Origin of the sequence: Streptosporangium sp. G11, assembly GCF_051192615.1 — a bacterium.
Classification (GTDB): domain Bacteria; phylum Actinomycetota; class Actinomycetes; order Streptosporangiales; family Streptosporangiaceae; genus Streptosporangium.
Map to the genome: position 1 here is coordinate 1 of NZ_JBPJUQ010000053.1, position 55,661 is coordinate 55,661.

General features: G+C 71.4%; 54 protein-coding genes (1 of these 54 running past the window's edge). 30 read left to right on the top strand and 24 right to left on the bottom strand.

Annotated features, from left to right (window positions below; genetic code table 11):
* Window positions 1-55: 55 nt before the first annotated feature.
* Window positions 56-1,510: a DUF4158 domain-containing protein gene (locus ACSDR0_RS35150; protein ID WP_435293246.1), complete on the bottom strand. Its 1,455-nt coding sequence runs from the start codon at window positions 1,508-1,510 to the stop codon at window positions 56-58.
* A 680-nt stretch (window positions 1,511-2,190) separates the two neighbouring features.
* Between ACSDR0_RS35150 and ACSDR0_RS35155 the strand changes: the two genes are divergently transcribed.
* Both ACSDR0_RS35155 and ACSDR0_RS35160 read left to right on the top strand, forming a co-directional pair.
* Window positions 2,191-2,808: a TetR/AcrR family transcriptional regulator gene (locus tag ACSDR0_RS35155; protein WP_435293247.1), complete on the top strand. Its 618-nt coding sequence runs from the start codon at window positions 2,191-2,193 to the stop codon at window positions 2,806-2,808.
* A gap of 202 nt (window positions 2,809-3,010) precedes the next feature.
* Window positions 3,011-3,361 carry a spore germination protein GerW family protein gene (locus tag ACSDR0_RS35160; protein WP_435293248.1) on the top strand — a complete coding sequence of 117 codons (351 nt, stop codon included), beginning with the start codon at window positions 3,011-3,013 and terminating at the stop codon, window positions 3,359-3,361.
* Window positions 3,362-3,569: 208 nt separating this feature from the next.
* Here the strand turns inward: ACSDR0_RS35160 and ACSDR0_RS35165 are convergent, their stop codons facing one another.
* Both ACSDR0_RS35165 and ACSDR0_RS35170 read right to left on the bottom strand, forming a co-directional pair.
* Window positions 3,570-5,162, bottom strand: a complete 1,593-nt coding sequence (locus ACSDR0_RS35165; RefSeq protein ID WP_435293249.1) for an MFS transporter — start codon at window positions 5,160-5,162, stop codon at window positions 3,570-3,572.
* Window positions 5,163-5,243: 81 nt separating this feature from the next.
* Window positions 5,244-5,879 (bottom strand): SAM-dependent methyltransferase, encoded by a 636-nt coding sequence (locus ACSDR0_RS35170; RefSeq protein ID WP_435293250.1) that lies wholly within the window; start codon window positions 5,877-5,879, stop codon window positions 5,244-5,246.
* Window positions 5,880-6,078: 199 nt separating this feature from the next.
* Between ACSDR0_RS35170 and ACSDR0_RS35175 the strand changes: the two genes are divergently transcribed.
* The 3 genes from ACSDR0_RS35175 to ACSDR0_RS35185 all read left to right on the top strand — a co-directional run bounded on the left by ACSDR0_RS35175 (window position 6,079) and on the right by ACSDR0_RS35185 (window position 10,362).
* Window positions 6,079-6,675: a helix-turn-helix domain-containing protein gene (locus ACSDR0_RS35175; protein WP_435293251.1), complete on the top strand. Its 597-nt coding sequence runs from the start codon at window positions 6,079-6,081 to the stop codon at window positions 6,673-6,675.
* Between the two features lie 472 nt (window positions 6,676-7,147).
* The gene (locus ACSDR0_RS35180; protein ID WP_435293252.1) at window positions 7,148-8,884 is read left to right on the top strand and encodes an NAD-dependent malic enzyme; all 1,737 of its coding nucleotides are present in this window, start codon (window positions 7,148-7,150) and stop codon (window positions 8,882-8,884) included.
* Window positions 8,881-10,362, top strand: coding sequence for a class II fumarate hydratase (locus ACSDR0_RS35185; RefSeq protein WP_435293253.1), 1,482 nt, complete (start codon window positions 8,881-8,883; stop codon window positions 10,360-10,362). Before ACSDR0_RS35180 ends, ACSDR0_RS35185 begins: the two co-directional genes overlap by 4 nt.
* Before the next feature lie 39 nt (window positions 10,363-10,401).
* On the opposite strand, the gene ACSDR0_RS35190 is transcribed toward ACSDR0_RS35185, so the two are convergent.
* The gene (locus ACSDR0_RS35190) at window positions 10,402-11,523 is read right to left on the bottom strand and encodes an epoxide hydrolase family protein (protein WP_435293254.1); all 1,122 of its coding nucleotides are present in this window, start codon (window positions 11,521-11,523) and stop codon (window positions 10,402-10,404) included.
* A 242-nt stretch (window positions 11,524-11,765) separates the two neighbouring features.
* Here ACSDR0_RS35190 and ACSDR0_RS35195 point away from each other — a divergent pair, with 242 nt between their 5' ends.
* Window positions 11,766-12,731: a helix-turn-helix transcriptional regulator gene (locus ACSDR0_RS35195; protein WP_435293255.1), complete on the top strand. Its 966-nt coding sequence runs from the start codon at window positions 11,766-11,768 to the stop codon at window positions 12,729-12,731.
* A 144-nt stretch (window positions 12,732-12,875) separates the two neighbouring features.
* Here ACSDR0_RS35195 and ACSDR0_RS35200 read toward each other — a convergent pair whose 3' ends face one another.
* On the bottom strand, window positions 12,876-13,718 hold the full coding sequence (locus ACSDR0_RS35200) for a class I SAM-dependent methyltransferase (RefSeq protein ID WP_435293256.1): 843 nt from the start codon (window positions 13,716-13,718) through the stop codon (window positions 12,876-12,878).
* A gap of 47 nt (window positions 13,719-13,765) precedes the next feature.
* On the opposite strand from ACSDR0_RS35200, the gene ACSDR0_RS35205 reads away from it, so the two are divergent.
* Window positions 13,766-14,344: a helix-turn-helix domain-containing protein gene (locus ACSDR0_RS35205; RefSeq protein ID WP_435293257.1), complete on the top strand. Its 579-nt coding sequence runs from the start codon at window positions 13,766-13,768 to the stop codon at window positions 14,342-14,344.
* A 357-nt stretch (window positions 14,345-14,701) separates the two neighbouring features.
* Here ACSDR0_RS35205 and ACSDR0_RS35210 read toward each other — a convergent pair whose 3' ends face one another.
* Window positions 14,702-15,280 carry a TetR/AcrR family transcriptional regulator gene (locus ACSDR0_RS35210; RefSeq protein ID WP_435293258.1) on the bottom strand — a complete coding sequence of 193 codons (579 nt, stop codon included), beginning with the start codon at window positions 15,278-15,280 and terminating at the stop codon, window positions 14,702-14,704.
* Window positions 15,281-15,465: 185 nt separating this feature from the next.
* On the opposite strand from ACSDR0_RS35210, the gene ACSDR0_RS35215 reads away from it, so the two are divergent.
* Window positions 15,466-16,215, top strand: coding sequence for an SDR family NAD(P)-dependent oxidoreductase (locus ACSDR0_RS35215; RefSeq protein WP_435293259.1), 750 nt, complete (start codon window positions 15,466-15,468; stop codon window positions 16,213-16,215).
* A gap of 233 nt (window positions 16,216-16,448) precedes the next feature.
* On the opposite strand, the gene ACSDR0_RS35220 is transcribed toward ACSDR0_RS35215, so the two are convergent.
* On the bottom strand, window positions 16,449-17,384 hold the full coding sequence (locus ACSDR0_RS35220) for a hypothetical protein (RefSeq protein ID WP_435293260.1): 936 nt from the start codon (window positions 17,382-17,384) through the stop codon (window positions 16,449-16,451).
* Window positions 17,385-17,624: 240 nt separating this feature from the next.
* Window positions 17,625-18,329, bottom strand: coding sequence for a CTP synthase C-terminal region-related (seleno)protein (locus tag ACSDR0_RS35225; RefSeq protein WP_435293261.1), 705 nt, complete (start codon window positions 18,327-18,329; stop codon window positions 17,625-17,627).
* Window positions 18,330-18,406: 77 nt separating this feature from the next.
* Between ACSDR0_RS35225 and ACSDR0_RS35230 the strand changes: the two genes are divergently transcribed.
* Window positions 18,407-19,312, top strand: a complete 906-nt coding sequence (locus tag ACSDR0_RS35230; RefSeq protein ID WP_435293262.1) for a LysR family transcriptional regulator — start codon at window positions 18,407-18,409, stop codon at window positions 19,310-19,312.
* On the opposite strand, the gene ACSDR0_RS35235 is transcribed toward ACSDR0_RS35230, so the two are convergent.
* Both ACSDR0_RS35235 and ACSDR0_RS35240 read right to left on the bottom strand, forming a co-directional pair.
* Window positions 19,255-20,610 (bottom strand): serine hydrolase domain-containing protein, encoded by a 1,356-nt coding sequence (locus ACSDR0_RS35235; RefSeq protein ID WP_435293263.1) that lies wholly within the window; start codon window positions 20,608-20,610, stop codon window positions 19,255-19,257. The two genes, ACSDR0_RS35230 and ACSDR0_RS35235, sit on opposite strands and share 58 nt — an antisense overlap.
* Before the next feature lie 88 nt (window positions 20,611-20,698).
* Window positions 20,699-21,460: a tyrosine-type recombinase/integrase gene (locus ACSDR0_RS35240; RefSeq protein ID WP_435293264.1), complete on the bottom strand. Its 762-nt coding sequence runs from the start codon at window positions 21,458-21,460 to the stop codon at window positions 20,699-20,701.
* Window positions 21,461-21,589: 129 nt separating this feature from the next.
* On the opposite strand from ACSDR0_RS35240, the gene ACSDR0_RS35245 reads away from it, so the two are divergent.
* The 3 genes from ACSDR0_RS35245 to ACSDR0_RS35255 are packed head-to-tail and all read left to right on the top strand — an operon-like array spanning window position 21,590 to window position 24,683.
* Window positions 21,590-22,216 (top strand): TetR/AcrR family transcriptional regulator, encoded by a 627-nt coding sequence (locus tag ACSDR0_RS35245; protein ID WP_435293265.1) that lies wholly within the window; start codon window positions 21,590-21,592, stop codon window positions 22,214-22,216.
* Entirely contained in the window at window positions 22,213-23,103 is an 891-nt protein-coding gene (locus ACSDR0_RS35250; RefSeq protein ID WP_435293266.1) for an ABC transporter ATP-binding protein, read from the top strand. The genes ACSDR0_RS35245 and ACSDR0_RS35250 overlap by 4 nt, the downstream gene beginning before the upstream one ends.
* On the top strand, window positions 23,100-24,683 hold the full coding sequence (locus ACSDR0_RS35255; RefSeq protein ID WP_435293267.1) for an ABC transporter permease: 1,584 nt from the start codon (window positions 23,100-23,102) through the stop codon (window positions 24,681-24,683). Before ACSDR0_RS35250 ends, ACSDR0_RS35255 begins: the two co-directional genes overlap by 4 nt.
* Before the next feature lie 188 nt (window positions 24,684-24,871).
* Here the strand turns inward: ACSDR0_RS35255 and ACSDR0_RS35260 are convergent, their stop codons facing one another.
* Window positions 24,872-25,822, bottom strand: a complete 951-nt coding sequence (locus ACSDR0_RS35260) for a Tn3 family transposase (protein ID WP_435293268.1) — start codon at window positions 25,820-25,822, stop codon at window positions 24,872-24,874.
* A gap of 214 nt (window positions 25,823-26,036) precedes the next feature.
* Window positions 26,037-26,339: a hypothetical protein gene (locus ACSDR0_RS35265; protein ID WP_435293269.1), complete on the bottom strand. Its 303-nt coding sequence runs from the start codon at window positions 26,337-26,339 to the stop codon at window positions 26,037-26,039.
* Between ACSDR0_RS35265 and ACSDR0_RS35270 the strand changes: the two genes are divergently transcribed.
* Entirely contained in the window at window positions 26,338-26,832 is a 495-nt protein-coding gene (locus ACSDR0_RS35270) for a hypothetical protein (RefSeq protein ID WP_435293270.1), read from the top strand. The two genes, ACSDR0_RS35265 and ACSDR0_RS35270, sit on opposite strands and share 2 nt — an antisense overlap.
* A gap of 518 nt (window positions 26,833-27,350) precedes the next feature.
* On the opposite strand, the gene ACSDR0_RS35275 is transcribed toward ACSDR0_RS35270, so the two are convergent.
* Window positions 27,351-28,319, bottom strand: a complete 969-nt coding sequence (locus ACSDR0_RS35275; RefSeq protein WP_435293271.1) for an NADP-dependent oxidoreductase — start codon at window positions 28,317-28,319, stop codon at window positions 27,351-27,353.
* Between the two features lie 92 nt (window positions 28,320-28,411).
* Here ACSDR0_RS35275 and ACSDR0_RS35280 point away from each other — a divergent pair, with 92 nt between their 5' ends.
* From ACSDR0_RS35280 to ACSDR0_RS35290, 3 genes are all read left to right on the top strand, one after another.
* Entirely contained in the window at window positions 28,412-29,011 is a 600-nt protein-coding gene (locus ACSDR0_RS35280; protein WP_435293272.1) for a TetR/AcrR family transcriptional regulator, read from the top strand.
* Window positions 29,012-29,343: 332 nt separating this feature from the next.
* Window positions 29,344-29,724, top strand: coding sequence for a nuclear transport factor 2 family protein (locus ACSDR0_RS35285; RefSeq protein WP_435293273.1), 381 nt, complete (start codon window positions 29,344-29,346; stop codon window positions 29,722-29,724).
* A 203-nt stretch (window positions 29,725-29,927) separates the two neighbouring features.
* Entirely contained in the window at window positions 29,928-31,211 is a 1,284-nt protein-coding gene (locus ACSDR0_RS35290) for an SGNH/GDSL hydrolase family protein (protein ID WP_435293274.1), read from the top strand.
* Window positions 31,212-31,303: 92 nt separating this feature from the next.
* Here the strand turns inward: ACSDR0_RS35290 and ACSDR0_RS35295 are convergent, their stop codons facing one another.
* Complete coding sequence (locus ACSDR0_RS35295; protein ID WP_435293275.1) at window positions 31,304-31,873, bottom strand: PadR family transcriptional regulator; 570 nt, start codon at window positions 31,871-31,873, stop codon at window positions 31,304-31,306.
* An 85-nt stretch (window positions 31,874-31,958) separates the two neighbouring features.
* Here ACSDR0_RS35295 and ACSDR0_RS35300 point away from each other — a divergent pair, with 85 nt between their 5' ends.
* Together ACSDR0_RS35300 and aspS are read left to right on the top strand one after the other, a co-directional pair.
* On the top strand, window positions 31,959-32,393 hold the full coding sequence (locus tag ACSDR0_RS35300; RefSeq protein WP_435293276.1) for a nuclear transport factor 2 family protein: 435 nt from the start codon (window positions 31,959-31,961) through the stop codon (window positions 32,391-32,393).
* Window positions 32,394-32,737: 344 nt separating this feature from the next.
* Complete coding sequence (gene aspS, locus ACSDR0_RS35305; protein WP_435293277.1) at window positions 32,738-34,069, top strand: aspartate--tRNA(Asn) ligase; 1,332 nt, start codon at window positions 32,738-32,740, stop codon at window positions 34,067-34,069.
* A 260-nt stretch (window positions 34,070-34,329) separates the two neighbouring features.
* Here the strand turns inward: aspS and ACSDR0_RS35310 are convergent, their stop codons facing one another.
* Window positions 34,330-34,788 (bottom strand): hypothetical protein, encoded by a 459-nt coding sequence (locus tag ACSDR0_RS35310; RefSeq protein ID WP_435293278.1) that lies wholly within the window; start codon window positions 34,786-34,788, stop codon window positions 34,330-34,332.
* Window positions 34,789-35,147: 359 nt separating this feature from the next.
* Between ACSDR0_RS35310 and ACSDR0_RS35315 the strand changes: the two genes are divergently transcribed.
* The gene (locus tag ACSDR0_RS35315) at window positions 35,148-36,014 is read left to right on the top strand and encodes an SDR family oxidoreductase (protein WP_435293279.1); all 867 of its coding nucleotides are present in this window, start codon (window positions 35,148-35,150) and stop codon (window positions 36,012-36,014) included.
* 193 nt (window positions 36,015-36,207) lie between these two features.
* Window positions 36,208-36,870, top strand: coding sequence for a TetR/AcrR family transcriptional regulator (locus ACSDR0_RS35320; protein WP_435293280.1), 663 nt, complete (start codon window positions 36,208-36,210; stop codon window positions 36,868-36,870).
* 392 nt (window positions 36,871-37,262) lie between these two features.
* Here the strand turns inward: ACSDR0_RS35320 and ACSDR0_RS35325 are convergent, their stop codons facing one another.
* From ACSDR0_RS35325 to ACSDR0_RS35345, 5 genes are all read right to left on the bottom strand, one after another.
* Window positions 37,263-37,802 carry a DUF1062 domain-containing protein gene (locus ACSDR0_RS35325; RefSeq protein WP_435293281.1) on the bottom strand — a complete coding sequence of 180 codons (540 nt, stop codon included), beginning with the start codon at window positions 37,800-37,802 and terminating at the stop codon, window positions 37,263-37,265.
* A gap of 474 nt (window positions 37,803-38,276) precedes the next feature.
* Window positions 38,277-38,987, bottom strand: a complete 711-nt coding sequence (locus ACSDR0_RS35330; RefSeq protein ID WP_435293282.1) for a VOC family protein — start codon at window positions 38,985-38,987, stop codon at window positions 38,277-38,279.
* Between the two features lie 192 nt (window positions 38,988-39,179).
* Window positions 39,180-39,617: an SRPBCC family protein gene (locus ACSDR0_RS35335; protein ID WP_435293283.1), complete on the bottom strand. Its 438-nt coding sequence runs from the start codon at window positions 39,615-39,617 to the stop codon at window positions 39,180-39,182.
* A 60-nt stretch (window positions 39,618-39,677) separates the two neighbouring features.
* Complete coding sequence (locus ACSDR0_RS35340; protein ID WP_435293284.1) at window positions 39,678-40,268, bottom strand: TetR/AcrR family transcriptional regulator; 591 nt, start codon at window positions 40,266-40,268, stop codon at window positions 39,678-39,680.
* On the bottom strand, window positions 40,261-41,094 hold the full coding sequence (locus ACSDR0_RS35345; protein ID WP_435293285.1) for an alpha/beta fold hydrolase: 834 nt from the start codon (window positions 41,092-41,094) through the stop codon (window positions 40,261-40,263). Before ACSDR0_RS35345 ends, ACSDR0_RS35340 begins: the two co-directional genes overlap by 8 nt.
* A gap of 661 nt (window positions 41,095-41,755) precedes the next feature.
* Between ACSDR0_RS35345 and ACSDR0_RS35350 the strand changes: the two genes are divergently transcribed.
* Both ACSDR0_RS35350 and ACSDR0_RS35355 read left to right on the top strand, forming a co-directional pair.
* Window positions 41,756-43,075: a cytochrome P450 gene (locus ACSDR0_RS35350; protein WP_435293286.1), complete on the top strand. Its 1,320-nt coding sequence runs from the start codon at window positions 41,756-41,758 to the stop codon at window positions 43,073-43,075.
* 98 nt (window positions 43,076-43,173) lie between these two features.
* Window positions 43,174-43,917 (top strand): TetR/AcrR family transcriptional regulator, encoded by a 744-nt coding sequence (locus ACSDR0_RS35355; protein WP_435293287.1) that lies wholly within the window; start codon window positions 43,174-43,176, stop codon window positions 43,915-43,917.
* 141 nt (window positions 43,918-44,058) lie between these two features.
* Here ACSDR0_RS35355 and ACSDR0_RS35360 read toward each other — a convergent pair whose 3' ends face one another.
* Window positions 44,059-46,059, bottom strand: coding sequence for a BTAD domain-containing putative transcriptional regulator (locus ACSDR0_RS35360; RefSeq protein WP_435293288.1), 2,001 nt, complete (start codon window positions 46,057-46,059; stop codon window positions 44,059-44,061).
* 115 nt (window positions 46,060-46,174) lie between these two features.
* Between ACSDR0_RS35360 and ACSDR0_RS35365 the strand changes: the two genes are divergently transcribed.
* Both ACSDR0_RS35365 and ACSDR0_RS35370 read left to right on the top strand, forming a co-directional pair.
* Entirely contained in the window at window positions 46,175-47,053 is an 879-nt protein-coding gene (locus ACSDR0_RS35365) for an alpha/beta fold hydrolase (protein WP_435293289.1), read from the top strand.
* A gap of 171 nt (window positions 47,054-47,224) precedes the next feature.
* Entirely contained in the window at window positions 47,225-48,142 is a 918-nt protein-coding gene (locus tag ACSDR0_RS35370) for a MerR family transcriptional regulator (RefSeq protein WP_435293290.1), read from the top strand.
* 36 nt (window positions 48,143-48,178) lie between these two features.
* On the opposite strand, the gene ACSDR0_RS35375 is transcribed toward ACSDR0_RS35370, so the two are convergent.
* Entirely contained in the window at window positions 48,179-48,568 is a 390-nt protein-coding gene (locus ACSDR0_RS35375) for a VOC family protein (RefSeq protein WP_435293291.1), read from the bottom strand.
* 223 nt (window positions 48,569-48,791) lie between these two features.
* Here ACSDR0_RS35375 and ACSDR0_RS35380 point away from each other — a divergent pair, with 223 nt between their 5' ends.
* The 4 genes from ACSDR0_RS35380 to ACSDR0_RS35395 are packed head-to-tail and all read left to right on the top strand — an operon-like array spanning window position 48,792 to window position 51,870.
* Window positions 48,792-48,983 carry a hypothetical protein gene (locus ACSDR0_RS35380; protein ID WP_435293292.1) on the top strand — a complete coding sequence of 64 codons (192 nt, stop codon included), beginning with the start codon at window positions 48,792-48,794 and terminating at the stop codon, window positions 48,981-48,983.
* A gap of 51 nt (window positions 48,984-49,034) precedes the next feature.
* Entirely contained in the window at window positions 49,035-49,658 is a 624-nt protein-coding gene (locus ACSDR0_RS35385; protein WP_435293293.1) for a hypothetical protein, read from the top strand.
* On the top strand, window positions 49,655-50,413 hold the full coding sequence (locus ACSDR0_RS35390) for a PIG-L deacetylase family protein (RefSeq protein WP_435293294.1): 759 nt from the start codon (window positions 49,655-49,657) through the stop codon (window positions 50,411-50,413). Before ACSDR0_RS35385 ends, ACSDR0_RS35390 begins: the two co-directional genes overlap by 4 nt.
* A 47-nt stretch (window positions 50,414-50,460) precedes the next feature.
* A complete protein-coding gene (locus ACSDR0_RS35395; protein ID WP_435293295.1) occupies window positions 50,461-51,870 on the top strand; it encodes a methyltransferase in 1,410 nt (469 codons plus the stop codon).
* 28 nt (window positions 51,871-51,898) lie between these two features.
* Here the strand turns inward: ACSDR0_RS35395 and ACSDR0_RS35400 are convergent, their stop codons facing one another.
* Together ACSDR0_RS35400 and ACSDR0_RS35405 are read right to left on the bottom strand one after the other, a co-directional pair.
* Entirely contained in the window at window positions 51,899-52,636 is a 738-nt protein-coding gene (locus ACSDR0_RS35400; protein ID WP_435293296.1) for a sulfite exporter TauE/SafE family protein, read from the bottom strand.
* A 127-nt stretch (window positions 52,637-52,763) separates the two neighbouring features.
* On the bottom strand, window positions 52,764-53,921 hold the full coding sequence (locus tag ACSDR0_RS35405; protein ID WP_435293319.1) for a TetR/AcrR family transcriptional regulator: 1,158 nt from the start codon (window positions 53,919-53,921) through the stop codon (window positions 52,764-52,766).
* A 103-nt stretch (window positions 53,922-54,024) separates the two neighbouring features.
* On the opposite strand from ACSDR0_RS35405, the gene ACSDR0_RS35410 reads away from it, so the two are divergent.
* Window positions 54,025-55,233, top strand: coding sequence for a cytochrome P450 family protein (locus tag ACSDR0_RS35410; protein ID WP_435293297.1), 1,209 nt, complete (start codon window positions 54,025-54,027; stop codon window positions 55,231-55,233).
* A 45-nt stretch (window positions 55,234-55,278) separates the two neighbouring features.
* Window positions 55,279-55,661: the 5' portion of an ATP-dependent Clp protease ATP-binding subunit ClpX gene (gene clpX, locus ACSDR0_RS35415; protein WP_435293298.1), read on the top strand. 931 nt of this gene lie beyond the right edge of the window; 383 of the gene's 1,314 nt are visible here — the first part of the coding sequence; the start codon lies at window positions 55,279-55,281; the stop codon falls past the right edge of the window.

Sequence of the window (55,661 nt, forward strand, 5' to 3'; positions counted from 1 at the left end):
TTGCCCGAGACCTACCACCAGGTAGGCCCCGAGGCGGGGACCGCCACTTCAAGTTCTACGAGCTACGGGACAACCTCGACGAGGTCGCCTCGAACCGCAACGCCCCCGCCAACGCGAGCATCGTGGCCCGGTCGGCCTTGAAGAACTGCTGCACCAACAGTTCGTGGTTGTCGCCCCGATACGCGGTCACCTCCTCGATGTCGGCCAGCTGGGAGTCGAACCCGCCCGCGTCCTCCACCACGGCCAGCACCGACCCGACCCCCGCCGCCTGCACCCGCACCGCCTTCAGCAGTGCCCGGATCACCGCCCCCGGATCGCCGCCGGCACCGCCCGGATCGGCCTCAGCCTCAGCCTGATCCGTGTCGGAGTCGGTGCCGCCGGGATCGGCCGTCGCCTGATCGTCACCAGCACCGTCCTGCTCCTGGGTGAGCGCGGCCACCGCCATCAACACCATCTGGGTCGCGGCGACCTCAGCCACCCCGACCGGGCCGCCCGGGGCCAGGCCCTGCAGCACATTCCGGTAGACGACGATCAGCTGCTCGGTCACCGCCCGCTGCCGCTGGTGGAACAACTCCAGCTGCGCCTTGGCCTTCTTGTTGTTCACCGCCATCCGCTTGCACAGCATCTGCGCCAGATCGTCGCGGGCCCGGCCCCGCGAAGCGTGCACCAAACACGTCAGCACCGCCATCCGCCGGATCCCGTCCGGTGCATACCGGGAGAACACGTCCACATCCGCGGCCTCCGCCTCACCCGCGAAGTCAGCGATCTTCGAGGCGGCGATCCCGTCGAGGGCGTCGTCGGTGTCGGCCAGGCCGTCCAACCAGGCCAGGTGCGCGGCCTGGTCCTTGAACTTCGACCACGTCGCCCGCCGGGCGGCCTTCTTCACCCGCTCCAGATCCGACTTACCGCCCGGCCCCACCACCACCACCAGGGATTCCAGGCGGGCACGGGCGTCCCGCCGCAACCGCACCCAGATCGTCCGGAAGATCTGGCCGTTCACCTGCCCGCGGATCGTCGACTCCATGCTGTCGAGCGTGGAGAACGCCGGCAGCTCCAGCCCGGCCTGGGTCAACCGCTCCAACGCCACGTTGATCAGATCCGGCGGGTAGTTCTTCACCCACGCCGCCTTCGTCATCTCCCGCTCCGCCAGCTTGCGAGCCTTGCCCGGCGCGTACTTCACACCCTCCCGCAGCCGGACCAGAACCCGGTGCGACTGCTCCGTCCGTGCCGAGGCATACACCGGCTCCAACGACTCATCGGCGTCCTCCCGGAACAGGCACTGCCGCACGTGCTCGACAACTACCGCAGGCGCCTCGCCCTTCTTAGCGAACCGGCCGAGCTTCTGGAAGCACTTCAGCGCAACCGCGAGCGCGAGCTGGTGCTCGTCGGTGTCGGTCTTGGCCCGGACCCACTCCATCTCCTCCTCAGACGGCGAGAAGAACGTGTACAACTCCCGGGCGAACACCAACCGCCCGAACTCCGGATACGCCGTCCGCTCCACCGACGTCACAACAAACCCTCCCGCCACACCCCCACACGAACAGGAGCAACGTAGCGAGACACACCCACCCGAATCGGGCAAACATGATCACAACTTCAACACCACAACGTGAACCAGATCACACCCTCAAACCGAGTCGAACATCCTGTTCGACCCAGCCGTGCCATCACGCGTCCCCGACGCCCCGGAGACAGCCTCTACGACGCGTCAACCAGTGGAAACACCGTTCATGATCCACTGAATGTGGGTTTTGGGCTTACTTGGGTTGGACCCCATGTTCAGGACATGAGGGAAATGACCGGCCCGACCTGGTGGCGCGGCGCGCCGACAACGGGGACTGCCGCTCCACCCCACCCCGGCACCTTCCGCGGAGCAGGCACCTGAGGTGCTCCACTTCGCCTCTCAGCCGTGCGTGTTCCCGGAGGTCGCGGCCGTCTCCGCCGCCAAGAACACGATCTTTTCGGAAGTCCGGTGACCTGCGCGGATCGGCCCGGTTCGGGGCAGGAGACCTTGCCGTCGTCCGGTCGCCGCCGGGCGGGCGGGCGCGGAGGGCCGAAAGCCCGGAGAGGTCAGTGGCCGGCGTTCTGCCCGCCGTCGACGTGCAGGATCTCACCGGTGATGAACGGCGCGTTTTCCAGGCAGACGACCGGTCTATTACGAACATAGACGACCGGTCGTAGACTGGGTGCATGGGACGAACGAGCGACGCCAGAGAGAAGATCCTCACGGTCGCGCAGCAACTGATCGAGCTGAACGGTTACTCGGCACTTGGCGTGGCGGAGATCTGCAAGGCCGCCAACGTTCCCAAGGGCAGCTTCTACTACTTCTTCGAGTCCAAGGAAGCGCTGGCCCTGGCCGTCATCGACGCGGAGTGGAATGAGGAACGCGGCAACTGGGCGGCGCTCCTTCACGGGGACGGCGCGCCCCTGGAGCGGCTGCGTCGGCTGTTCGAGGCGACCGAGGTCAGGCAGCGCGACGGCAAGCAGTCGTGCGGAACCGTCTCCGGCTGCATGTTCGGCAACCTCACCCTGGAGCTGAGCAACCGGACCGAGCCCATCCGCGCCCGCCTGCAGGGGATCTTCGACGCCCAGGTCGACATGGTGAGGTCCGTTGTCGAGGAGGCCAGCGAGCGCGGCGAGGTCGCCGTGGCCGACCCCACCGCGGCCGCCCGCGCCGTCGTCGCCCAGCTCGAAGGGCAGGTTCTCTTCGCCAAGCTGTACAACGACACCCAGCGCCTCGACACCATGTGGACCAACTGCCTGGCCCTTCTCGGCACCCGTCTGCCGGAGCAGGCGGCCGCCGGCTAGGACGGCCAAAGAGAGGTCTCCCACCGCGACCGGGGCCGCGTCTCGATCGCCGCCCCGCTCACCGTTTTCGCTACGCATCCGACGAGGCGTCGGTTGCACCCGGCGTTTCCTGGACGATGGGGGTGAGCCTGGCCATGGGCCGATCTGGCCGTCGTGGCCGGATGGACGATGGTCGCGGCCGTGGCCGCGACGAAGGGAAGACATGGACGTCATCGAAATGATCGACAAGGTTCGCGACTCCGCCACCGTCACCCGCGTCTTCGGCGAGCCGATCACGCAGGACGGGGTGACCGTCATCCCCGTGGCCCGCGTCGGCGGGGGCGGCGGCGCCGGAGGCGGCAAGCAGGAGGGCGGCGAGAACTCGGGCGAGGGTTCCGGCGGCGGGTTCGGCGCGAGCGCGACCGCGGCGGGGGTCTTCGTCATCAAGGACGGCCAGGTCCGCTGGCAGCCCGCGATCGACTACAACAAGATCATCCTGGGCGGGCAGGTCGTGGCCGTCGTCGCGCTGCTCACCCTGCGCGCGTTCGCGCGCTCGCGTGCCCGCCGGACATGATCATCCTCGGAGCAGGTCTCGCCGGTCGGCCGCGCCACCGCCGCCGCCCGTGGTGCCCCGCGCACCTCATCCAGGGCAGGGTGGAGAGCTGGACCGCCACCGGTCAGGACCGTACGAACCGGAGCAGAGGTGATCAACGAACGGAGTCGCCTCGGATGATCGCGATCCGGCCGGGATTTCCCCGGGACCACAGTGCCCCCTCGGTGAGTCAGCGCAGGTCGGCGACCACGTCGCCGGATTCACGGCTGTCGCCGCCGAAGCCCCGGGTCCGTTGCCGCGGACCTCGCGCGAGAACGTAGGCGAACAGGATCGCCATGACTACCGCGCCTGCCCACATGGCCTGCTGCCAGCCGTCGACGAAGGACTCCTGGGCGGCCAGGGCCAGCGCCCGCGCCTGGGGGCCGGCACCGTCGGCGGCCGCGAGGGCGTTGGCGACGCCCTCGCGGGCGGCGTCGGCGGCGTCGTCCGGCACCCCGTCGAGCCGGGAGTCGATGGCGCCGCGGTAGCCGGCGGTCAGGACCGCTCCGAGCAGCGCGACACCGAGCGCGGTGCCGAACTCCCGGGTGACGTCGTTGAGCGCGGACGCGACACCTTGACGCTCACGCGGCAAGGCGGTGGTGATGGCCTCGGTGGAGGGCGTCATCGTCAAACCCATACCGAGTCCCATGGCGAGCATGCCGGGCAGGATCGAGAGGTAGCCGCCGTCGATGGAGACGAAGGTGGCCATGAGGACCAGCCCCGCGCCGCCCAGGAAGATCCCTGAGGCCATCGTCGAGCGGCTGCCGATGCGCGCGGCCACCCGCGGGGCGAGGCCGGAGGCGAACATCATCAGCAGCGCCATCGGCATGAGCGCCAGGGTGGAGCGAAGGCCGGACCAGCCGAGCACCGCCTGGAAGTACGGGAAGAGGACCACGAAGATCCCTGCCTGCACGCCGAAGACCGTCAGGAGCGACACGGAGCCGCTCGCGAGACCTCGTTCACGGAACAGGCGGACGTCGAGGAGTGGAGCCTGCCGGCTCAGCTCCCACGCCACGAATCCGACAGCGGCGACGACGCCGACGAGGAGGCTCAGTAGCGTCGCGGGCGCGGTCCAGCCTCGTTCGGGGCCCTCGTGGAGGAAGAGGACGAGCCCGACCACCGCGACCACGGACGACAGCGAACCGACGGCGTCGAACCCGCGCCCTGACGCCTCGCGCGAGTTCGGGACGGATCGCAGCGCCAGGACGACGGCGACGGCGACGAGCACGACCGGCAGGACGAAGAGCCACCGCCAGCTCGCCAGGTCGACCAGGACGGCCGACAGGTACATCCCCACGATGCCTCCACCGCCGGCGACACCGGTCCACACGCCGATCGCTTTGGAGCGCTCCTCGTCCGGGAAGGTCGAGGTGATGACGGCGAGGGTGACCGGCATGATCATCGCTGCGCCCGCACCGCTCAGGAAACGCGCGGCGAGCATGATCTCGGACGAGGTGGCGAGGCCGGCCGCCGCACTCGCTGTTCCGAAGACGAGCAGGCCCGCGAGCAGCACCGGCCTGCGGCCCCACCGGTCGCCCATCGCGCCGAGGGGCAGGAGCAACGCGGCCAGGCTGATGGTGTAGATGTTGATGAACCACAGGACCTCGGTCTGCGAGGCGTCGAACGCGACGGTGAGCTCCGGCTGGGCGACGTTCAGCCCGGACACCGAGGCGATGACCGCCATGAGCGCGACGCAGACCCCGACCAAGATCGTACGTCGTTGTCGCGGGTCTTGGATGGTCGGGGCGGGGGCTCCCGCAGGTGAGGACCGGTTCGTGCTCATGGGATTCCTTTCGAGAACTTTCAAGAAGGCAAGGGGGATCGGCGCCGGAGCAGCGGGCCCCGGCGTTGTCGGACGAGGTGGTTACCGGCGTCGGGTGGCGCGCACGACGACATCTCGCAGGGGGACCGCTCGGCCCTCGTGGCCGGTGAGCGTGCGGAGGTGTTCTTCGGCGGTGACGATCTCCCACTCCGTGCCGTCCATGCGCGCGGTGATGGCCGCGGAGGTGACCGACGCTTCGGCGGGAGGGTGGTGCCCGTGGCCGGTGGAGCCCGGGGTGTGCAGGTGCCCCACGATGAGCAGCGTGCCGCCGGGAGCCACCCATCCGGCGATGCGGTCGTAGAACTCCAACTGGGGCATCGCCGGGTGGGCGTAGTGGGTCATGACCAGGTCGAACCGCGCTTCCGGGCTCCAGACGCCCAGGTCCGCCTCAACCCACCGCAGGCGCTCGGGGGCTCCGCTCGTCGCCGCGCGCTCGGCGGCGCGAGCGAGGGCCTCGGACGAGATGTCGGCCGCGGTGACGTGCCAGCCGTGGGAGGCGAGCCAGATCGCCGCGGCACCGCCGCCGCACCCCGCGTCCAGTGCCGTGCCCGCCGTCAGGCCGCCGGTCTCACGGGCGAGGTACGGGTTCGGCGGGTTGCCGCCCATGGATCCGGGGCCCCCGGCCTGCCTCTGTTGCCAGTGCCGCTCCCAGAAGTCCTTGTCGAATCCGTGCGTCATGGGTCGTCCTCCTCGTTCGCGATGATCTCTCCGCCGTGGCCGGTGACCTCGTCGCGGCCACGTGCCAGCGGCTCCGCCGGGCTCACCCGCGCCGGCGGAGCGCGCCCCCCTCTGCGGGTGCGTTCCCCGGTTCGTTCTTCATGGTGTCGACAGAGAAGGCGGATGTGCAAACGTTGTTGCCGAATGGCAAAATAGAAGGATGGACGAAGCCATTGACCGCACTCTCGACGCTGTCGGACCGAGGTTGAAACGCCTTCGGCTGCATCGCGACGTCACGCTCGCCGACCTCGCGGAGGAGACCGGCATCTCCACCAGCACCCTGTCCCGGCTCGAGGCGGGCCTGCGACGTCCCACGCTCGAGCAGTTGCTTCCGCTTGCCCGGGCCCACGGGGTCACACTCGACGAGCTCGTCGATGCGCCGCCGACCGGCGACCCCCGCGTCAATCTGCGTCCCATCCCCTGCGGCGACGGCTCGGTCATCCTGCCGCTGACCCGTAGGCCCGGAGGAATCCAGGCCTACAAGTTCGTCCTCCCGGCCGGAAGCGACGACGCCGAGCCCGACCTGCGCACCCACGAGGGCTACGACTGGGCCTATGTCCTCAACGGAACGCTCCGCCTCGTACTCGGGGAACACGACCTCATCCTCAAGCCGGGGGAGGCAGCGGAGTTCGACACGCGCACCCCCCACTGGTTCGGGGCCACCAGCGCCGGTCCCGTCGAGTACCTGAGTCTCATCGGGAAACAAGGCGAACGCGCGCACGTCCGTGCGGCGCCGAGACGTGAACCGGCCGAGTAAGGAAGCCCAGGGACGGTGGTGTGTCCGGTGAGCGAACCGCGCGTCCCGCCGAAGCCGGGGGAGAGGATGACCAGGGGCGCCCCCCGCGCCTTGCCCATCGGTCGGGCGTCGCCGAAGGCGTGGGTACGCGTCCTGCCGGGCAACAGGGTGGTAGCCCGCTCGGTTCGCGGTTGGACGGGGCGAGCCGTGCTCAAAGGAGAGCGATCCCGGTTTGATCGTGGACGCGGTGCGGGTCGCCCACGAAGGGCAGGGGCTGGTGGACCCGCAGGTGACGCCCCGCCTGCTGCAACGCCGCCGTCCGGGGGGTGTTTCTGTGAAGGTGCGGATGTGCGAAACCCATGTCTCAGGTGGCCATTCTTCGCGTAAATCTATTTTGCCTGACATAAGGGACAGTCCTGGGCGGTGGCGGGGAAGGGCGTGAGAGGGGCAGCCGCACCCCTTGATCGGGGTGCCACGCTGGAAGGGGATCCTGATGTCGCCTGGCAAGAGGAAGCCGGATCTGGCAGGTCCGATGTTCGCCGAGCAGCCCGACGGAAGCTACGTCACGTCTTTGCGCGGCCTCGCGGTGTTGCGAGAGCCGCTGCTGAACAAGGGCACGGCCTTCTCGCCGCAGGAGCGGGCCGACCTGGGCCTGGAGGGCCTGCTGCCGCCGGTGGTCGAGACACTGGAGGAGCAGGTGAGCCGGTCGTACGCGCAGTACCGTGCGCAACCGACCGACCTGCTCAAGAACGTCTTCCTGGAGGGCCTTCGCGACCGGAACGAGGTGCTGTACTACCGGCTGCTGAGCGATCACCTGCGCGAGATGCTGCCCATCGTGTACGACCCCACCGTCGCCGAGGCGATCCGCACCTACAGCCATGAGTATCGGCGCCCGCGGGGGGTGTACCTGTCCGTCGACGACCCGGCTGGGATCGAGCGGGCGTTCCAGAGCCTGCAGATGGGGCCGGACGACGTCGATCTGATCGTGGCTTCCGACGCGGAGGAGATCTTGGGCATCGGCGATTGGGGCGTGGGCGGCGGGGCCGGCATCGCGGTCGGCAAGCTGGCCGTCTACACCGCCGCCGCGGGGATCGACCCCGGCCGCGTCATACCCGTCGCCCTGGACGTGGGCACCGACAACGAGGCGCTGCTGAACGACCCCGCCTATGTCGGCAACCGGCACGCACGGGTGCGGGGGCGGCGCTATGACGACTTCATCGACGCCTACGTGAAGACGGCGTCGCGGATGTTCCCCGGCGCGATGCTGCACTGGGAGGACTTCGGCCCGTCGAACGGCCGCCGCATCCTGGAGAGATACACCGATCACCTCTCGACCTTCAACGACGACATGCAGGGCACCGGAGCGATCGTGCTGGCCGCCATGCTCGGCGCCGTCCGGGTGTCCGCGACTCCCATGGACGAGCAGCGGATCGTCATCTTCGGCGCCGGCACCGCCGGCATCGGCATCGCCGACCAGATACGCGACGCGATGGTCCGCGCCGGCCTGGACCAGGAGACCGCGACCCGGCGAATCTGGCCGGTCGACAAGCAGGGCCTGCTCATCGATGACATGAAGGACCTGCGTGACTTCCAGCGGCGCTATGCCCGCTCACGGGCCGAGGTGCACGGCTGGTCCGAGGACGCCTCCGGAATCTCGCTGGCCGAGGTCGTCAAGCGGATCAAGCCGACCATGCTGGTGGGCACCTCCACCGCTCATGGCGCGTTCACCGAGCAGATCGTGCGCACCATGGCCGCGGGGGTCGAGCGGCCGGTGATTTTCCCGATCTCCAACCCGACCGAGCGGATCGAGGCGGTACCCGCCGACCTGATCCGCTGGAGCGACGGCCGGGCGCTGATCGCCACCGGCATCCCGGTCGAGCCGATCACCTACAACGGCGTCACCTACGTCATCGCCCAGGCCAACAACGCCATGCTGTATCCCGGACTGGGGCTGGGCGTCGTGGTCGCCCGAGCTCGCCGAGTCAGTCCCGGCATGCTGCAGGCCGCCGCCGAGGCGGTGGGCGGCATGGTGGATGTCTCGACCCCCGGCGCATCCCTGCTGCCGCAGGTGGACAACCTTCGCGAGGTCTCCGCCACGGTCGCCGTGGCCGTCGCCGATCAGGCGGCCGAGGAGCACCTCGCTCGCACCGACCTGCGCGACACGATCCAGCAGGTCCAGGACACCATGTGGCAGCCCGCTCACCGCCCGGTCCACGGGAACGGGCGGTGAGCGCGCCCCGCGTCCGGGATGTGCCGATCGGACTCGCGGACACCGGCACCCGGACGGAGAGTGACTCCCTCGGCGAAGTGGAGGTGCCGGCTGGGCACTACTGGGGCGCCCAGGCCCAGCGGTCGCTGCTCCACTTCGACATCGGCGACGATCGCATGCCCAAGGCCGTCTACCACGCCTACGGCCACATCAAGAAAGCGGCGGCGATCGTCAACGCTCGCGCGGGCCGCCTGCCCCGGTGGAAGGCCGACCTCATCAGCCGGGTCGCCGAGGAGGTCGTTCGCGGCAAGCTGGACAGCGAGTTCCCGCTGTACGTCTGGCAGACCGGCTCGGGCACCCAGTCCAACATGAACGTCAACGAGGTGATGTCCAACCGGGCGATCCAGCTCGTCGGCGGGCGACTGGGCAGTAAGGACCCGATCCATCCCAACGACCACGTGAACATGGGCCAGTCGTCCAACGACACCTTCGTCACCGCCATGCACATCGCCGCCGCCCAGGCCATCGATGAACACGTGCTCCCCGCCGCCGCCCGGCTGCGTGACAGCGCCGAGGCCAAAAGCCGCGAGTGGGAGCACATCGTCAAGATCGGGCGTACCCACCTGGAGGACGCCACCCCGCTGACCGTCGGCCAGGAATGGTCCGGCTATGCCGCCCAGCTCGGCGCGGCCATCGACCATCTCGAACGCACCCGTACCGGGCTTTACCGGCTGGCGATCGGCGGCACCGCGGTCGGCACCGGGCTGAACGCACCGCCGGGTTTCGGTGAGGAGATGGCTCGGCAGATCGCCGAGTTCACCGGGCGCCCCTTCACCGGCGCGCCGAACAAGTTCGCCGCTCAGGCCTCGTGCGACGACCTCGTACGGGTCTCTGCGGCGCTGCGCGCCTTGGCCGTGCCGCTGTTCAAGTTCGCCAACGACCTGCGCTGGCTCGGCTCCGGGCCGCGTACAGGGCTGGGTGAACTGATCCTGCCGGCCAACGAACCGGGATCGTCGATCATGCCGGGCAAGGTCAACCCGACGCAGGCCGAGGCCATGCTGATGGTCGCCATCCAGGTGACCGGCAACGACACCGCCGTCTCCATGGCGGGTGCCGAGGGCAATTTCGAGCTGAACGCCTTCCGCCCGGTCATCATCAAGAACGTCTTGCATTCGGCGCGCATCCTGGCCGACATGATGGACCACTTCCGAACGTACCTGGTCGAAGGGGCTCGGCTGAACACCGAGACCCTGCGTCGCGACATCGACCACTCGATCATGATGGTGACCGCCCTCAGCCCCGTCATCGGCTACGACCAGGCCGCCCGCATCGCACACCACGCTCTCGACAAGGGGCTGGCACTCAAGGACGCCGCGCTCGAATGCGGCGTCGCGGAGGACCTGTACGACAAGATCGTCGACCCCGAAAGCCTCACCAGGCCAGGGGTGCCCGGCCCGGCCGTCAACGCCGAGGCCGGCCAGGCGGACCCCCGGCGCTGAAAACGGTCATGAGCTCCGGGAGACGGGGAGGCCGGGTGTTCAGCGGACGGTACGGAAGAAGGCGCGCAGCTCGTCCACGAACAAGTCGGGGACCTCAAGGGCGGCGAAGTGCCCGCCGCGGTCGTACTCGGTCCAGCGGGTGATGTTGTTGAGCGGTTCGGCGAAGGGACGGATCGCGATGTCCTCGGCGAAGCTGGCCACGCCGGTGGGCACCTGGGAGGGCGTGGGCCAGCTGCCGGTGTGCATGGACTCGTAGTACAGCTGGGCCGAGGACGTGCCGGTGTTGGTCAGCCAGTAGATCATCGCGTGCGTGATGACGTGGTCGGCTCCGATCGAGCCCGCGGGGTGGGCCCAGTCGTGGAACTTCTCGCCGATCCAGGCGAGCTGGCCGACCGGAGAGTCGGCCAGGCCGAAGCCGAGCGTGTGCGGGCGGGTGGCCTGGATCTGGAAGTAGCCGTTGCCGTCGGAGAGGAATTGGTTCATCCGGTCGAGCCTGGCCTGCTCGGCGTCGGTGAGCACCGTGTCCGCGGGCACGTCGCCGAGCGGGATGAACCCGACGGTGGCCGCGTTGACGTGCACGCCGGCGACGCGTTCGGGGTCCACCCGTCCGAGGTCGGGCGCGATGATCGCGCCGAAGTCGCCGCCTTGCGCCCCGTACCTGTCGTAGCCGAGCCTGGCCATCAGCTCGGCGTAGGCGGTGGCGATGCGGCGCGAGTCCCAGCCCGCCGCGGCCGGCCCGGTGAACCCGAAGTTCGGGTGCGAGGGGATCACGAGGTGGAAGGCGTCGGCCGGGTCGTCGGGGTCGGTCAGCGGCTCGATCACCTCCAGGAACTCCGCGATCGACCCGGGCCAGCCGTGCGAGATGATCAGCGGGAACGCCTGCGGGTGGCGTGAGCGGACGTGCAGGAAGTGCAGGTCGATCCCGTCGATGTGGGTGGTGAACTGCGGGTGCCGGTTGAGCCGCTTCTCCGTGGCGCGCCAGTCGTATGTCGTGGTCCAGTACTCGGTCAGCTCCTTCAGGTGGTCCAGCGGCACGCCGCGGCTCCAGCCGGCGTCCGGAATCTGGACGGGCCAGCGAACGGCGGACAGGCGCCGCCGCAGGTCGTCCAGCTCGGACTGCGGTATGTGGACCTGGAACGGCTTGATCTCGCTGTTCAACACACGACTCCTCTTTGTCGGCACGAGGCGCTCGGCCGCGTGCTCGGGGTGGTGTCCTGGCTGGGCGTGTTCGCGTCGCAGGGTTCGGTCACGAGCCCGCCCGAAGACCCATGACCGGTGTTCCGGGCGAAGGACCCGCCGACACCGCGCCGTCCGGCGTCTACTCCGGTCAGCGGCGATCACTGAGACGAGCATGTCAGCCAAGGAGGTCAGTTACTGTCCTCGTTGCGACGCACAATGGAGGCATGCTCGAAACGTCCGCCCGGTTGCTCCGGCTGTTGTCGTTGTTGCAGCAGCGCCGGGACTGGACCGGTCCGCAGCTGGCCGACCGGCTGGGGGTGACGGTGCGCACCGTGCGCCGTGACATCGATCGGCTGCGCGAGCTCGGCTACCCGGTGCACGCCACGATCGGGAACGTCGGCGGATACCGGCTGGGCGCCGGGACTGCCATGCCGCCGCTGCTGCTCGACGACGAGGAGGCCGTCGCGGTCGCGGTGGGGTTGCGCACCGCGGCCAACGGCACGGTGGCCGGGATCGAGGAGGCGTCGGTACGGGTTCTGGCGAAACTGGAACAGATCCTGCCCCCCCGGCTGCGATACCGGGTCTCGACGCTGGACGCGGCCATCGTGGCCCAGCACCGGCCGGGCGCGGTCGTCTCGGCCGAGGTGCTGACCACGATCGCCACGGCCTGCCGCGACCACCAGCGGCTGCGCATGGACTACCGCGGCCATGACGGCACCGAGAGCACCCGCACGGTCGAGCCGCACAAGCTCGTCCACGCCGAGCACCGCTGGTACCTGGTGGCCTACGACCTCGACCGGGCGGACTGGCGGACCTTCCGGGTCGACCGGCTGCGGCCCCGGACCCCGGCTGGCCCTCGCTTCAGCCCCCGCGAGCCGCCCACCGGCGACATCGGCGGGTACGCGTCCTGGGCCGTGGGCGTCGATCGATATCGCTACCGGGCGCGGTTCACCATGTACGCCCCGGCGGCACGGGTGGCCGAACGGGTACCGGCCGACACAGGGGTGATCGAAGCGGTCGACGAGCGCAGCTGCACTCTGTGGGTCGGCTCGGACTCCCTCGACGGGCTCGCCCTGCACGTGACCCTGCTCGGCTTCGAGTTCACCGTCCACGAACCGGCCGAGCTCGTCGAGCGCTTCAGGACGCTGCACGCGCGCATCGGCCATGCGCTCGGCCCACCGGCCGGATGACCAGGGCGCCACGGGGACCCGCCAGCGCGCCGCGGGGCGCGAGTCTCACCCGTGCGGGCGCCGGCCGCGGGGCAGGCTCGTGTCGCCGGCCGACACCCGGCGAACACCGTCGCCGGCAGCCTCCCGCGAGCAGAAATCCCCAGGTCAGGGGCGGCGAGCCACCCACGTGGTCCGGTTGGTCCTGACGGTGAGGTCCTCGCGCCGCAGGACGCTGTGGGGGCCGTCATCGTCGATGACCGTGTCAAGGGCGACCAGGTCTTCAGCGGGCAGCTGACCGTCGAGGTGAAAGCGCAGCTGCCGCAGAGACACCTGGGCGTAGCGGCCGGCGGCGGCCGGCAGGGGGGCGGGCAAATCGATGGCCGACGGGCGTTTGGCCTCCAGGACGAATCCCGCCCGCCGCAGGTGCTCCGTCCATTCGTCGGCCGGCCTCTTGTTCAGGACGGCGTGAACGCGGGCTTCCAGGCCGGGGCGGCCCACGCCTACGTCGTCGGGCAGGAAGCGGGGAAAGAAGTCCATCTCGGTCACGGCGATCAGGCCGCCCGGCCGCAGGACGTCGAACGCCCGGGCCAGAACACGGTCAGGGTCGGCCATGTGGTGCAGGGAGGAGGCAGCCCACACCAGGTCGCAGGTGTCGAGCGCCGGCCAGTCCTCGTTCAGATCCGCCTGGACGCCGAGGACCCGGTCGGTGAGACCGAGCAGGGAGGCCTTCTTCGACAGCCGGTGGAGCATCTGCGGGGAAAGATCCACGGCCGTCACGTCGGCCCGCGCGAAACGCCGCGCCAGGGCGATGGCACCGGTCCCGGGCCCGCTGCCCAGATCGACGATGCGGCGAGGTTCCCGGTCGGCCAGTTCGCCCAGCCAGGCGGTCAGCTCCGACAGGTAGGCCTGCAGAACCTCAGCGTCCAGCTCCAGGAGCTCGGCGAGCGCGTCGGTCTCCGTGTGGGGGTGGGGATGGGTGTGGGTGTGGTCCTGGTGAGAGGTGTTCATGTTTCGACGATAACCCCGCCTTGCTCCTACCGGGTACGCTCTTGCGTATGACGCAAGAAAGCGATCTGGACAGCACGGTCCGCATGCGCATCAGGAGCCTGAGGCAGGCACGCGGCTGGTCACTCGACAACCTCGCAGAACGCGCCTTCCTGAGCCCCTCCACCCTGAGCCGGATCGAGACCGGCCACCGGCGCATCAGCCTTGACCAGCTGACCTCACTGGCCCGCGCCCTGGGCGTCTCGCTCGACCAGCTGGTGGAAACCGTCAACGACGACGACGTCGTGATCAGGCCTCAGCGCAACGAACAGCGCGGGCTGACCACCTGGCTGCTGAACCGCGGATCCGGGCCGGCCGGCATCACGGTCGTCAAGATGCGCATCACCGACGAGGCGCGCGGCCAGGGGGCCGACCAACTCGCGGTCCACCCCGGCACGGACTGGTTCACCGTCCTGTCGGGGACCGTCACGCTGATCCTCGGCGAGCGCACCATCCAGGTCGAGACCGGCCAGGCGGCCGAGTTCTCCACCATGATCCCCCACGCCATCAAGGCACACGGGGGACCGGCGGAAATCCTGGGCATCCTCGATCACGACGGGCAGCGCATCCACCTCCACCACCCGGCGTGAACGACTCCGCCGCACGTCCGGGCGCCGGACTCGTGCCGCGCACGACGGTCAACGCCTCGTGTACGCGGACCCGGCCGTACGTTGACCACATCGATCAGGCCCGCCGGTGCTTCGACGAGCTCGTCCACGAGGTCCCGCGCGGAGGTCTTCCCCTGATCCGCTGAAAGCCCGAAACGACGGCCCCTCGACCGCCGGGGCCGTGCCGGCTTGAAGTGACGGCCCATGTCGCCCGCGAGCGGCTCGGGTTCGCTTTCGGAAGGGCGGCCGGGATGCCTCCGGCCACCGTGCGTGGATCATTCCCGGGCGCGTTCGCTCATCGGACCGAACAGGCCGGGGCCCGCCGCCCGGACTTCGGGATCAAGCCCTTGCCGCGTTGTCGAGCAACTCCCTGACGAGCGACAGGGCGACATCCACGGCCCGCGCGCCACCGGGATGGGCCGCCGCGGCGTGCAGACCCTCGACGATCAGCCAGATCCTCTCCGCGAAAAGGTCGGGATCGGCGATGTGCAGATCGGCCACGAGGCTGTCGATCCGCGCCCGGGTATCGCGGAGATACGCCGTGGCGATCCGGCCGGCGGGGTCGTCGTGGTCGGCCACCTCCGCCAGATAGTTACGGAACGGACAACCTCGGTAGCCGGGCGACTGAACGCTCCTGGCCGTCGCCTCCATGAAAGCGATCAACCGCGCCGAGGGGGTGCTTCCCGCGCACTGGTCGGCTTCCGCCAGCCGGCGCCTGAGGTCCTTACCCGCTTCGTCGAGGTAACCCGCGACCAGCTCGGCCTTGCTGGGAAACTCCCGGTAGAGCAGGTTCTTGCCGCATCCGGCACGGTCGATGATCTGCTGCATTCCCACCGCCTGCACGCCATGGCCGTAAAACAGCGTCGCGGCGGTGTCGAGGATGCGCTCCCGCGTACCGGGCGCCGGCTTACGTGCCACTTCGACCACCTCCGGTGCCAGTGTAGCGGACCGATCGGTCCCCAAAGTTGACTCGCGCAGCCCCTTGGCGCACCATGGGACCGATCGGTCCCGGACCGATCGGTCCATTATTAGACGTGTCGCCGGCGTGTGCACGCCGGCGTGACGGGTGCACGAAGCCGTCGACACATGCGAAGGAGAAACAAGTGTCAGGAGTCCTTGCGGGCAAGGCCGCCGTCATCACCGGCGGATCCACCGGAATCGGCCTAGCCACCGCCCGCCGTTTCCTCGACGAAGGGGCCTCGGTCGTCATCGCGGGCCGTCGTCAGAGCGAACTCGACAAGGCGGTCGCGGAGCTGGCGGGCGATGTCATCGCCGTTCGAACGGACGTGTCGAAGATTGACGATCTCGACCACCTCTACGCCCACGTGGAAAAGACGCGAGGGCGCATCGACATCCTCTTCGCCAATGCCTCGATCGCCCAGCCGCACACCCTCGGCGCCATTGCCGAAGATCTTGTGGACCGCCACCTCGACATCAACGTCAAGGGCCTGGTCTTCACGGTCGAGCGAGCCCTTCCGCTGATGTCCGACGGGGGCTCCATCATCGTGACCTCCTCCACTGACGGGGTGAAGGGTGGCCCGGGGCGTAGCGTCTACTCGGCGACCAAGGCCGCCGGCCGCAATCTCGTCCGTTCGTGGATGCAGGAGCTCGCCGGCCGCCGCATCCGTGTCAACGCGGTCAGTCCGGGCGCCACCGAGACTCCGGGCCTCGCGAGCCTTGCCGGCGACATGCCCGTAGCGGACTTCTTCAGCCACCTCGCGGCAGGAATGCCTGGTGGCCGCAATATCCAGCCGGACGAGGTGGCCGCGGCCGTCGCCTTTCTGGCGTCGCACGACGCCAGTGGCATCAACGGCATCGACCTGCCGGTCGACGGCGGACTCGGCCAGATCTAGGACCTGTTCTCGACGAGGTGTGCGGACGCGCCGGCCGGTTCGCCGCGGCCGGACACGATCGAGGAGGCCCGCCGAGCCGGAGGGGCGAGTGCACGCGCCCTGCCGGCACACCGGTGCTGAGACAATCGCCGCGCCGCACCAGCAGGCGCTCATGGGAATCGCCGGTCGTGGAGAGGTGTCCCGGGCGGGCGGGGGCGGTACCGGCGGCGCGGCGCCCTGAACCGCGCGGACGTCTATCGGGTCGCCGCCTCGACCGTCCCGGCCGCCAGGGCCAGCGCGACCCGCCTGCCCGGACAGGCTCGCGGCCCCGCCCCGAACGTCAGATACTCCCGTTCACGCTCCGTGGGCACGAGGTCGCGGCCGGGGAGCGCCTCCGGATCCCGGACGGCCGCCGCGACGTCGAGCACCACGGCCCTTCCGTCGGGTGCCCGGCGGCGCAGCGCCCGGACCGGAGGAGCGTGACGCAATGTCTCGTCCAGTAGCTCCTCCACCGTCCGCGAACTCGCCGTGCCCGACCCGACCGTGCATGACCCGACCGCGCCCGACTCCGCCACGCCCGGCTCCGCCACGTTCGACTCCGCCACGTTCGACCCGACCGTGCGCGACGCCGGTCCGGCCGACAGCGCGCCGCGGACGAGCGAGGCCGTGGGGCCGTACGCCTGGGCGAGCAGCCCCGCCACCACGGCCAGCCGCTCCGGAGCCGGGTCGCCCAGCAGGCGCGAGAGCCGCGCCAGCCCTTCGTCGGCCGCCTCGATGTCCGCCTCACCAGCCTCGGACCCGGACCCGATCCCCGGCAGGTAGGCCGGGGCGATCGCCGCGACGGCCTCCACGGCCCTCGGCCCGTCGTCGGCCCGCACGCCCAGCGCGACGGCCAGGACCAGCACCGGAACCAGCTCCGGGGGACAGGGGAAACGATCGGTGTCGCGCGAGGCGAGCCGGAAGGCCTCGGCGCGCAGCGCGCCCGGATCCAGCCCTGCCAGCACCGCCACGCCCGCGGCCCGGCGCTCGGCGTGCGCGGCCCCCTCGGCGAAGCGGCCGACCGCTCCGCGCAGCCACGCCACGGTCAGCGCGAACGGCGGGCGCGGTACGGGATCCACCGTGAAACGGGGGTCGGCCAGCACGGTCCGTATCTCGGCGGGGCGGCTCACGACCAGCGGATCGGATGTCATCGGCTCTCCTTGGGGGTGCAGATCCCCCTTCGGGTGAGGCGGGACCGTCACGGTCTCCGCCGGGAACCGCACGGCATGGCGTCCCATGGCCCGGCGATGTTCGGAAGGCTAGCCGCCGGACGCTTCGGCGCCCGCCGAAGCGTCCACCCCGAACCACCTGTGTGAATCACCCGTCCGAACCATCCGCGTCAATCACCCGCGTACCGGACCGGCGGCTTTCCCCTCGGCCCTTCAGGGCGGTCACGCTCGCGCGGACGAGGCGGCGCGGGTGACGCAGGCCGAGACGAAGCCGGCGACGACCGGGTGCGGGCGGCTGCCGTCTCCGGCCAGTTCCGGCTGGAAGAGGGTGGCCAGGAAGAACGGGTGGCCCGGTAGCTCCAGGATCCGTACCAGCCCCGCCTCGTCGTGGCCGGTGAAGCGCAGCCCGCCCGCCTCCAGGGCGGGCACGTAGTCGGCGTTGAGCCCGAAGGCGCAGGAGTATCTCTCCACGGTCCTCTCGGCACCGATGATCCTCTCGGCCAGCGACCCCGGGGTCAGCAGGACCGCGTCCTCGTGACCCGCCAGCGAGCACGCCAGCGGCAGCAGCAGGAAATCCTCGGCGCCCGGGTCGTTCTCCGCGTGCGCGACGGGCAGGTCCAGGACGTTGCGCGCGTACTCCAGCAGGGTGTGCTGGAAACCCCCGCAGGTGCCCAGGAACGGGATGCCGTGCTCGCGGGCGGCGCGGGCGGCGTTCACCGCGCCGCTCTCGCTGCGGTACGGGCTGCCGGGCACCATCCAGATGCCGTCGAACCCCTCGAGGCCGGTGGTCTCGGTCGTGGGGATCCAGTAGGCGTCCAGCGCCAGCCCGTCGCGCTCGCGCAGCGCCTCCAGCAGGGCGGGGATGCGGGCGTGGGCCTGGATGGACGGTGACTTGTCGCCCACCAGGGCGATTCTCGCGGTGGTCATGCCCCGATCCTGGTCCCGGCGGCCGGGTAAGCGCCAACGATGATTCCTGGTAGGTCGATAAGTGATACTGATGCACCGTGGATCCGCACCTGTTGCGTACGTTCGTCACCGTCGCCGGCCGAAGGTCCTTCTCCGACGCGGCCATCGAGCTCGGCTACACCCAGTCGGCGGTCTCACAGCAGATCGCCGCGCTGGAGGCCGATCTGGGACTGGCGTTGCTGCACCGCCGTCCGGTGGCGCCCACGCGGGCGGGGGAGCGCCTGCTGGAACACGCCGGGCCGCTGCTGCTGCGCCACCGGGCCGCCCGCGCGGACGTGCTGCGCGCCGCGGCGGGACCGGCCGGGCTGCTGGCGGTGGCCGCCTCCCCGCTGGCCTGCGCCCCGGCGATCGTGCGGAGCCTGTCTCCGGGCGGCCTCGGCGGGGTGCGGGTGGAGCTGCGCACCGTCGCCCGCGAGCGCGTCGCGGGGGAGGTCGCCTCGGGCGCGGCCGGTCTCGGCCTCGTCGACGGGATCGCCGCCCCCAGCGACCCGCTGCGGCTGCCCGACGTGGGACCGCTGTCGGGCTTCGGGGTCGCCGAGGAGGAACTGGTGGTGGTCCTGCCCGCCGGCCACCCGCTCTCACACCGGCGCGGCCTGGACCTGGCCGACCTGACCGACGCCCTGTGGTTGCGGGCGCCGGTCGCCGTACCGGTGGAGCGGCTGCGCGAGCTGGCCGGCGGGGGCGGGTTTCGCGCCGCGTTCCGCTACGACGGCGAGGACGTGCGCACGGTGCTGAACCTGGCCGCCGCCGGGCATGGGCTGGTCCTGCTGCCCGCGTCCGCGGCGGCCGGGGCTGCTACGGGAGTGCCGCTGAACTCGCCGCGCGTGGTGCACCGGGTGGAGGCCCTGTACGCCGAGACCGCGGGCCCGGCCGCCGCGCTGGCCGCTCAGCTGCGCCAGCCGCCCTCGTCCACCCCGCCGGGCACCTCCGCCTCCGGGTCGTAGGGGGTACGGGTGAAGACGAAGGTGTTGAGGTCAAGGTGGCTGAGCGAGCCGTCGGGCCTGCGGACCGCCCGCAGGGTCTCGCCCGCGTAGTAGCCGTCCAGTCCCAGCCAGGTCCCGTCGGCCTGGGCGGTGAACCGCGAGGCCCGTCCCGTGCCGCCGACCGGGTCGAGGGAGACGCCGCCCTCGGGCAGCAGTCGCAGCGCGTACGTGCTGGGCCCCCAGTACCACGGGCCGGCCAGCTCCAGCAGGCCCGCGGTGTCGGCGACGGGCTCCCACTCCTCGGGCAGGCGCGGCTCGTGCTGGTCGAGGATCGCCAGCAGGTCGGTCGGCAGGGCGCGGCTGACGCCCGCGGTGGAGTTGGTGGCGAACAGCACGCCGACCCTGTCGGACGGGTCGGCCCACACCGTGGCCACGAAGCCCGGCATCGAACCGGTGTGACCGGCCAGGCGGCGGCCGCCCGCGCGGGCCAGCTGCAGGCCCAGGCCGTATCCGCCGGTCCAGGCGTCGCCGTCGTCGACGGTCGCGGGCTCGCGCATCTCGGCCACGGTGTCCGGGGCGAGCACGTCCCCGCTGTCTCCTGCCACGAAGGCCGCCCACCGGGCGAGGTCGGCGGGGGTGGACCACAGCTGCCCGGCCGGGGCCATGGCGACCGCGTCGTGCTCGGGCTCGGGCAGCAGCACGTCCGCCCAGGGGTGTACGGCGTAGCCGGTGGCGTGCGGCGCGCGCGGCCGGGGGGTGGTGTCGCACATGCCCAGTGGCAGCAGGATCTCCTCGTGCACGGCCTGTGCCCAGTTCACGCCGCGGTGCCGGGCCACCAGCTCGCCCAGCAGGGCGAAGCCCACGTTGGAGTAGTGGTAGCGCCGTCCCGGCCGGTGTTTGGCCGCCTCGGGCCCGAGCGCGGTGACGAGCTCGGCGGTCGGCACGCCCGGAGTCCGTTCCCACCACGGGCCCGGGGGCTCGGCGCTCAGCCCCGAGGTGTGCGACAGCAGCTGGGCGACGGTCACGTCCCCGACCTGGAGATCGGGGATGTGCTTGGCGGCCGGGTCGAGCAGGTCGACCTTCCCCTCGTCGCGCAGGCGCATCACCACGGCGGCGACCAGGCTCTTGGTGATCGATCCGATGCGGTACTGGGTGTCGGGGGTGGGAGTGGCCCCCTCCACCCGTCCCCGCGCGCCGAACCAGGCCAGCCGCCCGTCGCGCACCACCGCGGCGGCCAGTGAGGGCAGGCGGCCCTGGGCCTGCTCCACCGCGATCCTGCGCAGCAGCGCGCGGGCCGTACTCTCCAGAACCGGTGACATCAGATGGCTCCTCACCCGACATGAAACCAATGCGAAAAAGCGTCCCCAGGTTAGTGCCGTACGAGCCGGGAGAGCATCGGTGGCGGCATCATCCACGCGGTCGTCCGGTCGCCGACCGTCTCGCCACAGGTGGTGCGGACGCGGCCGCCGCCCTCGGGGTTGAGGAACCGGCGGACAGCCGTTGGCGCTGAGAACGATCTTGACTGCAGGGAGCCGAGGCTGTTCTTGATTGCGAAGCTTCCCTAGCGCGTTGCCTGGTCCCGGCGTCGGCGACCTTGTCGTCGAGCAACGCATACAGCTGGGTGGTTTCGGTGGAGGCGTGGCCGAGGCGGCGGCGGACGGCTTCAATGGAAACGTCGGCGTTGATGAGTTCGGTGGCGTGGGCGTGGCGCAGTTGGTGGATGTCGATCTCGACGCCTGCCTGCGCGCAGTAGGTCTGCCAGCGGTGGTGGGCGGCGGCGTAGGACAGCGGACCGCCGCGGCCGTTGATGGAGGCGCGGAACAGCGGCCCGGCGCTGTAGCCCGCGCGGGCCAGGTAGAGCTTGAGCAGGATGACGTAGCCGCGGTCGTCGAGCAGGACGGTGCGGACGCTGCCGCCCTTGCCGTGGACGCGGACGTGTTCGTCGTCCAGGCGCAGGTCCAGGTCTTCGACGTACAGGCCGCACACCTCCGAGGCGCGTGCGCCGCACACATAGGCCGTCTCGAACAGCACCCGATCGCGCAGCCGGCCCAGCGGCAGATCCTTGCGCGGCCGCCGCGAGCAGATCACCGCCAGCACCTTGGCCACATCGGCGGCCGCGGCCGGGCGCGGCAGGCTCTTGGGCACCTTGACCGTGTCGATCCGGTCCATCGGGTTGGCGTGCAGCAGGTCGTGGCGGACGGCCCACTTGGCGGAGGTCGCGACCCCTTCGGACGAGTGCGGTGGTCGATGTGCTGAACATTTGCATGGCGGCCAATACGTTTGTATAGAATGTTGGACGTGCGACCAATTTCTGAAGAGGACCTGACGACGCGCGCCCGCATCCGCGACGCTGCGATGGCGCTGTTCGCCGAGCAGGGGATCAAGGCCACCACCATCCGTGGGATCGCCGAGACCGCAAAAGTCTCGCCCGGCCTGGTGCAGCACCACTTCGGCACCAAGGAAGCGCTGAGACAGGCTTGCGACGAGTACGTCCTCAGCTACCTGCGCGAGCAGGTCACCGTAGGCGTCACCGACCACAACCTGGACAAGCCCGAATTCATCGAGAACGTCCATCGAACCGCGCCGCCCCTGATGAAATACCTCGGCCGCGCGCTTGTGGACGGTTCCCCCGCAGCCGCCGCCATGTTCGACGAACTCGTCAGCGTGACGGAGGAGCATCTCGCCGACGACGACCGCTCGGAGGCCGACCATCGCGCCCGCGCGACCGTGCTGACCGCGATGAAGCTCGGCATCACGGTGCTGCACGAGCACGTCTCCCGCGCGCTGGGCACGGACCTGTACGCCCCGCAAGGCGCGCTACGCGTCGGCAAGGCCCAGCTCGATCTGATCAGACCGGAATTCCTCGGCCGCGAGCTGTTCGACCAGGCGCGGACGGGCCTGGAGAAGGTCGAGGGACAACGATGAACGCCGCAGTGCACGTCAGCTGCCTGGTCAAGAGCTTCGGCCGGGCCAAGGCCCTGGACGGGCTCGACCTCACCGTCAAGACGGGCGAGGTGCACGGCTTTCTCGGGCCCAACGGTGCCGGCAAGACCACCACCATCCGTATCCTGCTCGGCCAGATGCGCGCCAACGGCGGCCAGGTCGCGTTACTCGGCGGCGACCCCTGGCGCGACGCCACCGAACTACACCGAAGGCTCGCCTACGTGCCCGGCGACGTCACCCTGTGGCCCTCGCTGACCGGCGGCGAGGTCATCGACCTGCTGGGCAGGGCCCGCGGCGGCCTGGACCCCAGGCAGCGCGCCGAGCTGCTGGAGCGCTTCGAGCTCGACCCGCGCAAGAAGTGCCGTACCTACTCCAAGGGCAACCGGCAGAAGGTGGCGCTGGTGGCCGCGTTCGCCTCCGACGCTGAACTGCTGATCCTCGACGAGCCGACCTCGGGTCTGGACCCGCTCATGGAGGCGGTCTTCAACGAGTGCGTCCTGCGGGAGAAGCGCAACGGCCGCACCGTGCTGCTGTCCAGCCACATCCTGACGGAGGTGGAGACGCTGTGCGACCGCGTCAGCATCGTCCGCGCCGGCCGTACCGTCGAGTCCGGCAGCCTGGCCGACCTGCGCCACCTCACCCGCACGTCGGTGACCGCCGAGCTGATCGGGCCCGCTCCCGGGCTGGCCACCCTGCCCGGTGTACACGATCTGACCGTGGACGGCGCGCGGCTGCGCTGCCAGGTCGACGGTGACGCGCTCACCTCGGTGCTCGCCGAGCTCGCCAGAGCGGGCGTACGCACCTTGACCACGCAGCCGCCGACGCTGGAGGAGCTGTTCCTGCGCCACTACGAGGGAGCCGCCAGATGACCGGCACCATGACCGGCACAGGGACACTGATCCGGCTCATCCTGCGCAGGGACCGTGTGCTGCTGCCGGTGTGGATCGTGATCAGCGCACTGCTGCCGGCGAGCATCGCCTCGGCCACCACCGACCTGTACGCCGACCAGGCCGCCCGCGACTCCTTCGCGGCAGCCTCGGCGGCCAATCCTGCACAGCTGGCGATGCGCGGCCCCATCTACGACGCGGGCGTCGGCGGCCTGACCGCCTGGACGCTCGGCTCCTCCCTCGCACTGATCGGCGGGCTGGTCAGCATCCTGCTGGTGATCAGGCACACCCGGGTCGAGGAGGAGGCCGGCCGGCGCGAGCTGCTGGCCTCGGGTGTCATCGGCCGTCATGCCCCGCTGGCCGCCGCGCTCGCGGCCGTACTGGCCGCCAACCTGCTCCTGGGCCTGCTGTCGGTGCCCGCCCTGGTCGCGGGCGGCCTGCCCGCGGGTTCCTCGCTGCTGTTCGGGCTGTCCACCGCCGCGGGCGGCTGGGCGTTCGCGGCCGTGGCCGCCGTCACCGGGCAGCTCACCGCCTCCTCCGGGACGGCACGTGGCATCGCGATCGCGGCCGGCGGCCTGCTGTTCGCGGTGCGCTCGCTGGCCGACGCCGGTCACGTCGGCTGGCTGGCTTGGGTGTCGCCGTTCGGCTGGGTCCGGCTGACCAGACCCTACGCCGGCGACCAGTGGTGGGTGCTGGGGCTGGTCGCGGTATTCGTCGCCGCCCTGACGGCGGTCGCGTTCGCGCTGTCCACACGGCGTGACGTGGCCAGCGGCCTGATTCCCGCCCGCCCCGGACCCGCCGGCGGAACCCTGCCGGGCGTGTTCGGCCTGTCCGCTCGCCTGCACCGCAGCACGCTCGCGGGCTTCGCGATCGGATTCGGAGCGCTGGGCGCCCTGCTCGGCGTGGCGGCACGCGGGCTGAACACCCAGTTGGACACGCCGCAGTTCCGGGAGCTGGCCGCGACTCTCGGCGGCGCCGAGGCCCGGCTCTCGGACGTGTTCTTCACGTTCGTGGTGTACGTGCTCAGCCAGCTCGTCGCGGGAGCCGCACTGGTGTCGGCGCTGCGCGCCCGTACGGAGGAGGCGGCGGGCCGGGCCGAACTGCTGTTGTCCACCCCCGTCGGCCGGCTGCGCTGGGCGCTGAGCCACCTGGTATTCGCCGTCGTGAGCCCGGTGCTGCTGCTGACCGTGCTGGGCGCGGCGGCGGGGCTCACCTTCAACGGCGACGTGGCCCGCGTCACCGGGGCCACGCTGGCCTACCTGCCCGCGGTCTGGACCATGACCGGGATCGCGACGCTGATGTTCGGCCTGTTGCCACGGCTGGCGGCGGCCGTGAGCTGGACCGGGCTCGGCCTCTTCCTGGTCGTGGACCTGCTGGCGGAATTCAAACTGGCCACCGGGATCATCCTAGACCTCTCACCATTCGTCCACGTGCCGGCGATATTGCTGGGCGGCGCCTCGGCGCCGGGAGTGTCGCTGCTGGGGCTGACCGTAGTAGCCATCACCCTGACCACGGCGGGGCTGGCGTTCCTGCGCCGCCGCGACCTGATGCCCTCTGCCTGAACAGCGCTAGAGAGGCGCTGATGGCCGACAGGCAGCGGTGTTCATCTTCTGGACGCAGGACGGCGGCGTCCGCGTGGTGAACCTGGCCACCGTTGCTCAGCCGTAGAGGGCATCGACAACAAAGAGATCACTGACCGCCAACTTCACCAGTGGCCACTTGTCGTCCCGGGATTCGAACGACCCGCGCTTCAGACGCCGTCCTCGTCCACGACAGTGGCACTGGCGGTGCTGGCCTTGGGCAACGTCGCCGTGCCGAGCGACCGCAGGCCCTTGTCCGGGGCCGAGGAGGCGATCGCGTAGCGGCCCAGGCAGTTGAGGTGGGCGTGGCCCAGCGGGGACAGCCGAGCCACGTCCTCCTCCTTGACCGGCACACCCTGGGCGCGTAACTGGTCCACGATCGCCGACAGATACCGTGAGTTCCACAACACGACGGCATTGACGACAAGTCCCAGAGCCGCGAGTTGATCCTCCTGGCCCTCCCGATAGGCCTGCCGGATCCGGCCGGAGTTGCCATGGCAGATCTTGCGGGCCAGGCGGTGCCGGGACTCCTGGACCGACAGCTGCTTGCCCAGGCTCCGGCGGTAGCTGGAATCCATCGGGTCCAGCATGCTCAGCAGGTGCATCGTCTTGTCGATACGGCCGTACTCGGCGAACGCCCGCCGCAGCCACGCCACCGACTGCTCGAACAGCGCCACCGGCCCCTCGGCGTGCGTCCACGCCCGGCCGTGCAGGAAGGTCCGGAACTGGCGCGTCAGCTGCCGCTCGCTCCAGCTGCTGGTGTCATCGAAGGTGTGGTAGCCGTAGGCGTCCCGGATCATCCACGCGTGCTCGTACGTCGTCTTGAGCCGCTCGGCGTACTTCTTGACCTGCGACGCGTCACCGATGCCCAGCTGCTCGGCCAGGTAGTCCACCACCGGCCAGGGCACCGCCAGCGGATCCTCCAGGAACAACCCCTTGTACCGAACGGTCCCGATCTGGACGGCGACGCCCAGCCGGTGAGAATCGGCCCTCGACTGCGCGATCACATTCCGGTCGAAGCTGTCGAGGAAGAAGAACTTCTCCAGGTCTGACAGCGATGGCACCTCGGTGAACGAGGCGTAGGCGGCCCTCTGCTCGGCAGACAGAAATTCCGCAGGCATAGCCCGCACGGTAGGGCCATATCGGTTGCGATCAACTCATAGTGATTGACGCGTTACAAGCGAGGATCTTTCAGTCGTAAGTGCGTCTTGATCCTCCTTAGCGCCAACGGCTGTCCGCCGGTTCCTCGCCCCCGGCCCTGCTCGGCCGGCTCCAGGGATCAGGTCCGGCCGGACCCGTCCTCCTGATCCACGGTTCCCGACATCGGGCGACCCATCAGGCCCGTGGCGACGGTCGCGATGTGCGGGGCCAGGTCGGCGGCCCGAGCCTCGGCCAGGGCGGGGGGCCCACGACCGAGCGCAGGATGCCGATGCCGATCATCCAGGCGCTGAGCAGCTCGGCCCGCAGCTCGGCGTCCTCGCCCTCGGCAAGGTCTCGCAGCGCGTTGACGTAGGTGTCGCAGACCTCCGTGCGGATGCGCAGGCGGGCGTCCTCGTGGGCCGAGGAGCGCAGCATGGCGACCAGGGGGTGCTCGCCGCCGTACTTCGTCCAGTCGTGGTCGACGACCGTGCGCACCATGCGGGCGACCAGCTCCTCCGGGGGGCCTTCGAGCAGGTCGGCAGGAGGGTCGGCGGCGGCGGCCGTCGTCGGCGGCGTCAGCGTCACCAAGGGCCGCGTCCACTGGGACGACCTGTCGCTCAAGCAGGGCTACGGCGGCCTCAAGGCCATGCTGCAGGGTGGTCGCGCCACCGACCTCCTGGGCGTCGCGTACGCCGCCAACCACCCGGACGCCCGCACCCGCTATCTGCTGCACCACCCCGGCTTCACCGACAGCGGCACCGACAGCCTCAAGCAGCCCGCCAGGACCGTCGTCAAGCTGCTGGCCAGGGTCGCCTCCCAATCGGTCGAAAAGGCCGTCGCGCCGATCGTCGAGCTGATGGACGACCCGCCGGGCAAGGGCGGCCTGCTCGCCTACGACCGTCGCCGCCCGCTCGATTCGTCCCTGTCCTCGCTCGACCCGGCCGCCGCCCGCCGCCTGTACGATCTGACCGGCCACCTGCTGCGCTTCTAGCCCACCTCGGCGCGGTCAGCGCCTCGCCGCACGCCGTACGGCGGGCGTGTGGCGAGTACGGCGGCGTCGGCGAGGTCGTCCTGGGCCACGACCGCGGCCCGGCCGTGGGCGGGACCGCTCCAGACGGCACCGGTGTATCGGCCTGTCGTTCAGGAGCGTGTCACCAGGTGCACAGTGAGAATGGCAATGGCGCCGCCGAGTGAGACATGACAGGGAACGTGTTGTCTTGGGGTTGCCGTAGTACTCGCCGAAAATCAGGCGGATATGGCCGGCTCGTGATGATCCTGCTGGGGATTGTTGTGCTGGTCGGACGCTCGTCTCTTCGGCGGTGAACTCGGGGTGGGCTTGCTCGATCGCCTCCGGGTAGCGCCGGCACTTGTCGTGCTCGGCGAGTGCCCGGTAACCGGGCCCCCGTCAGGGGCGCGTAGCGGGCGGATGCCGCCTTCGCCCGAACACCTGAAGTCGCTACCGGCCGTTCCGATCCTCCTCGCGGGCCGAAACGCCGATGACCGCGTGTCTCACATCGTGACGACCAGCTTGCCGGTCGTGTGGAGACGGGCGAAGTCGACGCATGCCCGAACGCCCTCGTCGAGGGTGTAGCGGCGGCCGATCGTGGCCGGCAGCTCGCCGCGGACCGCCAGCTCGCCGACCTCGCGCATCCCGCCGAAGGTGCCGTCCATGTCCAGCACGAAACGCAGATCCACGTCGTCGCGGCCGATCCAGTCCTGCTGCGGCACAGGGTAGGTGATCGTGAGAAGGCGCCCGCCCGGACGGACGGCGCTCGCCACCGCGGTCAGGTGGTCGCTCGGCAGGGTCAGGTTGAACGCGACGTCGACGCCGGAGGGGTACTCGGATTCCGCGTACCCGATGGTCTCGGCGGCGCCGAGGTCTCGCAGGACGCCCGCGTCGGCGGCGGTCGCGGTGGCGATCACCCGGGCGTTCGCGCCGGCGAGCAGCGGGACCACCGCGGTACCGACGCCGCCCGTGGCGCCGACGACCAGGACGGTTTCGCCGGGCCGCACCTTGGCGGTGGCCATCAGCGCTCGCGCGGTCAGGCCGACGGTGGGCAGGGCCGCCGCCCGGTCGGCGTCCAGGCCGGCCGGGCGGTGCGCCAGGAACGGGGTGTCGGCCTCGAACACCGCGTACTCGGCCAGCGAGCCGGTGCTCAGCGACGGCCGGGTCGTACCGGCCATCGCGCGCAGCGCCCGCGGCACGGCCTGGCCGAAGATCTCGTCGCCTACCCGGTAGGCCGTCACGCCGGCGCCGATCTCGCTGACCGTGCCGGCGAAGTCGTTGCCGGGGACGTGCGGGAACCCCAGCGGCACGACGTCGCGGAAATCGCCGCTGGGCAGCCGGACGTCCGCCGGGTTGATCGAGGCGGCGGCGATCCGGACCTGGATCTGCCCCGGCCCCGGCCGGGGCACCGGCACGTCGGCCACCGTGTACTCCTCGGGTGGTCCGTAGCCGGTCGCGACAACTGCCTTCATGTGGTTCCTCCAGAAACGGACCGGGCGGTCATGTTCTTGGGCGCCAAGCTAGCAATAAGCGGACCGGGCGGTCAACTTGCTAGGGTGTCGGCGTGACCTCACCCCGTCCGCTGCGAACCGACGCCGCCCGCAACCGGCGGCGGCTGCTGGCGGCGGCCGCCGACGAGTTCGCCGAGCGGGGGCTGGACGCCTCGGTCGCCGACATCGCCCGCCGGGCCGGGGTCGGGAAGGGCACCGTGTTCCGCCACTTCGCGACGAAGGACGACCTGATCGCCGCGATCGTCCTCGACCGGATCGACGAGCTCAACACGGCCGGCGAAAGACTGCTCAAGGCGGCGGATCCAGGCGCGGCACTGCTGGAGTTCCTCACCGTCGCCGCGCATCAGCGACAGCAGCGCGACCTGTCGCTCCTCCACGCGGCCGGCGAGCCGGCCGCGGAGGTCGGCAGGGTCCGTGCGCGGATGTTCCACACCGTGCACACGCTGGTCGACCGGGCCCGCGAGCACGGCGCCGTGCGGGCCGACGTCACCGGCGCGGACATCATCCTGCTGATGTGCGCGCCGAACTACGTCGCCGGTTACGTGCCGGACGCCTCGCCCGACCTGTGGCAGCGATACCTCGCCATCATCTTCGACGGCCTGCGCCCGGAAGGCGCCCACCCGCTGCCCCACCCACCGCCGCCGTCTCCCTGACGCCGGTGCGGCGACCCGCCGGTCGCCCGATGACGCCCGTTCGCGTCACCCCCGCCCGGCCGTGACATTCACCCGGGCCGATCGGGTGACACACCCCGTGCCCGCGGCCGGAAGGCCGGGCTCACCGTGTGCCCGGCCGAGACCGGCCCGGCCTACCTCCGGTGAGGTAGCCACCGCCCGTGGCTACGCTCCGCGCCGTAGGGAAAGGGCCTCCCCGGGGGCGACGACCGCGAAGGGTCGTCAAGACGACGATCTTCCATGGAAGCGCGGCGTGCGCGGCGGAACCGGCCGACCGATCGACGGCAGGCCTCGGAACCCTCTGAAGGAGGGGCATGTCCGTTCATATGGAGCAGAGGTTCACGGAATTCCTGACCTCGCTGCCCGAGGAACTGGTCTTCGGCGACGAGGATCCCGGGAAGGTCCTGGACCGCTACTACGTGCCGGACTTCGAGTACCGCAACGACGGGATCCTCCTGAACCGGCAGAAGCTCATCGACCACGTACGGCCCACCCGCAAGAACGTGGTGAGCTGCCGCGTCGAGGTGCACGAGACCCTGCTGAACGCGGATCGGGTCGCCGCCAGGTACACCCTGCACGCGGTCATGCGCAAGGGAAAGGTCCTGGTGACGCAGGTGTACATGTTCGGGCTGCTCGCTCCGGACGGCCGGATTCGCCGGATCGACTCGATCACCCGGGTCGTGCCGGAGGGCTGACCTCGAAGACGCCGGATCGGGCCGGCCCCGAGGACGCCGGAAGGCCGATCCCGAAGACGCCGGACCGGGCGGTGGATCCTCACCCGGGCCTCAGCCGCTCACGCGGCGATCCCACGGCGGTGGGAGGCGTCCCGCGCTCCGCGAACCGTCACCGCGCTCGTCCTGATTTTCTCCTTGTTTTCCCTCTCGTCCAGGAGACACCCATGCACGTCTCACCGCGGCGCCCGCCGCCCGTTTTGATCCTGGCGCTCACGACGCTGCTGGCCGGTTCCGGGGTGACGCTCGCGGCGACCCCGGCAGCCGCCACAGGCGCCGCCACGGTCTCCGCCACGGCCGGCTGGACCGCCACCTGGGCCGCCTCGCCGCAGCGTCCGGGCGTGAACTACACCCCGAACTGGTCCGAGCAGGGATTCGCGAATCAGACGATCCGTCAGGTGGTCCGGATCAGCGTCGGCGGCGGGGCGGCCCGCGTCCGGTTGTCGAACGTCTACGGCGACGCCCCCCTGAGGGTCACCGGCGCCACCGTCGCCCGCACCCTGAAGGGCGCCGCCATCCGGCCGGGGTCGCTCCGGCACCTCACCGTCAAGCGGGCGCGGTCCTTCACGATCCCCGCCGGCGCCGAGCTGGCCAGTGACCCGGTGCCGCTGCGGCTGGGCGCCCTGGAGTCCGTGACGGTCACGTTCTATCTGGCCGCGCCGACCGGCCCGGCGACGTACCACGCCCAGGCCATGGCGACCAGCTATCGTTCCGGCGGAGACCACAGGGCCGACGGCGGCGGTGCGGCGTTCACGCAGACCTCGCAGTCCTGGTACTACCTGAGCGGGGTCGACGTCATCGCCGCGCCGCGCCGTGACGGCGTGGTCGCCTTCGGAGACTCCCTCACCGACGGCTACGGGGCTGGATTCGGGGCCGACAACCGCTACCCCGACGAGCTGGCCGAGCGCCTGGTCGCCGAGGGGAGGCCCCGAGCCGTGATCAACCAGGGCATCGGCGGCAACCGGGTGACGGTCGACTCCGCCTGGCTCGGGGACAAGGCGACCTCCCGGTTCCGGCGCGACGTCCTCGGCCAGCCAGGAGTGGGCACCGTCGTCATCTTGGAGGGCATCAACGACATCGGCATGAGCGAGGCCCCCTCACCGCTGGGCGCACCGCCCACCGAGGTCTCGGCCGCGGAGCTCATCGCCGCGCACCGCGACCTGATCCGGCAGGCCCGCGCCGGCGGCCTGCGGGTCATCGGCGCCACGCTGCCGCCGATGAAGGGATCGCGCTACCACACCGCGCGCGGCGAGGCCAAGCGGGACGAGGTCAACACCTGGATCCGCACCTCGGGCGAGTACGACGCGGTGGCCGATCTCGACCGGGCCCTGGCCTCTCCCGCCGACGAGGACCGGCTCGACCCCGCCTTCGACAGCGGCGACCACCTGCACCCCAACGACGCCGGATACCGCGCGATGGCACGCGCCGTCACTCCGGCGGATCTCGGCTGAGAGCACCGCGACCCGGTGGTTCCCCCTGCGCAGTCGCAGGCCGAGAGCACCGCGCTCCGCGGCCTGGTCCGCGAAGCGCGGAGCGCGGATGCTCACCGCCGGGCGTGGGCGGCCTGTCTCTCCCGCAGGATCGCCGCGCTCCGCTGACACCACTCCCGGTTGCCCTGCTCGAAGGCGAGGCCGCGCAGGCAGGTCAGGTAGGGGCCGATGCGCTCAGCGTGGCGCAGGAACTCCTCCTCGCTCCTTTCGCCGCGCATCCGCCGCAGCAGCCCGCCGAACAGTTCGATCTTGGCGTCGGCGAAGGCGGCCCGCTCCGCGAGCTGTGCGATCACCTCGTCGGTGTCGACGTGGTCGGCGGCCTGGACCTTGACGAGAAGGTCGTCGCGGATGAAGGAGGGCTTGCCGGCGGTGGCCGCGAACCGCTCCAGCTCGGCCAGACCGGCCTCGGTGACCTTGAACAGGCGCTTGTTGGGCCGGGTGTCCTGGACCACCTCCCGGCCGGCGACCAGCCCCTCCTTCTCCAGCCTGGCCAGCTCGGCGTACAGCTGCTGGGGGAGGGCGTGCCAGAAGTTCGCCACGCCCATGTCGAACGCCTTGGCCAGCTGGTATCCGCTGAGCTCCTCGTCCAGCAGTGCCGCCAGCACGGCGTGCCGCAACGTCATCGAGGCCCCCTCCCTCTTTCCCCGCGAACCCCCGTCATGATACTCAATTAAATGACTAATCACTTTCTTGACTACGGAGGCAGTCATGACCACCGCAGACCGTTTCCGGGCCGCCGTCGAACGTCGCGATCTCGCCGCTCTGGGCGACCTGCTCACCGACGACATCCGCCTGTACAGCCCGGTGAAATTCACCCCCTTCGAGGGTAAGCCCATGGTCCTGGGCCTCTTCGGCATCCTGCTGCGCACCTTCGAGGACGACTTCCGCTACGTCGGGCACCTCGACGGCACCGCCCAGACCGGCACCGACGGCACCGAGGCCCCCTCGGTCGTCCTGCTGTTCCGGGCCACCGTGCGCGGCAAGCAGATCCACGGCATGGACCTCCTCCAGTTAGACCAGACCGGCCTGATCAAGGAGTTCACGGTGATGGTCCGCCCGCACTCCGCGGTCCAGACCCTGGGCGAGGCGGTCCTGGAGGGCCTCGTCGCCGACGGCCTCGTCCCCGCCCCGGCCGACCGCTGAAGCGCCCGCGGACCGTACCCCACGACCCGCGGCGAATGTGGTTGCGATACGCGGGGGCGCACGCGTACCCTTCCGGCAACGCATTGACGGAGACGAGTAGTCACGGGACCAGAGCGGGCACGAGAGAGCCGCCGGCAGCTGCGAAGGCGGACCTGCTCCCGGTGACGAAGACCCTCCCGAGTGCGGGGAGAAACGGCGTCCGCGCCCAATGCCCCGCCGGCCGGCCCCCGTCACCGGGCCCATCGAGGCCGCCGTCGTCACGGCGGTGAAAGTGCGGTGGCACCGCGAGTTCCCTTCTCGCCCGCACTCCCAAGGGATCACCACTCACTGACCAGAGGTTTGTGATGATCTCCTCATCCGCAATCGTCCCGCCCGACTGCCGGACCCTGGCCGCGGAGCTTCCGCGGCGGATCGGCCGGCAGGTGACCGTCCAGGGCTGGCTGCACCGCAGGCGAACCCTGAAATCCGTGGTCTTCCTCATCCTGCGAGACCGCTCCGGCCTGGTCCAGGCCGTGGTCACCGAGCCCGAGGACATGACCACGGCCGGCGGCCACCCCGAAGAGACCGTCCTGCAGATCACCGGGACGGTGACCGCCAGCTCGCAGGCCCCCGGCGGAGCCGAGGTGACCTCCCCGGTGGTGACCGCCCTGTCGGGGCCGGCCGCCGCCCCGCCGTTCGACCTCTACCGTCCCGCGGTGGCGGCCACGCTGCCGACCGTCCTCGACCACGCCCCGGTCGCCCTGCGCCACCCGCTGCTGCGGGCCCCGCACGCCATCTCCGCGGTCTCGGTGGCGGGTTTCCGTACGGCGCTGGACGCGCTCGGCTTCACCGAGATCCACACGCCCAAGGTGGTGGCCTCGGCGACCGAGTCCGGCGCCAACGTCTTCGCGATCGACTGGTTCGGCACCCCCGCCTACCTGGCCCAGTCGCCGCAGTTCTTCAAGCAGGCCATGGTCGGCGTCTTCGAGCGCGTCTACGAGACCGGCCCGGTCTTTCGCGCCGAACCGCACGACACCGCGCGGCACCTGGCCCAGTACACCTCGCTGGACGCCGAGCTCGGCTTCATCACCGACCACCGGGAGGTGATGGCCGTGCTGCGCGAGGTCCTCGCGGGCATGACGGCCGCCGTGAGACAGCACGCCGGCGAGGCGTGCGCGCTGCTGAACGTCGAGCTGCCCGACGTCCCGGAACGGATCCCGGAGATCCACTTCGCCCGGGCCCAGGAACTCCTGGCCGCCCACACCGGTGAGGACCCCCGGGGTGAGCCGGACCTCGCACCGGCCCACGAACGCTGGCTGTCGCGATGGGCGCTGCGCGAGCACGGCAGCGAGTTCCTGTTCGTCACCGGCTACCCGATGGCCAAACGCCCCTTCTACACCCACCCCGAGCCCGGCAGGCCTCAGTACTCCAACAGTTTCGACCTGCTCTTTCGCGGCTTGGAGCTCGTCACCGGCGGCCAGCGCCTGCACCGCTACGACGACTACCTCGCGGCCCTGGCGGCTCGCGGGGAATCGCCCGAGCCGTACGCCGGCTATCTCGCCGCCTTCCGGCACGGGATGCCTCCGCACGGCGGCTTCGCCCTCGGCCTGGAACGGTGGACCACCCGGCTGACCGGGGCCGACAACATCCGCCGCGCCACCCTGTTCCCCCGTGACCTCCACCGCCTGACCCCGTGACGCCTCCCGGGTGCGGCCCCTCCGGACATCACGGGAACGGGCCGCACCCGGCCGGTACGGCACGACGCCTTCCTTTCCCGCCCTCGGATCCCGAGGATCACTCGTGGTGCGGGACGGCGGCGATCGTGAGCCGCACCGCCAGGCGGTGAGGAGCGGCGGGCAGGCGACGGACACCCAGGGGCCGACTCCGAAGCGGCCGAGGGGCTCGGACCATTCCGGGCCCGGGGTGTGGCCGACGCTTGCCGCCGGTCAGGTCCCGCTCAGGTGTCCGTCGTGCTCCGGGCGGCTCTGGCGGTCGCGGCGGCGTGCTCGTCGGCGGTCATGCCGAGGGTGGGGTGGTGCCGGTTGAGGTCGTGCTGGTCGTCGGCCCACTGCCGGTAGTGCCGCCGGACGGCGGGCTCGTCGGAGTCGACGGCGTGAGCGATGTCGGCCCAGGTGGCCCCGGCCAGCAGCGCGTGGTGGACGTTGGCGGGGTGGCGTACGGTGCGCGCGATGGACTCCGCCAGTGCCAGCAGCTCCAGGTGCTCGGCCACGGTGAGCGGGGGCCGGTCCTCTGCCCCGTGCCGGGCGGGGTCGTAGGTCCCCCGGGCCAGTAGCTCCGCGCGGGCGCGAGCCGACGCGTTCCGGGCGGCCAGCTCGTTGTAGCGCTCCAGCTGCCGGCTGACGGGCACGTCGTAGCGAGCGTCGTGCCAGGTCGTGACGTTCTCAGGCGGGGTCATGACGACTTCTCCGGGACAGGCGGGTGGGGCGGCCCGGGGTCACCTCTGTTGGCGAAGGATGGAGGCCATCCGGCGGGCGGCGTGGGCGTCGAGCTTGCGGCGTCCGCGATTGTAGCGCCGGGTGGTGACCGGGGAAGGCGCGGCCCGATCGCTTCTCGCCGCCCGACGTCGCGGTGTATCTGCGCCGCCCGCGGGGCTGTGGTCGCCCGGTCGCGCGAAAGGCGGATCATTTTCGCCGCCGGCGTCATGCGAGCGCGGCCAAAACAGTGAACGGCGTCACACATGCCCCCATGGCCTGATTTTGGCGACATAATGTCGTAAACTTTGCGACAGGTTGTCGCATAAAGGAGTGGGGAATCGTGACGAAGCAAACCCAGAAGTTGATCGTCGTAACCGGAGCCTCCACGGGCATGGGCGCGTCAGCCGCCCGCGAACTGGCTCGCCAGGGATTCCACGTCCTGGCCGGCGTGCGACGCGACCGTGACGCCGACGCCATCCGATCGACCGGCATCGAGCCGGTCATCCTCGACATCACCAAGTCCGAGCAGGTGGAGGCACTCGCCGCGCGGGTCGCCGGCGACCCGCGCGCGCTGCACGCGCTCGTCAACAACGCCGGCATCCAGGTGAACGCCCCGGTCGAAGCCCTGCCGATGGCGCAGTGGCGGTGGGTGTTCGAAGTCAACCTGTTCGGCCACATCGCCGTCACTCAGGCGCTCCTACCCGCGCTGCTGCGCGGCAAGGGTCGCGTGATCAACATCAGCTCGATCGGCGGCAAGGCCGCCATGCCCACCTACGGCGCGTACGCCGGCGCGAAGTTCGCCCTGGAGGCGGTCAGTGACTCGCTCCGCCGGGAGGTCGCACCGCTGGGCGTACAGGTGGTCGTGGTCGAGCCCGGCGGCGTCCGCACGGAGATGGCCGCCCGCGGGATCGCGACGGCGAATCAGTTGGCCGCCCAGATGACGCCGGAGCAGGACGAGCGCTACGGCAGCCTGGTCCAGGCGATCAACACGCTGATGGCCTCGGGCACCGCGTCGGGCGTGACCGCCGATGCCGCCGCCCGGATCATCGCGAAGGCCGTGACGACCCGTAAGCCGCGCACCCGCTACACCATCGGCCGGGATGCCGCCCTGATCATCCGCCTGGCCCGGATGCTGTCCGACCGCACATTCGACCGCGTCATCACCGCCAACCTGCGCCGCCACTACCCGAAGGGAGCCACCGCGTAACCCGCCGCGACCTCCAACCCGCACAGGATCAACGGTTCAGGCGCCGGGCCGTCCGGCGCCCGGCCTCCGCGCTAAGCGGGAGGTGAAGCGGGGCGCGAGGCGCACGGCCGCCGTGCGGGGCGAGAGGCGGTCACGCGCGGGGCGGGAGCAGACCTGGGGCGAGAAGCAAGCCGCGATGGGAGAGAATGATCGGATGCCGCGGATCCGGGGAGCCAGCATCGAGGAGCACCACGAGATGGTGTGGGCCGACCTCGCCGAGGCGATGCGGCAGCTGCTGCTCGAGCGCGACTACGACTCGATCAACATGGGCCACATCGCGGCCCGGGCCGGGCTCGCGCGCAACACGCTGTACAACTACGCCCGCGACAAGAGCGCTCTGGTCCTGGCGCTGACCCAGCGGGTGGGCCGGCCCGCGGTCGAGCGTGTGGCCGCGATCGCCGCGCGGTCCGCGGACCCGGCCGCGGAGCGGATGCGGGAGATCATCGTGGCGGTCCTGGAGGCATTCACGGACCAGATCATGCAGCTGATGTTCCGGCCGGGCTCCGGTCCGCCGGTCGCCGAGGTGCCGAAGGGGCCGGACAGCCCGTTCCACGCGATCGTGGTCGAGGTGGAGAACGTCGTCCGGGCCGGCATCGCGCGCGGAGAGTTCCACGACGTCGGCGACGTGCACCTCGCGGTGGAGCTGCTGTCCGGTGTCATGCGCGCGGGCGCCGAACGCATCGGCCGGGACCCGGCCGCCTTCGCGGCCACGGCCAGCGCGGCGCGGGAGATCGTCCTCGCGTCCCTGGCCCGCCGCCCGGGGCAGGGTCCGTCGGCGGCGGGTCTTCGGCACGCACGGCCTGCCGGCATGGAATGAGATTTCAGGCGCGAAGCGCCCGCTCCCGGCTCAGGGGCCGTCCCGCGATCGCCTCCGCCGACGGGCTCCTCCGGTGTACGAACGCTCACCGCCATCTCCAGTCGCCATGCTGGAAGACCTGGCGCCATCCGCCGGGACTCCAGGGCAGCGGCCGAGCAGGCGATTCGCCTGCTCGGCCGCTGCGCGACTCCGGCACGTCATCCGGCACATCACACCGGACGCCGCACGGTGGCCGGCATGAGCGATCCACCGGCTGCTGTCGCGCCGCGACATCCCGCTGCGGGAGACACCTGTGGCGGACGCCGTACGAGACGGCGGCCAGGGCCGCCCCTGGATGAGGCCTGTTTCGCACGGATGCCTGAGGGGATCGCGCGCCGCGGCTCACATCCCCGCTAGTTCCCGGCCATCACGGTGAAGGTGAATCCGGCACTCGTCGAACGGCTCAGCGGGATGTCGCACTTGATCCGGCGCAGCACCTCGTTCCTGCTGAGGCCGAGCCCTCGCGCGATGAGCCAATCCGGGCGGACCGGGACCGGATCCTCGAAGAGGACCTCCACCTTGACCGGCCACGCCTCGTCGAGCCGTGCCGACGGGGTGTCCAGCCGCCAGGCCCCCTTCCAGTCCAGGGTGAAGCGGTTGCGCCGGGCGAGCAGCGGATCCAACAACCTGGACGCCACCAGCTCCGGATCGTTGGCGTGATAGCGGTCGAGCTCGGCCGGATCGAAGGATCTGACCGGCGCTCGCTCGTGCACGGTGAGCTTGCTCGTCCGGTCGCAGGACACGCAGCGGACCAGCAGCCACACGTCCAGCAGCTTGCCGTTGGCGTTGACGCGGAACCTGCCCTCGCCGGTGGTGGCCGACTCCGACGGGCAGTCCGCGCACCGCAGCGACAGCAGGGGCAGCCTGGTCCGGCGAACGACCCAGGGCAGCACAATATGAGGTTGTGAAGACATGATCTCTCTAGACCTGACACGAGGCCGATTGCGCGCGGCCTCAAACGCCGTATGACCGGGCGCGTACGGGCAGCCCGGCAGAGCCGACCGGAGGGTCGACTTGAAGGTGAGCGCAAGGAAGTGTCGGGTCTAAAGAGCAGGCGGGGTCACGCGGTTCGTTCTCTGTCCTCACTGCGACGGGGCCGCAGGCAACCTACGGGAACGCGGAGTGAAGGCTCAAACGGTTTTCCGGCGGCGGTGGTCCCTGTCGCCGGCTCAGGTGTTGTCATGGTGCGGGGAAGGCCCTTTCCCCTTCCTCGCACCGGCCGTCGTCGACGGGCTCCCGATGGCGCCGATCTCGGTCGGCCCGTGGAGGACCCGGCGCGACCCGGCTGCCCGCGATCGCGCGACGGGCCCGGCCACAGTCAGCAGCGCGGTGGGGCCCGTCGCCGATGTCAACGGTGAGGGTCGGCGTCAGCGCGGGGTGAGGACGTCGAATTCGTTGCCCTCCGGGTCGGCGAGGCACGTCCACGGGACGTCGCCCTGGCCGAGGTCGAGATCGGTGGCGCCCAGAGCCCGCAGCCGGGCCTCCTCCGCCGCCTGATCGTCACCGAGGTATGGGCGGAGGTCGAGATGGACGCGGTTCTTCACGGTCTTGGTGTCGGGTGTGCGGAGGAACTTCAGATACGGGCCGACGTCCTTGGCGGATCGCAGCACCGCATGATCGTCGGTGACCTCGTGCAGGGTCCAGTCCATCGCCTCGCCCCAGAACCGGGCCATGGCCCGCGGATCGGCGCAGTCGGCCACCACCGCGGCGATCGGCCCGGTGTTCCGGTAGATCGATCGGGGCTCCAGCACGCAGAACTCGTTGCCCTCCGGGTCGGCCAGGACCGTCCACGGCACGTCGCCCTGACCCACGTCGGCGGGCGTCGCACCGAGAGCCTTCAGGCGCGCGACCAGGTCCGCCTGATGGGCCGCGGAGGTGGTGGCGAGGTCGACGTGCACGCGGTTCTTCACCGTCTTGGGTTCCGGGACGGCGATGATGTCGATGCAAACGGCAACGGGGTCGGGATAGATGAAGCCCTCTGGTTCGAGGTTGGTCACGCCGGGTTCCTCGCTGGAAATGGTCCAGCCGAGCGCCTCCGCCCAGAACCGGCCGAGCGCGGAGTCATCCCGAGCATTCATCGCAATCTGAACAAGCCGCAATGCCATGCCGCCGATCCTATGCCCGCGCGGATCAAGGAGCCGTCCGCATTCGCCTGCCGCAGGCAGGTTCGTCCCTTAACAGCGGGAACCGCCGTTCCAGGCATCCCTGCATCCACCTGATGCCGAGGCTGGTCGTGGTCATCCCGGCGAAGATCGCCGCCGAGGGCGTCGTCACCGTGTTCCGAGCTCGGTGCGACCTTCCGCCCGCTGCTTGAGGCCCTTGTTGAACGCGGCGTACCCGTCGTTCTTGGGCGTCCTGAGCAAGGGCCGGATCAGGGTGACCAGGGCGCCGGAGAATTCCTCGTGGTTGGTCAGGCGGGTGGTGCCGTCGGGGTTGGGAGAAAGAACGAAGGAATGCCGGCCGTGGAACAGCTGCTTGACGCCGAGCGTGCCGACCCACCGCAGTTCCTGGCCGGGTGTCGCGACGGTGACGGTGGGTCTGAAGGTCATGCCCGGCATGCGCATGGTGAGCCTGCTTCCCACTCGGGCGGTTCCCTCGGCTGCGGAGAAGTTGCTCCACTCGCCGTAGGCGGCGAAGTCGGTGAGGACGTCCCACACCGCTTGCGGGGTGGCGTCGATGTCGATGACGGAGGTGAGGACGGGTTTCATGGTGGTTCCCACTTCTGGCTCGTGCGGAGGAGAGGGGTGAGGGTTCGGCGCGCGGGTGGCCTACGGGTGATCGGTGGGGCCGGGGTCCGACGTGGAGCGCAGGCCGCGGTCGACGAAGTCGATGAGCCACTCGAAGCTCTCGTCGATGTCGGCCGACCACTGGAATCCGCCACTGGCCTGCAGGGTGGCGAAGCCGTGGAAGATGCTGCGCAGCGCGCGCAGCGCGTGGGTCATCTCCTGCGGGGCGATGTCGTATCCCCGCAGTACCGCCTCGAAGGGTCCCAGTCCTCGCCTCTCGGCGACCGCGATCGGGTCGTCTGGACCGGTCGGCGTGATGCCGATGGTGGCCGCGTAGCGGCCGGGGTGGGCGAGCACGAAGTCACGCAGCGCACGGGCCGCGGCGATCAGAGCGTCACGCCCGGCGCGGCCCTGGGTGGCCGCGCCGATCGCGTCGGCGGCCTCGGCGAGGGTGAGCGCCGCGATCTGCCGGTTGAGGTCGGCCTGGCTGGCGATGTGCTTGTACAGCGACGGGGTGCGCACCCCGACCCGCTCGGCCAGCCTGCCCATGGTCAGGTCGGCGAAGCCGATCTCGTCGGCGAGCGCGGCGCCGGCCGCCACGATCGTGGCCGCGTTCAGGCCTGCCCTAGGCACGGACGCCGCCCAGGAAGCGCAGGATCGCGGCGAGGGTCTGCTGGGGGTACTGGACGTGCGGATAGTGGCCGGCGCCGTCGATCATCTTCAGCCGGCCCAGCCCGGCCGGCAGGTCGGCGACGATCGCCTCGCCCTCGGCCCGCGGTGAGACCCAGTCGGGGTCGAGGCTGCCTTGGACGATGAGCACCGGGCAGGTGACGTTGCCCAGCTGCTCACCGGCGTCGACGGGAGAGATCTTGCCCATCGCCTGCAGGACCTTCATCCGGCCCGGCTCCTGCAGCATCGCGGTGATCTGCTTCATGCGGACGTCCCAGTCGGCCGGCTTGACGCCGGGGTAGGCGACGTCCAGGTACTTGGCCCACTGCCGGGTGCTGCCCAGGATGGTGGTGCCCATGAGATGGGTCGCCCCGCGGCGGTAGGCGGCCACCCGCAGGTCACCGAGCCGGATCTGCTGCTTGCGGGTGAAAGGCCCGAGCTCGACCAGCGCGGTGACCAGCTCCGGGGCCTTGGCCGCGGCGATCGTGGCCGCACCGCCGGAGATGGAGTGCCCGACGAGCACCGCCGGCCCGCCGAGGTGCCGCACCAGGGCGATCAGGTCGCCGGCGATGGCGGTGCGGGTGTAGGACGCCCACCCGACGCTGGACTCACCGTGGCCGCGCAGGTCCACCGCGGCGACCCGATACCCGGCCTCCACCAGGGCGGGGGCGAGGAACCGGTAGGCCTCGCGGCTGTCGCCCATGCCGTGGGCGAGCACCACCAGCGGGCCGGTGAGGCCGGTCACCTCGTAGGCGATGGTCCCACCGTCAACGTTCAGGAACTCGGTCATGACTGCCTCCATGTGGCTTGTCGGCGCATTAGCTAACTTTGTTAGCTAAAAGCTATCATCTTTAGCTAACGAGTCAACCCCCGGGTACATGTCGTTGCGGCAGGAGGCGTACGTGTTCCCGGCGCCGTCCTCACGGGGTCGAGTGAGACAGGTCGCTGGGTCCACACCCCGGGCAATCGGCACACCGGCCCAGGCGACCCCGCTGCCGGTCATCGAGCCCGGTCAGACGCCGGCCACCAAGCGCGACCAGGCCCGGTGCGTGTTCCTCGCGGACGGCTTCACGTCCGACAGGAAAGGCCGGCCGCGCGACTGCGGCCTGCGGAATCGACCAGATGTCATCCGGGACGGACCCCGGCCACGGCGGCGTGCACAACTGCACGGCCAGGCCCGATCTCGCGGCCCGGCACACATGGTTTCGCCGAGCGCATGGCACATGGCACTTGGTCCGGTTGCCCGCTTCGGCCTCGTACCGCTCTGACTCAAACGCCTGTACCGGCTGCCCGAGTCTTACTGGCACTCCCTACGGCCAGAAAAAAATGCGCGTCGTGCATTGATACTCGACATGCATAGATGCTTGGCATGCATGTTTTGTGTGTAGGGTGACGGCGAACCCCGCCAGTGACGGGCGGCACAGCCTGCTGCCCAAGAAGAGGATGTGGCGATGACGACTCGCGGCGAGCAGAGCGAGACCCAGGCCAGGCCGGTGACGGAATCCCCGACGGGAATGCGCAGGATGCTGCCGGCGGACCTGGTGGAGCGGGGCGGCTGCCCGTTCGATCCGCCGTCCGGGCTGCGGCAGCGGCGTGAGCAGGGGGCGATCCAGCCGCTCAAGCTCCTCAACGGCGCTCCCACCTGGCTGGTCACCGGCCTGCAGGAGGCCCGCGCCGTCCTGGCCGACGCGCGCTTCAGCTCTGACCGGGTGCGCTATCCCGACGTCACCAGCCTGCAGCCGCACGAGGTCGAGCAACTGGCCGCCGCGGCGCAGGACGGCCAGGAGGCGTCCAGCCTCGCGCCGAAGGTGGAAAGCCGTGCCGACGGGATGTTCGTCTTCATGGATCCGCCGGAGCACACGCGCCTGCGACGGCTGCTGACCGGTCAGTTCACCGTCCGGCGGATGAAGGCGCTGGAATCTCGCCTGCGTGAGATCGCCGTGGAGCACATCGAGGCCATGCGGGCCGCCGGCACCGAGGCCGACCTCGTGCCGGCCTACGCGCTGCCGATCCCCTCGCTGGCGATCTGTGAGCTGCTCGGCGTCGACTACGCCGACCGGGCCGAGTTCCAGGAACGCACCGCCATCGCGCTGAACTCCACCACCCCCGAAGAGGAGCGGGTCCGCGCCGGCCTGGAGCTGTACGGCTTCATCCAGGAACTGGTGGCGTCCAAGCGGGCCGAACCGGCCGACGACATCCTGTCCGGGCTCGTGCACGACGCCGACCCGCCGCTGACCGACGCCCAGCTGACCGACATGGCGCTGGTGCTGCTCGGCGCCGGGCACGAGACCACCGCCAACATGCTGGGCCTGGGCACCTTCGCGCTGCTGGAGCACCCCGACCAGCTCGCCGCGCTGCGCGCCGACCCGGCGTTGATGGACAACGCGATCGAGGAACTGCTGCGCTATCTGTCCATCATCCAGATGGGCGTCAGCCGGGTGGCCGTCGAGGACGTCACGCTCGCCGGCGTGAAGATCCCCGCAGGCGCCACGGTGATCATCGCCACGCCCGAGACCAACCGCGACTCCCGCCACTGGGACGATCCCGACCGGCTCGACGTACGGCGGCCTCGCACCCCGCACCTGGCCTTCGGGCACGGCATCCATCAGTGCCTGGGCCAGCAGCTCGCCCGGGCGGAGATGCGGGTCGGCCTGGGGGAGCTGATCACCAGGATGCCGAACCTGCGCCTGGCCGTGCCCGCCGAGCAGGTGCCGCTGCGCAACGAGATGCTCATCTTCGGCGTGCATTCCCTGCCCGTCACCTGGGCCTGACCCGCCTGTAGCAGTCTAGGCTTACCGATTCACGGCGGGCCCGGTCCCACCGGGCCCGCCGGGCCGTCCAGCACGCCGAGCCCGCGAAAGGGGACATCATGGTCCGCCCTGAGGCGCCGCTCACGCCGGCGCGCGCCGAACCCGGCACCAGGACCGCCACCGGTACCGTCACCGGGGCCGGGGTCGTGACGGGGCGCCGCGAGCGGAAGAAGCTGGCCACCCGGGCCGCCGTACGGGAAGCGGCGCTGCGTCTGGGGCTGCGTCATGGCGTGGAGAACGTCACCGTCGAGCAGATCGCCACCGAGGCCGACATCGCGCTGCGGACCTTCTTCAATTACTTCTCCAGCAAGGAGGAGGCGGTGGTGGCGGTGGTGGCGGCCGGCTGTGAGGCGCTCACCGCCGAGTTCCGCGCCCGGCCCCGGACCGAATCGATGCTGTGGGCGCTTCGCCAGGCGGTGCTCGCCGTCGTCGACCACGATGACGAGACCAGCCGCGATTACATCAGGGCGGCACGGCTCATCTCCAGGACGCCGTCGCTGCTACCCCACCAGCTGGCCCTGCTGGTCTCCCAGGAGAAGGCGCTCGCCGAGGCCATCGCCGAACGCCTTCGATCCGGCGCCGATCCGGCGCCGAGCGGGATCTATCCGGCACTGTGCGCGGCAACGGCGCTGACAGCGCTCCGCGTGGTCCTGAGCCGGTGGCTCGAACACGCCGACGGTCTCGACGAGACGCCGCCCATGGACATCCTGCGCCAGGAGATCGACCAGGCGATCGCCGACCTGGCCGCCGGGCTGGACCGGCCAGGATCGGCCGACCTCGATGATCCCGCCATCACCCCTTGAGAGACGAACCTCCACAAAAGCGGAAATCAGTCGGGATGATTCTGGATTTAAATTAATCTCGCCTGCTTTCCGATCCCGCCTTCGGGATCGCCGGGTGCGCGGTGGGCACTCGTCGGACGCCGCTGACGGGAAAATCCTGTCTCATCTCCGGCGGGAGCGGGCCGCGCCGCCGTGGCGGGCGAGAGCGTCGTCGAGGTCGTCGAGGTGCCGGGAGACCGGTCCCAGGGTGAGCAGGCCGCTGCCCGCCCCGGCCAGCTCCGCCGCCGCGGGGGTGAGCTCGTCGCGCGCGCGTTGCATGGCCTGCCTGTCGCCGATGGCGATCGCGGCCCGCGCGGTCAGGCACCACAGGGCCTCGAACAGCAGGTCGCAGGGCGGTTCGGGGACCTCGCGCAGCGCCTCGGCGGCCTCGGCGGCCCGGTCTCGGGCCAGCAGCACCAGGGGACGGGCCCATGGCTCGTAGGGGCCCCAGTCGATGTGCTCGTCGGTGGGGGCGGGCAGCGCGTGCCGCAGGCGCAGGCACAGCAGCGCGAGCGGCGGCAGGCCGTGCTCCAGGCCCGGCATGCCGACGCCGTCCAGCCGTGCGATGGCGTCCCGGTAGGCCGCCTCGGCCTCGGCCGCAGGTGTCCGCTCGGCCGCGGCGAGCCGCAGTGCCCGGTACCAGTGGGTGAACACGCCCACCAGCGGCCGCTCGTGGCGCTCGGCCAGCCGGTCCGCGGCGGCCGCGTGCCGGTCGGCCTCGGCGAAGTCGGCGAGCGCGCCGCGGGCCTGGAGGCGGATGAGATGCCCGAGTATCTGGAAGGCCACCAGGCCGTGCCGGGTGGACAGCGCGACCAGCTCGGCGCCGATCTCGTCCCGGCGCGGAGCCAGTCCCGCGCGGTGGAAGGTCTGCATGAACACGCCGTTGAGGGCGAACGCCAGCAGCGCGGGATCGTCCAGGCGACGGGCGATCTCCTCGGCCTGGCGGGCGGCCTGGGGCCCGCGCGCCGAGCGGGTGCCGCGCGACTCCAGGGCGATCGTGGCCAGCAGGCCGGCCCGCGCCGCCTCATGCCCGCCGGGCGGGATGGCGGCCAGGGTGCGTTCGGCCGCCGCCACGACGCGCGCCGCCTGCTGGGGGTCGTCCGAGCGGGTCCAGATCGCCGGGACGTCGTAGGCGCCGATCACCCGGGCGGTCAGTTCCGCGTCGCCCAGCTCTTCGGCGGCGGTGATGGCCGCCAGGCGGTGCTTGCGGGAGGCGTCCAGGCCCGCGCCTCCGGTCACCGCGAGGCTGCGCAGCAGGCCCACCGTCGACTCCAGCCGGGCCCGGGCACCGGAGGTCACGGTGCGGTCGTAGACGGCGGCCGTCTGTGCCCATACCCGGGCCGCCGCCCCGTCCGGGCCGGAGGTGAGGTCGAGGTGGCCGGCGTGGTGGAGGATATCGGCCTCCAGGCGGCGAAGGGGCGGGCCCGGGTCCACCCCCAGCTGCTGGACCAGCGTCGTTCGTGCCCGGCGCAGGACGGCGAGCGCGTCGCCCTGGCGGCCGGTGCGATACAGCGCGAGCGCCAGCAGCCGCCAGGCGTCCTCGCGCCAGGGGTGCTCGGCCACGTGCGCGTCCAGGTCCGGCACCGCCTCGGCGGCCAGGCCGAGGGCCAGCCGGGTCTCGGCCTGGCGCTCGACGGCGTGCAGCCGCAGCTCGGCCAGGCGGGAGCGCTCCGTGCGGGCCCAGCTCCGGTCGGCGAACTCGGCGTAGGCGGGCCCGCGCCACCACCCCAGCGCCTCGGCCAGCCGGGCGAGCCCGTCCTGGGGAGGCATCGTCGCGGCGGCCGACAGCGCCCGTTCGAAGCGCCAGGCGTCCACCGCGTCCGGTTCCGCGCGCAGCGCGTACCCCGGCCCCTCGGTGACCAGCAGCCGGGCCGGGGTCCTGGGCGGGCGCTCGGGTTCCAGCGCGCGGCGCAGCGCGGCCACGAAGGTGCGTACCGCGCCCACCGCGCCGGGGGGTGGATCGTCCCACAGGTCCTGGACCAGGCCGGTGATCGGGACGACGCGGCGGCGGGCGATGATCAGCCGGGCCAGCACCTCGCGGTGCCGCGGCCCCTTCAGGGCGATCGCGTCCCCGGCAGCGTCCCAGGCCGTCACCGGCCCCAGCACCCCGAACACGACCCGCACCCCTCGACCGTCCTTTCCCCGCGCGTCCCCCTGGCCACGTTAGCGCGCTGACCGGATGCTCATTCACGCCCGGCAGGCTGGGGGAATCCAACCACCTAGGGAAAAGAGCGGAACCATGGCGCCTGTCATCGCCGGATTCGACTACCGGCGCGTCCCCGTCGCCGACGGCGTGTCCCTGAACGTGGCCGTCGCGGGAACGGGCAGCCCGATCGTGCTGCTGCACGGCTTCCCCCAGACCCACCTGATGTGGCGGCACGTCGCCGCCGACCTGGCGGCCGATCACACCGTGATCTGTCCGGACCTGCGCGGCTACGGTGCCAGCGACAAGCCGGCCGAGGCCGACGACACCACCTACGCCAAGCGCACCATGGCCGCCGACATCGTCGCTTTGGCCCGCGCGCTGGGACACGAGCGCTTCGCGCTGGCCGGGCACGACCGCGGTGCCCTGGTCGCCATCCGCGCCGGCCTGGACCACCCCGAGACGATCACCCACCTGGCCAGCCTCGACGTGCTGCCCACGCTGGACATGTGGGAGGTGCTGCACGGCACCACCGCCGCCGTCGGTTTCCACCTGTACCTGATGGCCCAGCCTCCGGGCCTGCCCGAGCAGATGATCGCCGCCAGTTCCGACGCCTTCTTCGGGTATTTCCTGGACATCTGGACCAAGGACCCGGAGGCGATCCCCGCCGATGTCCGTGCCGCCTACCTGGAGGCCTGCCGCGCGGCGGTGCCCTCGATCGTGGCCGACTACCGCGCCTCCGCCGGTGTCGACGTCGCCCACGACCAGGCCGACCGGGACGCCGGCATCCGGCTGCGGATGCCGGTCACCGTGCTGCAGCAGGACTGGGGCGCCGCCCTCGGCTTCGACGCGGCGGCGCTGTGGAGCGCCTGGGCGCCCGACCTGCGGCACATCCCCGTCACCTTCGGCCACTTCATGGCCGAGGAGGCTCCCTCCGACGTCGCCAAGACCCTTCGGGACCTGCTCTCGCGCTGAGACGGCCGAGCCGGTGACTCCTCGTCCGGCGGGCGGGGCGGCCGGCGCCGGCCGCCCCGCCCGCCGGCCTCGCGAAGAGCCCGCGCCGGACCCGCGAAGACGGACGCCCTTCGCGGGTCCGGCGCGTCCGCCGCTTGACTCTCAAGTGACTTGAGGGTGCAGATTCGTCTCGTGAGTGACAGCGCGGAGCTTTACACGATCGGCGGGCTCGCCCGCCGTACCGGCCTGCCGGTGCACACGATCCGCTTCTGGTCCGACAGCGGCGTGGTGCCGCCCACCGGCCGTTCCGACGGCGGGTACCGCCTGTACGACGCGGAGGCCGTCGCCCGGTTCGACCTGGTCCGGACGCTGCGCGAGCTCGGAATCGGCCTGGAGGGCATCCAGGCGATCCTGGCGCGCCAGGTCACCGTGGCCGAGGTGGCGCGGATCCACGCCCGGGCGCTGGACGCGGAGATCCGGACCCTGAGGCTGCGCCGCGCCGTACTCCGCACGGTCGCCAGGCGTGGAAGTACAACGGAGGAGACACTGATGATGCACAAACTCGCCCGGCTGTCCGCCACGGAGCGGCAGCGGGTCGTCGACGACTTCGTCGGTGGCCTCTTCGCGGGGATCGACCTCGACCTTGACGGCGACGCCGCGATCGTCGCCGGGTGGATGCGGGAACTGCCCGGCGAGCTGCCCGACGATCCGACACCGGGCCAGGTCGACGCCTGGGTGGAGCTGGCCGAGCTGGTCGCCGACGAGGACTTCCGGGGGCGGCTGCGGCGGATCGTGCTCAGCGGCTCCTCCGAGCCCCGGATCGAGGCCGGTTTCGACCTGCGACGTCGGGTGCTGGAGGAGGGCGGCCGGGCGCTGGCCGGTGGGATCGCGCCGGAGTCGGCCGAGGGCGGGCGCGTCCTGGCGGGCGTCGTCGAGCCCCATCTGCCGGCCGCGGAGCGCGCCGAGCTGCGCGAGCGGCTCCGGATGCTCGCCGACGCCCAGGTGGAGCGCTACTGGCAGCTGCTGGGCGTGCTCAACGGCCGGGAGCCGTTTCCCTCGGTCGTTCCGGCCTTCGAGTGGGTGATCGCCGCCCTGCGCGCCCACGGCTGAGCATTCCGCGGGAAAAAGAAAGGGGGAGACCGCGGATCAGGCCTTCGCGAGCGAGTCGAGGATCTCCAGGTAATGCCGGTTGTACATGACGCCCAGGATGTTGCCGAAGGGGTCGATCACCGAGGCGCCGACGAATCCCTGGCCGAACTCCCGGGGCGGCTCGTGCTCCACGGCCCCCATGGACAGCAGCCGGTCGAGGGCCTCGGGGACGTCGTCGACGTGCCAGTACGTGACGACACCGGCCGGGCCGGTCTCCACGTCGTCGGCCAGCTGCTGGGCGTAGCCGCTGTCGAGCAGGCCCAGCTCGTGCTGGTAGTCGCCGAAGCGGAACTCGACGTAGCCGGGCTTGTCGAAGTACGGCTCGACGCCCAGCAGCTCGGTGTACCACTTCTTGGCCGCGTCCAGATCGGCGGCGTGAAATCTCACGGTGGTAAGTCCTCGTAACACGCTTTCTTCCTTTCGTCGCCGCGAATACTTGCCGACGAAGGTAAACGAAAACATCGAGGAGCGTGCGGATTTCGTTTTTCGTGAGCCCGTCGAAGATCTTGCCGGAGCAGAACTAACCCTTTTTACCAGGAATGATATGAATACCCCCGGCAGGGTAGGCCCGGTCCATGGACGGGGAGTCGAAAGAGAGTTCGTCGCCGAGGTGGAGTCGGGGCGGCTGGACCTTCCGCTGCCCGGCGGCGGGGGCACCAGGCGGCGGTGGGAGGCCTTGAGCTCGCTGGCCCGGCGGGACCTGTCGCTGGCGCGACTGTGCGAGGGGCACGCCGACGCCCTCGCGATCCTCGCCGAACTCGCCGGTCCCGCGCCGGCGACCGGCAGCCGGTGGGGCGTGTGAGCGGCACAGCCTCCCGGCCCGTCCCTCTCGGCGCACCCCGGGGCCGCGGGTGTGCACCCACGCCCTGGTGACCGCGGAGGCACCGAACGGCCCCCGCTCGCCGTGGCGGCCGAGGGCCTGCGGCCGGTGATCGGCAGCTGGCCGGCGACGGGGATGGCGGCCAGCGACACCCTGGACGTCCGCTTCGACGAGGTTCCCGCCGAACCGGTGGGACCGGTGGACGGGTATGTGAGAAGACCCGGTTTCCACCACGGCGGCGCGGGCGTCGCCGCGTGCTGGTACGGGGGAGCCAGGGGCGTGGCCGAGACCTTGCTGGCCGCCGCGGCCGAGCGGGACGTCGGCCCGCACGCCCTGGCCCACCTGGGCGCGGTCGACGTGGCGCTGCGTACCGCCAGGGCCGCGCTGGAGGAGTCGGCCGACGAGATCGACGCCGACCCCCACGACCTCAAGAACGCGGGAAGGCCGCGGTCCTTGCGCCTCAAGGCGCTGGTGGAGACCATGGCCACCGACGTCATGGGCCGGGTGGGCAGGGCGCTGGGCGCCGGGCCGCTCGCCCACGACGCCGCGCACGGGCGCCGGGTCGCCGACCTGACGGTCTACCTGCGCCAGCATCACGCCGAACGCGACCTCGCCGCGCTGGGTGCCCTGGTCGCCGAGCAGGGAGCCGGCTGGTGAGCACCGACCGGGCCGACCGGGCGGGCTGGGCCGATCCCGCCCCCAACCCCATCGACGCCCCGGGAACCCCGGAGGCCGAGTGGCGCGCCTGGCCGGGGCTCGGCGCCCTCCCGGCGCTCGCGTACGGCGGATGGCGCAGCGCGGTGGTGATCGCCGCCCATCCCGACGACGAGGTGCTGGGGCTCGGCGGGCTGCTGTCGCTGCTGGCGGCCTCAGAGGTGCGGCTGCGCCTGGTCGCCGTCACCGACGGCGAGGCCTCCCACCCGGGGGTCGCCGACGTGGCGGCGCTGGTGGCGCGGCGGGTGGGGGAGACCGCGTCCGCGCTGGAGGCCCTGGGGGCCGGCGGCGTGGAGGTCGTGCGGCTGGGCATGCCCGACACCGGGCTGGCCGAGCGCGAGGGCGAGCTCGCGCGGGCGCTGGGGAAGGCGTCCGCCGGGTTCGAGGTGTGCCTGGCCCCGTGGGAGGCGGACGCGCACTCCGATCACGAGGCCGCAGGCAGGGCCGCGGCCTCGGCGGGGCTGCGCCCCTACTTCTACCCGATCTGGGCCTGGCACTGGGCCCGGCCCGGCGACGCGCGGCTGCCCTGGGACCGGGCGTCGCGCATCCCCCTGCCGCCGGCGGTCCTGGCCCGCAAACGGGCGGCCATCGGCTGTTTCGCCAGCCAGCTGGAGCCCCGCGGCGCCGGTCTGGAGGCGGTGCTGCCCCCCGGCGTCGTCGCCCACTTCACCCGCGATCACGAGGTGCTCTTCCGTTGACATCCTCTCCACGGCCGGCGCCGGGGACTCCGCGCCGGAGGTATCCGGTGACGACCCATCCGGCGACCTTGGGGCCGGAGTACTTCGAGGACATGTACGCGGCCTCGCCGGACCCGTGGGGATTCACCTCCCGCTGGTACGAGGAGCGCAAGTACGCCATCAGTGCCGCGCTGCTGCCCGCGCGCCGCTACCGCAACGCCTTCGAGGCCGGCTGCTCCATCGGGGTGTTCACCGCCCTGCTCGCCCCGCGCTGCGACCGGCTGCTGGCCTGCGACCTGTCCTCCGTCGCGGTCGCGGCGGCCTCGGAACGCACCGCGGGCCACCCGGGGACGCGGGTGCAGCGGCGCGTCCTGCCCGATGAGTGGCCGGAGCGGGAGGGGGAGTTCGATCTCATCGTGCTGTCGGAGGTGCTCTACTACTTCGGCGGCATGGACCTGGAGCGGATGCTCGACCTGGCGGTCGCCGCGCTGAGCCCCGGGGGCACCCTGCTCGCGGTGCACTGGAGGCATCCCGTCGCGGAGTACCCGCGCGGCGGCGAGGAGGTGCACCGCGCCCTCGCCGGACGTGCCGGGCTGACCCGCCTCGTCGAACCGCGAGCCGGACTTCCTCGCCGAGGTCTACCTGCGCGGTGCCGCGGCCCCCTCGGTGGCCGAGACCGAGGGACTTGTGTGATCCAGGCCGTCGGAGTCGTGGTGCCCGCCCGCGACGAGGAGGACCTGCTGCCCGCCTGCCTGGCCTCGGTGAACCTGGCCGGGCGCATGCTCCCCGGCGTGGCGGTCCACCTGATCGTCGTCGCCGACACGTGCGGTGACCGTCCGGCCTCCCTCGCCGCGCAGGCCGGGGCGACCGTCGTCGAGGGCACCATGACCAACGTCGGGCAGGCGCGGCTGGCGGGCACGCAGGCGCTCCTGCGGCGGACCCGCGCCCTGGATCCCGCCGCCGTCTGGGTCGCCACCACCGACGCCGACACCCTGGTCCCGCCCTGCTGGCTCAGCCGCCAGCTCAGGCACGCCTCCCAGAGGTGGGAGGCCGTCGTCGGCACTGTGATGATCACCGACTGGTCCGGCTACCCGCCGCGGTGCAGGGCCGCCTACGCCGAGGGGTACGCCGCCGGGACAGGGACGAGAACGGGGACGAGGACGGCCGGCCAGGACGCGACCGGCGCGGAGGCGGACGGCGGGCGATGGCATCCGCACGTGCACGGCGCCAACCTCGGCGTCACCGCCGCCGCCTACCTGGCGGTCGGCGGGTTCAGCGCGCTGCCGACCGGTGAGGACGACGCCCTGGTCCGGGCGTTGGAGCTGGCCGGCAGGCGGGTCCTGCGCACCACCGGCGTGGCCGTGGTGACCTCGGCGCGCCGCGACCCCCGGGCGCCGGGCGGCTTCGGCCACTTCCTCGCCCTGCTCGAACGCGACACGGACCTGTCGGTGCCGCGGCCGTCGGGGCGTCCGCGTTGAGCCGTACGACCGGCCGCCGGCGGAGACCTCACAGCAGCAGGCGCACCGCGGCGAGCAGCGTGAGCCCCAGCGTGATCCGTTCGAAGAGCGTGCGGTCGATGCGGCTGATGACGGCGCGCCCGGTCGCGGCTCCGGCGAGGACCGCGGGGGCGCCCAGCGCGGCGAAGACGAGGCTGGAGGGGGTGATGAGGCCCAGCGCGACGCTGAACGGCACCTTGAAGGCGTTGATCGTCAGGAAGAACCAGGAGCTGGTCCCCAGGAAGCCCAGCATCGGCAGGCCCGCCGCCAGCAGGTAGATGGCCATGATGGGGCCGGCCGCGTTGGCCGTCATGGTGGCGAAGCCGGCGAAGACGCCCGCGAGGGCGGCCACCGGGCGGCGATGGGCGAGCGAGTCCTCCGGGGCCCGGCGCCGGTTCCACAGGTGCACCGCGATGATCATCAGCAGGATCGCCCCGATGAGCCGTCTCATCTGCGCGTCGTCGATCCAGCGCACCACCACGGCCCCGGCGACCACGCCCAGGGCGACCCACGGGAAGAGCCGGATCAGCCTCGGCCAGTCGGCGTGGCGCCGGTAGGAGGCCACGGCGACCAGGTCGCCGACGAGCAGGAGCGGCAGCAGCGTGCCCGTGGACTGCTTGGTCGGCAGCACGAGCGCGAACAGGGCGATGGCCACCGTCCCCGAGCCGGAGACGCCGGTCTTGGAGAAGCCCACCAGGAACAGGGCGGCCAGCAGGATGACCCACTGGACGGTGTCGAGGGAGGGCATCAGCCTCGCCGGCGGGAGGAAGGGGGAGATGAGGTCACAGATGACCGTACATGATGCCTAGGCCGGCGAATTCCCTGGCCTGGCGCCCGAGGCTCTGCGGCGAGGGCGCCGGGTGGCACCGGTGGCTTCATCGCCCCGGGACCGACGGCTTCACTGCCCCGGGGCCGGTGTCGAGGGCCGTGCCGGCGGGCCGCCCGGCCTCGTCCGCCGTGGCTTCGCCCCGCGCCGTGGCGGCCGTGTGGCACGCGCCGCGGCCGTCGGCGCGCATGACGATCCGGCCCGCCTGGACTCGGACGGCGGCCTCGGTCGCGTCGCTGACGGCCAGGACGCCCGCCGCCGCGGCCAGGGCGCCGGAGTCGTCGAGCACCACCTGCAGGCGTGGCCACGCCGAGGGCGGGAAGGCCTGGCGCAGGCAGCCGCAGAGGTCGGCGACGGCCAGCCGCGCCAGCGGTGCCAGCTCGCCGGGGTCGCCGGTGACCAGCACGGCGGTGATCGTGGCGCCGGCCGGTGCGGCCCGTACCGCCTCCTCGGCGGCCTCAAGCCGGTGCAGCCCCAGAACGGCCACCACGCCGTCGCCGGTGAGCCGCGCGGGCTCGGCGCGCACCGCGTTCACCGCCGGCGGCGGCGACCACGGCTCGTCGGCGGGCCGGGCCTGCGGGATCCACGGCGTGGACGGCCACATGTCGTCGAGGTCGAGGCCGGCGAGCCGCTCGCAGGCCTTGACGATGTTGAAGGGCTCGGTGAAGCCGGGAGCGGCGGCGGCCATCTGGTTCGCGCCGTGCAGGATGGTGAGCGCGGCCTCGGCCACGTGCACCAGACGTCCGCCGGGGGTCGCGGGCGGGCGCAGGCGCTCCAGCGCGAGCCCGAGCAGGATCGCGTCGAGCTTCATCAGCTGCGCGAACGGCCGCCGGGTCCGCTCGTCGGCGAGGATCTCGGGCATCAGGTCCATGCCGATCCTGGCCATGCCGTACCGCTCGTCGACGCTCAGGGGGAGCCGGGCCAGCCAGACGCGGGCGAGCGCGCCGAGCGCCTCGCGGGGGGTGAGGCCGGGCTCGGGGTTCGGCGGCTCGGGGGCGCGCTCGGCGAGGTCGGCCAGGACCGTGAAGTACAGGGCCCGCTTGCCGGGGAAGTTGGAGTAGACCGCGCCGCGGGTGAGCTCGGCGCGCTCGGCGATGGAGTCGATCTTCGCGTCGCGAAAACCGCGTTCGGCGAACTCGTCCACGGCCGCGGCCAGCACCTTGGCACGGTTGCGTTCCTGCAGTTGCGCCCTGCCGAGCCGGCCCATCGTCCTCCTCGCCGCGGCGTTGCCGTCCATCGTGATCCAAGATACCGTGACCACTCAGATGACGAGACCATCTGTTCTGAACATCTGAGATTCCGGAGGACCCATGACCGCCGTCGACCAGGACGTGAGCGACGTTCCCGAGATCCACCTCACCGACGCCGAGGTGCTGCGCGACCCCTTCGCCGCCTACGGGCGCGCCAGGGAGGCCTCGCCGCTGGCGCGGCTGGTGGCCCCCGGCTTCGGCCCGATGCTGGCGCTCACCCGGCACGAGGACGTCAGGGCGATGCTGAGCGACCCGCGGTTCGAGATCAACGCCGCCAGCTTCATGCGGCCCGACGTGCCGGAGGACTGCCTGCCCTACATGCGGACCATGAGCGAGATGGACGGGCCCGAGCACCTACGGCTGCGCCGGCTGGTGTCGCCCGCCTTCAGCGCGCGCCGCGCCGCCGAGTTCCGGCCGCGGATCGAGCCGATCGTCGAGGCCCTGCTCGACGGCCTGCCCGGCCACGCCGAGCACGGCGTGGTGGACCTGCTGGGACACTTCGCCCGGCCGCTGCCGATGGACGTCATCTGCGAGCTGGTCGGCATTCCCGGCGCCGACCGCCCGCACTGGCGCGAGTACGGCGCCACCGTCGTGGGAGGCGGGGGCCAGAGGTTCGCCGAGGCCATACCGAACATCATGGAAGGCGCCAGGGCGGCGGTCGCGCGCCGTCGCGCCGAACCCGGCGACGACCTGCTGTCGGACCTCATCCGCGCCCAGGCCGACGACGGTGACCGGCTCGGCGACACCGAGCTGGTCACCATGGTCTGGCACCTGGTCCTGGCGGGGCAGACGCCCACGAACCTCATCGCCAACGCCGTGGAGGTCCTGCTCACCCACCCCGGCCAGGCCGCCGCGCTGCGCGAGGACGCCGCGCTCATGCCGCGCGCCATCGAGGAGCTGACGCGCTGGTGCGGCCCGACGCTGCTGTCGATCCCCCGCTACGCGCGCGAGGACGTCGAGCTGCACGGCACGCTGGTACGCGAGGGCGAGCCCGTCACCGCCGCGATCGCCGCCGCCAACCGCGACCCGCGCGTGTTCGCCGACCCCGACCTGCTCGACCTGGGCCGCTCCACGCAGGCGGGGGGACACCTCGGATTCGCCCACGGGCCGCACTTCTGCCTGGGGGCCTCGCTGGCCCGCGTACAGACCGAGGTCGCGCTCACCGCGCTGCTGCGCCGCTTCCCGGACCTGGCCCTCGCCCCGGAGAACGCGGGACGCGCGCCCGACCCGGGCACCTGGCGCCTGGCGTCACTGCTCGTGACCCTGTGACCCCGCGGCTCTTCGCCCCCTACGACCGCTGAGGAGACGTTTCCCATGGCACGCACCGGTGACCGCGGCGACCTGCTGAAATGCTCGTTCTGCGGGAAGAGCCAGAAGCAGGTCATGAGGCTCATCGCCGGTCCCGGCGGTGTCTACATCTGTGACGAGTGCGTCGAGCTCTGCAACGAGCTCATCGAGGAGGAGTTCGGCCGATCCCCCGAATCCCCCGCCGGCTTCGGGGGAGGGCTCCGCAGGCCGCCGAAGCCGCGGGAGATCCACGAGTTCCTCGGGCAGTACGTCATCGGGCAGGACAACGCCAAGAAGTCGCTCGCGGTGGCGGTCTACAACCACTACAAGCGCGTGCTCCCCGGCGCGCGGCACGCCGCGGGCAGGGAGGCGGTCGAGCCGGTCGAGGCGGTCGAGCTGGGCAAGTCCAA

Coding starts and splice junctions, on each gene's coding strand:
- ACSDR0_RS35155 (WP_435293247.1), top strand. CDS start 2,191: ATGGGACGAACGAGCGACGCCAGAGAGAAGATCCTCACGGTCGCGCAG.
- ACSDR0_RS35160 (WP_435293248.1), top strand. CDS start 3,011: ATGGACGTCATCGAAATGATCGACAAGGTTCGCGACTCCGCCACCGTC.
- ACSDR0_RS35165 (WP_435293249.1), bottom strand. CDS start 5,162: ATGAGCACGAACCGGTCCTCACCTGCGGGAGCCCCCGCCCCGACCATC.
- ACSDR0_RS35170 (WP_435293250.1), bottom strand. CDS start 5,879: ATGACGCACGGATTCGACAAGGACTTCTGGGAGCGGCACTGGCAACAG.
- ACSDR0_RS35175 (WP_435293251.1), top strand. CDS start 6,079: ATGGACGAAGCCATTGACCGCACTCTCGACGCTGTCGGACCGAGGTTG.
- ACSDR0_RS35180 (WP_435293252.1), top strand. CDS start 7,148: ATGTCGCCTGGCAAGAGGAAGCCGGATCTGGCAGGTCCGATGTTCGCC.
- ACSDR0_RS35195 (WP_435293255.1), top strand. CDS start 11,766: ATGCTCGAAACGTCCGCCCGGTTGCTCCGGCTGTTGTCGTTGTTGCAG.
- ACSDR0_RS35200 (WP_435293256.1), bottom strand. CDS start 13,718: ATGAACACCTCTCACCAGGACCACACCCACACCCATCCCCACCCCCAC.
- ACSDR0_RS35205 (WP_435293257.1), top strand. CDS start 13,766: ATGACGCAAGAAAGCGATCTGGACAGCACGGTCCGCATGCGCATCAGG.
- ACSDR0_RS35220 (WP_435293260.1), bottom strand. CDS start 17,384: ATGACATCCGATCCGCTGGTCGTGAGCCGCCCCGCCGAGATACGGACC.
- ACSDR0_RS35225 (WP_435293261.1), bottom strand. CDS start 18,329: ATGACCACCGCGAGAATCGCCCTGGTGGGCGACAAGTCACCGTCCATC.
- ACSDR0_RS35235 (WP_435293263.1), bottom strand. CDS start 20,610: ATGTCACCGGTTCTGGAGAGTACGGCCCGCGCGCTGCTGCGCAGGATC.
- ACSDR0_RS35240 (WP_435293264.1), bottom strand. CDS start 21,460: ATGGACCGGATCGACACGGTCAAGGTGCCCAAGAGCCTGCCGCGCCCG.
- ACSDR0_RS35250 (WP_435293266.1), top strand. CDS start 22,213: ATGAACGCCGCAGTGCACGTCAGCTGCCTGGTCAAGAGCTTCGGCCGG.
- ACSDR0_RS35255 (WP_435293267.1), top strand. CDS start 23,100: ATGACCGGCACCATGACCGGCACAGGGACACTGATCCGGCTCATCCTG.
- ACSDR0_RS35260 (WP_435293268.1), bottom strand. CDS start 25,822: ATGCCTGCGGAATTTCTGTCTGCCGAGCAGAGGGCCGCCTACGCCTCG.
- ACSDR0_RS35270 (WP_435293270.1), top strand. CDS start 26,338: ATGCGGGCGACCAGCTCCTCCGGGGGGCCTTCGAGCAGGTCGGCAGGA.
- ACSDR0_RS35265 (WP_435293269.1), bottom strand. CDS start 26,339: ATGGTGCGCACGGTCGTCGACCACGACTGGACGAAGTACGGCGGCGAG.
- ACSDR0_RS35275 (WP_435293271.1), bottom strand. CDS start 28,319: ATGAAGGCAGTTGTCGCGACCGGCTACGGACCACCCGAGGAGTACACG.
- ACSDR0_RS35285 (WP_435293273.1), top strand. CDS start 29,344: ATGTCCGTTCATATGGAGCAGAGGTTCACGGAATTCCTGACCTCGCTG.
- ACSDR0_RS35290 (WP_435293274.1), top strand. CDS start 29,928: ATGCACGTCTCACCGCGGCGCCCGCCGCCCGTTTTGATCCTGGCGCTC.
- ACSDR0_RS35295 (WP_435293275.1), bottom strand. CDS start 31,873: ATGACGTTGCGGCACGCCGTGCTGGCGGCACTGCTGGACGAGGAGCTC.
- ACSDR0_RS35300 (WP_435293276.1), top strand. CDS start 31,959: ATGACCACCGCAGACCGTTTCCGGGCCGCCGTCGAACGTCGCGATCTC.
- aspS (WP_435293277.1), top strand. CDS start 32,738: ATGATCTCCTCATCCGCAATCGTCCCGCCCGACTGCCGGACCCTGGCC.
- ACSDR0_RS35310 (WP_435293278.1), bottom strand. CDS start 34,788: ATGACCCCGCCTGAGAACGTCACGACCTGGCACGACGCTCGCTACGAC.
- ACSDR0_RS35320 (WP_435293280.1), top strand. CDS start 36,208: ATGCCGCGGATCCGGGGAGCCAGCATCGAGGAGCACCACGAGATGGTG.
- ACSDR0_RS35330 (WP_435293282.1), bottom strand. CDS start 38,987: ATGAATGCTCGGGATGACTCCGCGCTCGGCCGGTTCTGGGCGGAGGCG.
- ACSDR0_RS35335 (WP_435293283.1), bottom strand. CDS start 39,617: ATGAAACCCGTCCTCACCTCCGTCATCGACATCGACGCCACCCCGCAA.
- ACSDR0_RS35345 (WP_435293285.1), bottom strand. CDS start 41,094: ATGACCGAGTTCCTGAACGTTGACGGTGGGACCATCGCCTACGAGGTG.
- ACSDR0_RS35350 (WP_435293286.1), top strand. CDS start 41,756: ATGACGACTCGCGGCGAGCAGAGCGAGACCCAGGCCAGGCCGGTGACG.
- ACSDR0_RS35355 (WP_435293287.1), top strand. CDS start 43,174: ATGGTCCGCCCTGAGGCGCCGCTCACGCCGGCGCGCGCCGAACCCGGC.
- ACSDR0_RS35365 (WP_435293289.1), top strand. CDS start 46,175: ATGGCGCCTGTCATCGCCGGATTCGACTACCGGCGCGTCCCCGTCGCC.
- ACSDR0_RS35400 (WP_435293296.1), bottom strand. CDS start 52,636: ATGCCCTCCCTCGACACCGTCCAGTGGGTCATCCTGCTGGCCGCCCTG.
- ACSDR0_RS35405 (WP_435293319.1), bottom strand. CDS start 53,921: ATGGGCCGGCTCGGCAGGGCGCAACTGCAGGAACGCAACCGTGCCAAG.
- ACSDR0_RS35410 (WP_435293297.1), top strand. CDS start 54,025: ATGACCGCCGTCGACCAGGACGTGAGCGACGTTCCCGAGATCCACCTC.